At 61.8% G+C, this 56798-nt stretch carries 56 protein-coding genes, 1 tRNA gene and 1 pseudogene (2 of these 58 cut by a window edge); 18 read left to right on the top strand and 40 right to left on the bottom strand.

The genetic code is table 11. The annotated features are described in order from the left end of the window. A protein-coding gene (locus tag LAN70_11320; protein ID MBZ5511743.1) for an acetyl-CoA C-acetyltransferase crosses the window boundary here: on the bottom strand, nt 1–984 show its 5' portion. 195 nt of this gene lie to the left of the window's left edge; 984 of the gene's 1179 nt are visible here — the first part of the coding sequence; it begins with the start codon at nt 982–984; its stop codon lies off the left edge, out of view. Nucleotides 985–1101: 117 nt separating this feature from the next. Here LAN70_11320 and rlmB point away from each other — a divergent pair, with 117 nt between their 5' ends. Together rlmB and LAN70_11310 are read left to right on the top strand one after the other, a co-directional pair. After that, on the top strand, nt 1102–1875 hold the full coding sequence (gene rlmB / locus LAN70_11315; GenBank protein MBZ5511742.1) for a 23S rRNA (guanosine(2251)-2'-O)-methyltransferase RlmB: 774 nt from the start codon (nt 1102–1104) through the stop codon (nt 1873–1875). A 35-nt stretch (nt 1876–1910) separates the two neighbouring features. Continuing rightward, nucleotides 1911–3632, top strand: coding sequence for a hypothetical protein (locus tag LAN70_11310; GenBank protein ID MBZ5511741.1), 1722 nt, complete (start codon nt 1911–1913; stop codon nt 3630–3632). 579 nt (nt 3633–4211) lie between these two features. Here LAN70_11310 and LAN70_11305 read toward each other — a convergent pair. Beyond that, nucleotides 4212–4538 carry a hypothetical protein gene (locus LAN70_11305; GenBank protein ID MBZ5511740.1) on the bottom strand — a complete coding sequence of 109 codons (327 nt, stop codon included), beginning with the start codon at nt 4536–4538 and terminating at the stop codon, nt 4212–4214. Nucleotides 4539–4582: 44 nt separating this feature from the next. Between LAN70_11305 and LAN70_11300 the strand changes: the two are divergent. After that, nucleotides 4583–4732 (top strand): annotated as a pseudogene (locus tag LAN70_11300) (integrase core domain-containing protein). Between the two features lie 115 nt (nt 4733–4847). Next, the gene (locus LAN70_11295; GenBank protein MBZ5511739.1) at nt 4848–6290 is read left to right on the top strand and encodes an MBL fold metallo-hydrolase; all 1443 of its coding nucleotides are present in this window, start codon (nt 4848–4850) and stop codon (nt 6288–6290) included. A 14-nt stretch (nt 6291–6304) separates the two neighbouring features. Here the strand turns inward: LAN70_11295 and LAN70_11290 are convergent, their stop codons facing one another. From LAN70_11290 to LAN70_11275, 4 genes are all read right to left on the bottom strand, one after another. Further along, complete coding sequence (locus tag LAN70_11290) at nt 6305–7081, bottom strand: class I SAM-dependent methyltransferase (GenBank protein ID MBZ5511738.1); 777 nt, start codon at nt 7079–7081, stop codon at nt 6305–6307. A gap of 121 nt (nt 7082–7202) precedes the next feature. Then, the gene (locus LAN70_11285) at nt 7203–8201 is read right to left on the bottom strand and encodes a class I SAM-dependent methyltransferase (GenBank protein MBZ5511737.1); all 999 of its coding nucleotides are present in this window, start codon (nt 8199–8201) and stop codon (nt 7203–7205) included. Further along, nucleotides 8198–9250, bottom strand: coding sequence for an anthranilate phosphoribosyltransferase (gene trpD, locus LAN70_11280; GenBank protein MBZ5511736.1), 1053 nt, complete (start codon nt 9248–9250; stop codon nt 8198–8200). Before trpD ends, LAN70_11285 begins: the two co-directional genes overlap by 4 nt. 22 nt (nt 9251–9272) lie before the next feature. After that, nucleotides 9273–9713 carry a thioesterase family protein gene (locus LAN70_11275; GenBank protein ID MBZ5511735.1) on the bottom strand — a complete coding sequence of 147 codons (441 nt, stop codon included), beginning with the start codon at nt 9711–9713 and terminating at the stop codon, nt 9273–9275. Nucleotides 9714–9830: 117 nt separating this feature from the next. Here LAN70_11275 and LAN70_11270 point away from each other — a divergent pair, with 117 nt between their 5' ends. Continuing rightward, nucleotides 9831–10349: a hypothetical protein gene (locus LAN70_11270; protein ID MBZ5511734.1), complete on the top strand. Its 519-nt coding sequence runs from the start codon at nt 9831–9833 to the stop codon at nt 10347–10349. 33 nt (nt 10350–10382) lie between these two features. On the opposite strand, the gene LAN70_11265 is transcribed toward LAN70_11270, so the two are convergent. Next, complete coding sequence (locus LAN70_11265) at nt 10383–12185, bottom strand: hypothetical protein (GenBank protein ID MBZ5511733.1); 1803 nt, start codon at nt 12183–12185, stop codon at nt 10383–10385. A 201-nt stretch (nt 12186–12386) separates the two neighbouring features. On the opposite strand from LAN70_11265, the gene sucC reads away from it, so the two are divergent. The 4 genes from sucC (at nt 12387) to LAN70_11245 (ending at nt 15427) form a co-directional block, all read left to right on the top strand. Then, nucleotides 12387–13559, top strand: coding sequence for an ADP-forming succinate--CoA ligase subunit beta (gene sucC / locus LAN70_11260; GenBank protein MBZ5511732.1), 1173 nt, complete (start codon nt 12387–12389; stop codon nt 13557–13559). 167 nt (nt 13560–13726) lie between these two features. After that, a complete protein-coding gene (gene sucD / locus LAN70_11255) occupies nt 13727–14611 on the top strand; it encodes a succinate--CoA ligase subunit alpha (protein MBZ5511731.1) in 885 nt (294 codons plus the stop codon). 120 nt (nt 14612–14731) lie between these two features. Continuing rightward, nucleotides 14732–15157, top strand: a complete 426-nt coding sequence (gene ndk, locus LAN70_11250; GenBank protein MBZ5511730.1) for a nucleoside-diphosphate kinase — start codon at nt 14732–14734, stop codon at nt 15155–15157. A 78-nt stretch (nt 15158–15235) separates the two neighbouring features. Next, entirely contained in the window at nt 15236–15427 is a 192-nt protein-coding gene (locus LAN70_11245) for a 4-oxalocrotonate tautomerase family protein (protein MBZ5511729.1), read from the top strand. 124 nt (nt 15428–15551) lie between these two features. On the opposite strand, the gene LAN70_11240 is transcribed toward LAN70_11245, so the two are convergent. The 3 genes from LAN70_11240 to LAN70_11230 form a co-directional block, all read right to left on the bottom strand. Then, nucleotides 15552–16022: a VOC family protein gene (locus LAN70_11240; protein MBZ5511728.1), complete on the bottom strand. Its 471-nt coding sequence runs from the start codon at nt 16020–16022 to the stop codon at nt 15552–15554. A gap of 50 nt (nt 16023–16072) precedes the next feature. Beyond that, nucleotides 16073–16360: an antibiotic biosynthesis monooxygenase gene (locus LAN70_11235; protein MBZ5511727.1), complete on the bottom strand. Its 288-nt coding sequence runs from the start codon at nt 16358–16360 to the stop codon at nt 16073–16075. Nucleotides 16361–16490: 130 nt separating this feature from the next. Further along, nucleotides 16491–17828, bottom strand: coding sequence for an adenylosuccinate synthase (locus LAN70_11230; GenBank protein MBZ5511726.1), 1338 nt, complete (start codon nt 17826–17828; stop codon nt 16491–16493). Between the two features lie 322 nt (nt 17829–18150). Here LAN70_11230 and mutM point away from each other — a divergent pair, with 322 nt between their 5' ends. The 3 genes from mutM to LAN70_11215 all read left to right on the top strand — a co-directional run bounded on the left by mutM (nt 18151) and on the right by LAN70_11215 (nt 21134). Beyond that, a complete protein-coding gene (gene mutM / locus LAN70_11225; protein ID MBZ5511725.1) occupies nt 18151–19167 on the top strand; it encodes a bifunctional DNA-formamidopyrimidine glycosylase/DNA-(apurinic or apyrimidinic site) lyase in 1017 nt (338 codons plus the stop codon). 103 nt (nt 19168–19270) lie between these two features. After that, nucleotides 19271–20341, top strand: coding sequence for an ROK family protein (locus LAN70_11220; GenBank protein ID MBZ5511724.1), 1071 nt, complete (start codon nt 19271–19273; stop codon nt 20339–20341). Nucleotides 20342–20423: 82 nt separating this feature from the next. Next, nucleotides 20424–21134: a hemerythrin domain-containing protein gene (locus LAN70_11215; GenBank protein ID MBZ5511723.1), complete on the top strand. Its 711-nt coding sequence runs from the start codon at nt 20424–20426 to the stop codon at nt 21132–21134. A gap of 15 nt (nt 21135–21149) precedes the next feature. On the opposite strand, the gene hisC is transcribed toward LAN70_11215, so the two are convergent. The 21 genes from hisC to LAN70_11110 all read right to left on the bottom strand — a co-directional run bounded on the left by hisC (nt 21150) and on the right by LAN70_11110 (nt 45427). Then, nucleotides 21150–22286 carry a histidinol-phosphate transaminase gene (hisC, locus tag LAN70_11210; protein ID MBZ5511722.1) on the bottom strand — a complete coding sequence of 379 codons (1137 nt, stop codon included), beginning with the start codon at nt 22284–22286 and terminating at the stop codon, nt 21150–21152. A 51-nt stretch (nt 22287–22337) separates the two neighbouring features. Continuing rightward, complete coding sequence (locus tag LAN70_11205) at nt 22338–23168, bottom strand: rRNA pseudouridine synthase (GenBank protein ID MBZ5511721.1); 831 nt, start codon at nt 23166–23168, stop codon at nt 22338–22340. A gap of 175 nt (nt 23169–23343) precedes the next feature. Further along, nucleotides 23344–24300: a serine/threonine-protein phosphatase gene (locus tag LAN70_11200; protein MBZ5511720.1), complete on the bottom strand. Its 957-nt coding sequence runs from the start codon at nt 24298–24300 to the stop codon at nt 23344–23346. 510 nt (nt 24301–24810) lie between these two features. After that, nucleotides 24811–25557, bottom strand: a complete 747-nt coding sequence (gene scpB, locus LAN70_11195) for an SMC-Scp complex subunit ScpB (GenBank protein ID MBZ5511719.1) — start codon at nt 25555–25557, stop codon at nt 24811–24813. Nucleotides 25558–25655: 98 nt separating this feature from the next. Beyond that, entirely contained in the window at nt 25656–26474 is an 819-nt protein-coding gene (locus LAN70_11190) for a segregation/condensation protein A (protein ID MBZ5511718.1), read from the bottom strand. A gap of 136 nt (nt 26475–26610) precedes the next feature. Further along, nucleotides 26611–27663: a tryptophan--tRNA ligase gene (gene trpS, locus LAN70_11185; protein ID MBZ5511717.1), complete on the bottom strand. Its 1053-nt coding sequence runs from the start codon at nt 27661–27663 to the stop codon at nt 26611–26613. Beyond that, the gene (locus LAN70_11180) at nt 27663–28301 is read right to left on the bottom strand and encodes a site-2 protease family protein (GenBank protein ID MBZ5511716.1); all 639 of its coding nucleotides are present in this window, start codon (nt 28299–28301) and stop codon (nt 27663–27665) included. Before LAN70_11180 ends, trpS begins: the two co-directional genes overlap by 1 nt. Nucleotides 28302–28504: 203 nt before the next feature. After that, nucleotides 28505–29326 (bottom strand): acyltransferase, encoded by an 822-nt coding sequence (locus LAN70_11175; protein ID MBZ5511715.1) that lies wholly within the window; start codon nt 29324–29326, stop codon nt 28505–28507. Nucleotides 29327–29400: 74 nt separating this feature from the next. After that, nucleotides 29401–30036 (bottom strand): hypothetical protein, encoded by a 636-nt coding sequence (locus LAN70_11170; GenBank protein MBZ5511714.1) that lies wholly within the window; start codon nt 30034–30036, stop codon nt 29401–29403. After that, nucleotides 30033–32534, bottom strand: coding sequence for an AsmA family protein (locus tag LAN70_11165; protein ID MBZ5511713.1), 2502 nt, complete (start codon nt 32532–32534; stop codon nt 30033–30035). The genes LAN70_11170 and LAN70_11165 overlap by 4 nt, the downstream gene beginning before the upstream one ends. Then, nucleotides 32535–33227 (bottom strand): signal peptidase I, encoded by a 693-nt coding sequence (lepB, locus tag LAN70_11160; protein ID MBZ5511712.1) that lies wholly within the window; start codon nt 33225–33227, stop codon nt 32535–32537. A 155-nt stretch (nt 33228–33382) separates the two neighbouring features. After that, nucleotides 33383–34150, bottom strand: a complete 768-nt coding sequence (lepB, locus tag LAN70_11155) for a signal peptidase I (GenBank protein MBZ5511711.1) — start codon at nt 34148–34150, stop codon at nt 33383–33385. Between the two features lie 35 nt (nt 34151–34185). Continuing rightward, entirely contained in the window at nt 34186–34983 is a 798-nt protein-coding gene (rnc, locus tag LAN70_11150; GenBank protein MBZ5511710.1) for a ribonuclease III, read from the bottom strand. Nucleotides 34984–35076: 93 nt separating this feature from the next. Then, the gene (locus tag LAN70_11145) at nt 35077–35994 is read right to left on the bottom strand and encodes a hypothetical protein (protein ID MBZ5511709.1); all 918 of its coding nucleotides are present in this window, start codon (nt 35992–35994) and stop codon (nt 35077–35079) included. A 53-nt stretch (nt 35995–36047) separates the two neighbouring features. After that, nucleotides 36048–37538: a hypothetical protein gene (locus LAN70_11140; GenBank protein MBZ5511708.1), complete on the bottom strand. Its 1491-nt coding sequence runs from the start codon at nt 37536–37538 to the stop codon at nt 36048–36050. A 181-nt stretch (nt 37539–37719) separates the two neighbouring features. Beyond that, on the bottom strand, nt 37720–39246 hold the full coding sequence (locus tag LAN70_11135) for a hypothetical protein (protein MBZ5511707.1): 1527 nt from the start codon (nt 39244–39246) through the stop codon (nt 37720–37722). 155 nt (nt 39247–39401) lie between these two features. Next, on the bottom strand, nt 39402–40184 hold the full coding sequence (locus tag LAN70_11130; protein MBZ5511706.1) for a glycosyltransferase family 2 protein: 783 nt from the start codon (nt 40182–40184) through the stop codon (nt 39402–39404). After that, on the bottom strand, nt 40169–41230 hold the full coding sequence (locus LAN70_11125; GenBank protein ID MBZ5511705.1) for an NAD-dependent epimerase/dehydratase family protein: 1062 nt from the start codon (nt 41228–41230) through the stop codon (nt 40169–40171). Before LAN70_11125 ends, LAN70_11130 begins: the two co-directional genes overlap by 16 nt. Then, nucleotides 41227–41574, bottom strand: a complete 348-nt coding sequence (locus LAN70_11120; protein ID MBZ5511704.1) for a hypothetical protein — start codon at nt 41572–41574, stop codon at nt 41227–41229. Before LAN70_11120 ends, LAN70_11125 begins: the two co-directional genes overlap by 4 nt. A gap of 211 nt (nt 41575–41785) precedes the next feature. Next, nucleotides 41786–44818 carry a hypothetical protein gene (locus tag LAN70_11115; GenBank protein ID MBZ5511703.1) on the bottom strand — a complete coding sequence of 1011 codons (3033 nt, stop codon included), beginning with the start codon at nt 44816–44818 and terminating at the stop codon, nt 41786–41788. 363 nt (nt 44819–45181) lie between these two features. Next, nucleotides 45182–45427: a DUF2934 domain-containing protein gene (locus tag LAN70_11110; GenBank protein ID MBZ5511702.1), complete on the bottom strand. Its 246-nt coding sequence runs from the start codon at nt 45425–45427 to the stop codon at nt 45182–45184. A gap of 513 nt (nt 45428–45940) precedes the next feature. Between LAN70_11110 and LAN70_11105 the strand changes: the two genes are divergently transcribed. Further along, the gene (locus LAN70_11105; GenBank protein ID MBZ5511701.1) at nt 45941–46357 is read left to right on the top strand and encodes a hypothetical protein; all 417 of its coding nucleotides are present in this window, start codon (nt 45941–45943) and stop codon (nt 46355–46357) included. A 41-nt stretch (nt 46358–46398) separates the two neighbouring features. On the opposite strand, the gene LAN70_11100 is transcribed toward LAN70_11105, so the two are convergent. The 4 genes from LAN70_11100 to LAN70_11085 all read right to left on the bottom strand — a co-directional run bounded on the left by LAN70_11100 (nt 46399) and on the right by LAN70_11085 (nt 49967). Continuing rightward, on the bottom strand, nt 46399–46905 hold the full coding sequence (locus LAN70_11100; GenBank protein MBZ5511700.1) for a L,D-transpeptidase family protein: 507 nt from the start codon (nt 46903–46905) through the stop codon (nt 46399–46401). A gap of 51 nt (nt 46906–46956) precedes the next feature. Then, complete coding sequence (locus tag LAN70_11095) at nt 46957–48360, bottom strand: L,D-transpeptidase family protein (GenBank protein MBZ5511699.1); 1404 nt, start codon at nt 48358–48360, stop codon at nt 46957–46959. A 246-nt stretch (nt 48361–48606) separates the two neighbouring features. Further along, complete coding sequence (locus LAN70_11090; protein ID MBZ5511698.1) at nt 48607–49269, bottom strand: zf-HC2 domain-containing protein; 663 nt, start codon at nt 49267–49269, stop codon at nt 48607–48609. After that, on the bottom strand, nt 49266–49967 hold the full coding sequence (locus LAN70_11085) for a sigma-70 family RNA polymerase sigma factor (GenBank protein ID MBZ5511697.1): 702 nt from the start codon (nt 49965–49967) through the stop codon (nt 49266–49268). Before LAN70_11085 ends, LAN70_11090 begins: the two co-directional genes overlap by 4 nt. A 332-nt stretch (nt 49968–50299) precedes the next feature. Here LAN70_11085 and LAN70_11080 point away from each other — a divergent pair, with 332 nt between their 5' ends. From LAN70_11080 to LAN70_11070, 3 genes are all read left to right on the top strand, one after another. Then, the gene (locus LAN70_11080; protein MBZ5511696.1) at nt 50300–50998 is read left to right on the top strand and encodes a hypothetical protein; all 699 of its coding nucleotides are present in this window, start codon (nt 50300–50302) and stop codon (nt 50996–50998) included. Nucleotides 50999–51176: 178 nt separating this feature from the next. Beyond that, nucleotides 51177–51252 (top strand) — tRNA-Ala (locus LAN70_11075). A 96-nt stretch (nt 51253–51348) separates the two neighbouring features. Next, nucleotides 51349–51681: a hypothetical protein gene (locus tag LAN70_11070; protein MBZ5511695.1), complete on the top strand. Its 333-nt coding sequence runs from the start codon at nt 51349–51351 to the stop codon at nt 51679–51681. A gap of 17 nt (nt 51682–51698) precedes the next feature. Here LAN70_11070 and LAN70_11065 read toward each other — a convergent pair whose 3' ends face one another. After that, the gene (locus LAN70_11065; protein ID MBZ5511694.1) at nt 51699–51914 is read right to left on the bottom strand and encodes a hypothetical protein; all 216 of its coding nucleotides are present in this window, start codon (nt 51912–51914) and stop codon (nt 51699–51701) included. 79 nt (nt 51915–51993) lie between these two features. Beyond that, nucleotides 51994–52530, bottom strand: a complete 537-nt coding sequence (locus tag LAN70_11060) for a hypothetical protein (protein ID MBZ5511693.1) — start codon at nt 52528–52530, stop codon at nt 51994–51996. Nucleotides 52531–53012: 482 nt separating this feature from the next. Between LAN70_11060 and LAN70_11055 the strand changes: the two genes are divergently transcribed. Beyond that, complete coding sequence (locus LAN70_11055; GenBank protein MBZ5511692.1) at nt 53013–53519, top strand: YbaK/EbsC family protein; 507 nt, start codon at nt 53013–53015, stop codon at nt 53517–53519. 52 nt (nt 53520–53571) lie between these two features. Further along, complete coding sequence (locus LAN70_11050; protein ID MBZ5511691.1) at nt 53572–54126, top strand: metal-dependent hydrolase; 555 nt, start codon at nt 53572–53574, stop codon at nt 54124–54126. Nucleotides 54127–54128: 2 nt separating this feature from the next. Here the strand turns inward: LAN70_11050 and LAN70_11045 are convergent, their stop codons facing one another. From LAN70_11045 to LAN70_11035, 3 genes are all read right to left on the bottom strand, one after another. Then, entirely contained in the window at nt 54129–54473 is a 345-nt protein-coding gene (locus LAN70_11045) for a PilZ domain-containing protein (GenBank protein MBZ5511690.1), read from the bottom strand. After that, the gene (gene tadA / locus LAN70_11040) at nt 54470–56353 is read right to left on the bottom strand and encodes a Flp pilus assembly complex ATPase component TadA (GenBank protein ID MBZ5511689.1); all 1884 of its coding nucleotides are present in this window, start codon (nt 56351–56353) and stop codon (nt 54470–54472) included. The genes LAN70_11045 and tadA overlap by 4 nt, the downstream gene beginning before the upstream one ends. A gap of 147 nt (nt 56354–56500) precedes the next feature. Beyond that, on the bottom strand, nt 56501–56798 hold the 3' end of the coding sequence (locus LAN70_11035; protein ID MBZ5511688.1) for a tetratricopeptide repeat protein. The gene runs 530 nt beyond the window's last position; the window shows 298 of its 828 coding nt (coding positions 531–828); the start codon falls outside the window, past its right edge; its stop codon occupies nt 56501–56503.

Genomic DNA, 56798 nt, shown 5'->3' with positions numbered 1-56798 from the left:
ACGGTCGCACGCCAGCACCTGCGCGGCGAAGGCTTCGTTCAACTCGATGAGGCTGGCGTCGGCAGGGGCGACACCGAACTTGTCGCGTAATTTGTGCAGCGCGGGCACTGGACCGATGCCCATGTAGCGCGGGTCCACGCCCGCCGAGGTGGCGCCGATGATTCGCGCCAGCGGCTTCAGGTTGTGCTGCTTCACGAATCGCTCGGAAGCGAGCACCACGGCGGCGGCGCCATCGGTGATGCCGGAAGCGTTGGCGGCGGTGATGGTCCCATCCTTGCCGAAGGCCGGCGGCAGCTTGGCCATCTTCTCCAGGGTGGCGCCGAGGAAGGGGTGCTCGTCGCGGGTGACAATCTGCGTGCCCTTCTTGCTCTCGATGGTCACGGGCGCGATCTCGTCGTTGAAGCGCCCGGCGTTGAGCGCGCGCTCGGCGCGCTGCTGCGAGCACAGCGCGAACTGGTCTTGCTCCTCGCGCGTGATTTGGTATTTCTGCGCCAGAAGTTCGGCGGTCTCGCCCATCACCATCTTGGCCATCGGACAGAGGAAGCCGTCGCGATACATGCCGTCCACCAGTTCGGCGTTGCCCATGCGCAGGCCCCAACGGGCGCCGTCGAGGTAATAGGGCAGGCGCGACATGGACTCGGTGCCGCCGGCGAGCACGCACTCCAGGTTGCCGTGGGAAATCTCCTGCCAACCGAGCGCGATGGTCTTCATGCCGGAAGCGCAGGCCTGGTTGACGGTGTAAGCGGGGACAGAGTCCGGCATGCCGCTGCGAATGGAGATTTGGCGCGCGGGATTGGGGCCGCCTCCGGCCTGGCGCGCGTTGCCGAAAATCGTCTCGTCCACTTGCTCAGGGCTGACGCCGGCGCGGTCGAGCGCGGCCTTGGCGGCGATCACGCCCATGTCGACAGCGGTCAGGGAGGCCAGCGAGCCGCCGAATTTGCCGATCGGCGTGCGCGCGGCGGAAAGGATGAAGACGTCGTTCACAACTCCAGTCTAGCAGCAGCATTTAGCTCTCAGCTATCGGCTCTCAGCTTTCAGCCCGGTTTGGCTGATGGCTGATCGCTGACGGCTGAAAGCTATTCCAACTGCTAGACTCTACCGATGGCCGTCATCTACGGCATCAATGCGGTGACCGAGGCGCTGAAGGCACGCGGGCGCGCCTTCGAGTACGTGGCGGTGGCGCGCGAGAGGCACGATCAGCGAGTGCAGCGCATCATTGCCGAATGTCGCTCGCAAGGGATCGCGGTTCGTTCCACGCCGCGGCAGGACCTGGACCGGTTGGCCGGGGGGCCGTCGCACCAGGGCGTGGTGGCGGTTACGTCGGAAAAAGACTACTCCGATGTGGACGATCTGCTGGCGCAGCGCCGCGGCAGGTATGCGTTCATCGTCGTGCTCGATGGCGTGGAAGACCCGCACAACCTGGGTGCGATCATCCGCACCGCCGACGCCGCGGGCGCGGACGGCATCGTGATTCCGGAACGCCGCGCCGCGGGTGTGACCGGCACAGTGGCCAAGGCGTCGGCGGGGGCCACGGAACATTTGCCCATTGCCAAGGTCACCAACGTGAGCCGCACGGTGGAGGAACTGAAGCGCAAGAACGTGTGGACCGTCGGCCTCGACGAGCGCGGCGACCGGTCGTACGACGAGATTGACTACAACATGGATTGTGCGCTGGTGCTCGGCGCCGAAGGCAAGGGCCTGCACGAGCATGTGCGCCAACACTGCGATTTCGTGGTCAAGATCCCGATGCTCGGGCAGGTGCCGTCTCTGAATGTGTCGGTGGCCGCGGGAGTGGTGATGTATGAAGTCGCGCGCCAGCGAAGAAAAAGACAATCAACCACAGAGAACACAGAGGAACACAGAAAAACACAATGAGAGCCTTTCATTCTGTGGTTTTTGATTTTGCTCTTTTGCTTTGTGTCCTCTGTGCCCTCTGTGGTTCAGCTTTCGGTGTTGATCGCACGGCATTCACGTTTATCCAGTACGACCTGGAAGTTCGCATTGATCCTGAGGGGCACGCCATCGCCGCGCGCGGCAAGGTGCGGCTGCGCAACGACTCGAATGCGGCGCAGCGCAACCTGACGCTGCAGATTTCCTCGTCACTCACCTGGCGGCTGATCGAGTTGAATGGCAAGCCGTTGCAGTATGTCGCGGGGCCGTACACCACCGACATTGATCACACGGGCGCGGTCACCGAAGCCGTAGTGACGCTGCCGTCCGCGGTGCCTCCCAAGGGAACTCTGGAACTCGACCTCGGCTATGCGGGCGAGATTGCGCCGGACACCACCCGGCTGACGCGCATCGGAGTACCCGCCGAAACCGCGGCCCACAGCGACTGGGACCAGGTGGCGGAGCCGGTCACGGCCGTGCGGGGCATCGGCTACGTGGCGTGGTATCCGGTCTCGCTGCCGGCGGCGAGCGTGTCCGACAACTCGCTGTTTGCGGCGCTCGATGATTGGAAAAGGTCGCAGCACGATACAAACATGCGCGTGAACCTCTGCTGGGTGGGTGAAAGCGAGTTGACCACGGTCGCGAACGGCAGGGCTGAAGGTGTCTCCCGGCACGCCATGGGTGCGGGTGAGGATGCGGCGACCGCCCTGGGCTGCTCGATGTACACGTTTGCGCCGGTTGCGACGACGGTGCCGGCCTTTGCGGTGGCCGAGTACGCGGCGCTCACGCGGCCCGATACCAACGTGTACCACCTCTCGCCGCAAGCTCCGGCGGCGCAGGAATATGCGCTGGCGGCGGAAAAAGTTTTGCCGTTCGCCAGCGAGTGGTTCGGCGCGCCTAGGACGAAGGTCCAGGTGGTGCAACTTCCCGACATCGGCGACTTGCCGTTTGAAAGCGGCCCGATGCTGTTTACCCCGCTGGAATTGACCGACCGCAGCGCCATCCAGCTCCGCATGATGCACCAGCTGGTGCATGCATCGTTCAGCTCGCCGCGGCCGTGGATCGAAGAGGGCCTGGCGCATTTCGCGCAGGCGCTGGAGCGGGAGCGACAGGCAGGCCGCGCCGCCGCGCTGGCGTACATGCAAAACTTCCTGCCGGCACTGCAGGCCGCGGAAGCCGGGGAGGCGCAAGTCTCCGAGCCGCAAACCCTAGAGACCAGGGCCACACGAGCTGCGCCGGGTCTGATCAACTCCACTGACGAGGTCGTGTATCGCGTCAAGGCAATGTATGTCTGGTGGATGCTGCGCGACATGGTGGGCGAGGCCGCGCTGCAGCAGGCGTTCAAGAAGTACCGTGCGCTCGACGACAAGGACACCGCGTACATGCCGCACCTGATTGAGCAGGCGGCGAAGCGCGACCTGGAATGGTTTTTCGACGATTGGCTTTATCGCGATCGCGGGCTTCCCGATTTTCGCGTAGATTCCGTTTTCCCGCGCACCACGCTGAACGGGACGTATGTGGTCACGGTTACTTTGGCCAACGATGGCGACGCGGCGGCGGAGGTGCCGGTATTCGTGCGCGCCGAGGGCGGCGAGCGCACCAAACGCATGCTGGTGAAAGGGAAGAGCAAGGCGGTGGACCGGGTCGAGGTGCCGACCACGCCGAACGAGGCGGTGGTGAATGATGGCAGCGTGCCAGAATCGAACATGAACAATAATGCGATGGCGGTCGCGCCAAAGTAGAGCCGACCGGCGGGACCGTACGAGATTCAGCGCGGGGCGAAGCCCGGCCCGGGCGCGGAGCAATCGCAAGGTGGGGCCGCTTTTATTGGATGAACTCAGCGGGGTGGCGCGTGAGACTGACGGCAGCCTTAAGGAGCAGTCGTCCGGGGTTTGAGTGCAGCCTACTGACAAGCGAAAACTTCCAGCGAGCCGGAACCTCCGTTGCGCCAGAACTCCCTGTCCACGGGTACTCAACGTTATCTGGCCTTCGACCGTTGTCGTCAACCTGCGGGTGAAGGAGATCTATTTCCCGGCATAGTTCTCGAATCGAGGTCATATCGCGCCGTTCCCCAGACCCGGTGCGGCGCCAGTGCTCGGAGACGAGACGTGGCAGCACTTTTGCGATAACGTTGTGCTTTGTTCGCAACTCATCAGCACCGGCTTGAGGCATCCACAAATACGCCTTGCAGAGTTTCTCCAGCCACATCTGAAGATAGTGCAACCGGTGACTACTTGGCAGTGTGCTGGCGGTCAGAAAATCATACACATCAAGATCCGAACCAGCCTGTGCCGCGAATGCCTCGCTCCAGGTTGCCATGCTCAAGCCGGAGCTGGGTAGAGTTCATCACCGAGGCGCCACCCATCCGGTAGGGACAAAGCCCCAGCGCGAATCTTTTCAAACTCCCCTTCCGTAACTTCGATCACGACCGACGGGAAAGGAATCTGTGGCGGATCGGCGCTGAACGCGATGGGGACAATACCCGACGGCGACGTGTCTGGGTTGACCTCCAGAAGCTTCACCGGTTCACCCGCGTCCTGCTCTCGATCAGCGATGACTCGAACGATGCGGCTGATTCCCGGTTCGACTTTTCGGTGAGCGCCAGCGAGCTTTCTGGCAATTTCGGTCTTGTCTGGCGTGTTCGGCATACTGATTGTCCTGTAGCGGATCATAGCATGGTCACAAAAGTGTCCTGCGTCCCGCGGCGCAGTACCGCACCGTCGACGACGAGTGCCTGAACATCCAGCCGCTGTTTACGATGAAGTCGCGCAGCCGGGCATTGGACGAGTTTCTCTGGTATTACAATCACGAGCGGCCGCATCTCAGCCTGGGCGGTAAACCTTCTTCCAACGAAGGGAAGAGGTCTTCCACCCGGCGAAGGCGTAAATTATGTCCTGGTCCAGCACAGCCAATCGCTAGCTACTTCCAGATACAATCGCGCTGTTCGGGAGGCTTCCTTGGCCTACATCCAGTTTCTCGGCGCTGCGGGCGTGGTCACCGGCTCCAAACACCTGATCAACACTTCCTCGAACGGCAGCGACGGTGACGCTATTCAAGTGCTGATTGATTGCGGGCTCTTCCAGGGCCAGAAGGAATGGCGCGAGCGCAATTGGCAGGACCTTCCGATTCCGGTGCGCGATCTCGATGCCGTGATCCTTACGCATGCGCACCTCGACCACTCCGGGTGGATTCCCCGGCTGGTGAAGGAGGGCTTCCAGGGGCCGATCTACGCCACGCCGGCGACGATTGACTTGTGCTCCATCCTGCTCCCCGATTCCGGACACCTCCAGGAAGAAGACGCGGCGTTTCACAACAAGCGCAAATCCTCCAAGCACTCGCCCGCGCTGCCGCTGTACACCTCGCAGGAGGCGGAGGACTGCATGAAGTTCTTTCGCCCGGTGGACTTCGGTCAAACCCAGCAGTTGCAGCCCGGCTTCGCGTTCCGCTTCGTCCGCGCGGCGCACATTGTCGGATCGTCCATGGTGGAGATCACGCTGGGCGCGCGGCGGCTGTTGTTCACCGGCGACATCGGCCGCGTGCGCGATTCGCAAATCGCTCCCGGGCGCGTGGTGCACTCCGGTCCGACGGAGGGCGAGAGCGCCGACCTGCTGGTGATGGAATCGACGTACGGTAACCGGCTGCATCCCACCACCGATCCTCGCCCGGAACTGGCGCGGCGGGTGCGTGAAACGGTGCAGCGCGGCGGCTGCGTGATCGTGCCCGCGTTCGCCGTCGAGCGCACGCAAAAGCTGCTGTTCATGGTGAAGGAGCTGATGGAGTCAGGCCAGGTCCCGCGCGTGCCGGTGCACACCGACAGCCCCATGGCCATCCATGCGGTCAACATTTTCCTGAAGCACACGGAGGAGTTCGGCGACGAAACCAAACAGCTCATCGCGCGTTACGGCTCGCCGCTGACCTGGGACGGATTTTATTTCGACGCCACGCCGGCGGATTCGAAGAAGATCAACGACAGCCACTACCCGATGATCATCGTCTCCTCCAGCGGCATGGCCACCGGCGGCCGCATCCTGCACCACCTGACGCAGCGCCTGCCGGACCCGCGGAACCTGGTGATGTTCATCGGATTCCAATCGCTGGGAACGCGCGGATTCAGCATCAAGAACGGCGCCAGGGAAGTGAAGATGTACGGCGACATCGTCCCGGTGCGGGCGCAAGTGGCGGCGCTGGAGCAATTCAGCGATCACGCCGACACGCCGGAACTGCTGGAATGGCTGCACACATTTCCGAAAGCGCCGTCGCAAACCTACCTGGTGCACGGTGAACCGGCGGCTGCGGCTGCGCTGCAAACCAGCATGACGCAAGAATTGCGCTGGCAAGTCCAGGTGGCGCAGTACATGCAGAAAGTGCCGGTGAGCATCGTCGAGAGCGCGGGAAGCTAGCTGCCGTCGCGCGGCTAATACGGGTTGCGAATTCGCAAGCCTCGCAGGCGCAACCACCATCGGTACAGCCGGTAATGCGGGTAAAACGGAGCTTCAAAGAAATCGGAGGGCACCTGGCTGCTGCTCCTTTTTCGATAGGCCTGGATGGAGCCCCAGACCTGATTCGCCGGGTTCCACCGATAGGTCGCCTTGAACCACGGATGCATGGTGCTGAGCGTGGCCGGCCCGCCCAGGAAATCGTAGGGCTTGTGGGTCTCCAGGAACCAGCACACGTGGCGAATGGGAGGCATGCAAACGTCGTCGAAGACCAGGACCCCGCCGTCGTTCAGGAGAAGATCGGAATAGTAATAATCCACGAAGGCGTAATCGAACGAGTGCCACCCATCGATGAAGATGAAATCGAATTTGCGGCCTTCCGCCAGCAGCGCGGGAAGTCCAAGGTGGCTCGGTTTTTCGATCAGCGTGAAGCGCTGCTGCAGCCCCGCCCGGCGGACCATTTCGACGCCAATGCCGGAGTAGCCCGACTCGTATCCGGTTTGATTGGGGTCGATGGCGATGTGTGTCCTGTCACCGCCAAGTTGCTCGAGCTTGGAGAGGATCGCCAGCGTCGAGACACCCGTCGCGCAGCCGACTTCGAGCGTTCGCCGCGCATCCACCAACCCGACAAGTTCCTGCAGCTTGGCGCAGGAGGCGGAGCTGATTTCGCCGCGCACCTTTTCCGAGTCGCCACGGCTGTTCCAGACGTTGCGCGTGGTCAGGACCTGCTGTAACACCTCTCCGACAATTTCCACCGACATTCCTCCTGGACCGGGTACGGCGCTTCCCTTGTGGGTGAGTATTGATTCCGTTGCGCTGCGATCATTCTATACAAGGTTCTGAGGGCCCATCTGCCGTGCCAGGGCGATTGGCCGCCTACGTTCCGGCCGCGGAGCGAACGGCGCCCGGCGAGTTGCCGGCCATTCGCCGAATCCACAACGAGCCCGGCGCGGCGCCGCGATGTCCGGCGTAAACCGGCGCCGCGCGCGCCAGCGCCTCGCGGTGGTGCGAATTCAGGTAGTTCAGCGCGAGCACGATTTCAAATTCCGCGTTGAACGCCAGGAACGCCTGCACCAGGTACTGCTCGGTCCAGAACAGCTTCAGGTCGCGCGACCATGTCGGCGGATATTCGAACGGAATAAAAATATCGTGCACATGCACCAGCACGCCCGGCCGCAGCCGGGGCACGACCTCGAGATACTCGAATACGACATCGCCGCCGGTGCGCACCACGTGCGAAGAGTCAATGAACAGAATGTCATTTTCGCGCAAGCTCTGGAAGAGCGCCGGATCCAGATTCTCGACGCGATCCCGGATCACTTGCGTAAGCCCGAGATTCTCCAGCCAGGGCGCCGTATACGGCTCGATACAAATGTGCTCGGCATCGTGGCCCTCGGCGCGGTTCCGGTCCAGCGCCGCCTTCGCCAGCATGGTTGAGCAGCCCGAGCCGATCTCGATCATGCGTCGCGGCTTGAAGTGCCGGATGATGCTGTACAAAATCTCCGCGTCGCCGGGACCGAACATTCCGTTGCCATAGCAGAAGCCGGCCCGGATATCGCCTTCGATTGGGAATTGCCGCAATTCTTCGCCGTAGCAAAAGCGCTCCAGCAATGCCAGTTGGTGTTCGGCGCGAAGATCTACGCCTGGCAGTGCGCTTTCGCGCGACCAGGTTGCAGGGGGCAGGGCGGTGGCATCGAAAACCGGGCTATAAAAGTGGAAGGTAAGCGGCAACACGCCGCGCGCGTTCCAGGCGCGAAAGCTGCGCGGCAGGTTTTGCGGTCCCCAGCGCCACTGCAGCCTGGCCAGACCGGCAGCCAGGGGCGCGAGCATCGAACCGCACAAGTCAACCAGCTTCAGCGTCAGTCGGGAGGTCATGATGATCTGCTGGTGAAGCGCACCAGCGCGTCGAGCTTGGCGCGAGCGGCGCCGGAATCGAGAGAAAATGCGGCCCGCAGAATGCCGTCCTGCATGGTGGCCACGCGTCCGGCGGCGACCAGCGCCGCGGCGGCATTCAGCAGCACGACATCGCGCCGCGCGGACTCCTTTCCGTCGAGGATCTGGTGGATGATGGAGGCGTTTTCCCGCACGTCGCCGCCGGAGATGGCTTCCAGCGGCGCGCGCTTCAGCCCAAACTCCTCCGGCGTGACTTCGTAAGCGCGCACGCTGCCGTCCCGCATTTCCGCCACGCGCGTCGGGCCGGTGATGGTGATCTCGTCGAGCCCGTCGTTGCCGTGCACCACCAGGGCGCGGCGCAATCCCAACATCGCCAGCGCCGCCGCGAGTTTTTCCACCAGGTCGGCGGAATAGACACCGACCACCTGGGCGGAAGCATTGGCGGGATTGGTCAGCGGGCCGAGCAGGTTGAAGACCGTGGGAAGGCGCAGCTCGCGCCGCGCCGCTTGCACGTGTTTCATCGCCGAATGCATGGCGGGCGCGAACAGGAATGCGATCCCGACCTGCTTCAGGCAGGCGGCGATCCGCGCCGGCGGCAGCGTGATGTCCACGCCGAGAGCTTCGACGACATCGGCGGAGCCGCACTTCGAACTGGCGCTGCGGTTGCCGTGTTTCGCCACGCGCACCCCCGCTCCGGCCACACAGAGCGCGGTGGCGGTGGAGATGTTGAAGGTTCCGCTGGCATCGCCGCCGGTGCCGCAGGTGTCCACCAGCGCGTCGCGCTCGGTGCCGCTGACGTCGAGCGCGGAACCCCTGGTGAGCGGAAGCGGCGTGGCGGCGGCGCGGATGGCCTCGGCGAAACCGACGATCTCATCCACCGTCTCGCCTTTCATGTGCAGCCCCACCAGCAGCGCGGCAATCTGGACGTCGGTGGCGCCGCCGGCCAGGATTTCGCTCATCACCGCGCGCGCGTCCTGGCGCGAGAGCGACTCGCGATGGTTGGCGATGCGGTGAATGGCGTCGAGGATCATTGCCGAGACTGGATTCGGGCTCTCACTTGGCTCCCATCGCCGCGGCGCGTTCTGCCTTGGCGGCCAGCTTGCTGTTGAACTTGGCGGCATCAATCACAAAGCGCTCATGTGTGCCTTCTGAAATCTTGTCAATGCCGTCGTCGGCGTTCACCGAGAAGCTGAGCTTGCGGCCCTCCACACTTTCCAATTTCACGCGAACGGTTACGTACATGCCGGGCGGGGTGGCGGCAGTGTGGCTGAAATTCACGAGGGTGCCGACTGACTGTTCGTTGGGCCAATCGAGGTGCGGGTTGATGGCCTGTATGCACGCCCATTCCAGCAGCCCAACCATAAAGCCGGTGGCCAGCACTCGCGGCATCACCTGGAATTCCTGGGCTTCCGGGTAGAGATGTGGCACGGTCTTGGTCTCCGGCACGCGGAAGCGGAACTCATGGGTCAGTCCCGGCCGCAGCGTATCTTTCATTCTCCGCCTCCCTGGCAATGCGACAGTCAGCGATTATCGCATCCCGGCGGCGGGATTCAACTGCTGCGCGCTCTGCGGCCGCTCCGCGTATAATTCGCCGTCCTTGTGGAGGCCGTTGTGCGCCGATGCATCGCAGCGATCCTGGTGCTGTCCACGACCATGGCAGTCGCCCAGGAATTGCCGAAAGACCGTTGGGCAGACTGGCAGCCGTTCCTGGGCACTTGGGAGGGCGCAGGCGGCGGAGGACCGGGCCAAGGCAGCGGCAGTTTCACTTTTTCTCCTGAACTGCAAAGCGCGGTGCTGGTGCGGCACAACTACGCGCAGTATCCCGCCACCAAGGACAAACCGGCGTACCGCCATGACGACCTGATGGTGATCTATGCGGATCCGTCGGGCAAGAAAACGCGCGCCGATTATTGGGACAATGAAGGGCACGTCATCCATTACGTCGTCGAGTTTACCGACCACAAGCTGGTGATGGTGAGCGAAGCCGGGCAGCCCGGGCCGCGTTACCGCCTGACCTACGTGAAGACCGGCGACAACGATCTGAAGCTGACGTTCGAAATCGCGCCGCCGGAGGCGCCGGAAAAGTTCACGACCTACATTGAGGCGTCGGCGAAGCGGGCGAAGAAGTGAGTTGCGAGTTCCGAGCTGTGAGCTAGCAGTGACTTAGTGCGGCTGCACGGGCGGAGATTGCGCCTGGGCGGCCTTGTCTGCGATGGGAGATTTCGCGGGCGTGGTGCTGGAGGCGGCGTCAGGTGGGACCGCAGGTGAACCAGCGGCGCGCGCCGGTGCAGGCGTGGGTGCGGGTTTCGATTTTGGCGGAGGCGGCGGGCCTTCAAAGCGCCGCAGGCAGGCGCGCAACAGGCCGAGGCGTAGGACGGTGCGACTGGCGCGATCGTCAACCTGCTGGATAGAAGCGGCGACGTATTCCGGGTCCGTGTCGAGCACCGCCGGATTAAGGTCCACGATACGAAGTTCGTCGCCCATGGGGGGATACACAATGCCGATTTTCTTTGGCTCGCGGGGCTTGACGCGGCCGATGCCCGCCATGGCTTCGGCCAGCACGTGTGTGGTTTCGCTGGGCATGTGTTCGGCGTACAGGTTTAACAACATCAGGAAAGGACGCCAGTTGTCCTGCGGGTCCCATTTTTCCAGGGCGGCGCGGGCCTGGCCGAGGAAGGCGAGACCGAGCGACTCGTCCTTTGCCTGGAAAACCATGGATGCCGCGTTGAGCAACATCTGCGGGCGGTCTTCTTCCGGGGTGTGGTCGAGGATGCGCTGCATGGCGACGGTGTCGTGCGCCTTGTACGCGGCGGAGAGCGCCTGCGAGGCGAGGATACTCCGCATCGAGCCGGAGATTCTCCTGCGTTCCTCAGGCGTGAGACTGTCGAAAATATCCACCGCGCGTATGGGGTCCGATTGTTGAAGCTTAAATGCGGCCTGGACCTTCATCATGCTGCGGGTGTTGACATCGGTCTCGTCGTCGGCTGCACGCATTAATTCATCGGAAGTGCCCGTGTATTTGCCCGTGAGCTCCGAATCCACCGTCTTTCTTATCATCGGGGGCACCTTCCCTGTGCACGATTCAATGGCGGCACGCACCTGGCCAGCAACGGCGGGCGGAAATTTGGAGATGAGCCGGGCGGCAGTCAGCGAGGCGCGGCAGATGTTCTTTTGATCTTCTTCGCTCTGTGGCGGGCGCAGCATGGCTTCGGCGACGACGGTCAAGATGGCGGAGCGGAGTTCTTCCGGCACGGGGACTTCCTGAGGTTCGATGTCGTCGAGCGCGGCGTGGGAGATTCCCTCCAGCATCGCGGGATCATAGTCGGCCCGGGCGGCGGCGATGGCTTCGCGCAGGAATTGGTCGCCAGTGGCCGGGCTGGCGTCGTGCAGGTTGATGTACGCGATTTCAATGTGATTGCCGGCGCGCATCTTGATGAGCTGACGGGCGAATTCAAGCGCGCGGCCGGGATCTTCTTCGGCAATTTCCCTCGTGGCGGTTGTGACATCGCCCAGCAACTTCATCCGATCGAGCGAAGACAGTCGGTCTTTCTGTTTTTCGCTCTCATCGGTGAGCAACTTGAGCACGCGATCGGAAAGGCCGCGGTCGAGAGGAGCGGCGATGGTGAGCAGCACGCGGGCGGCGCCGAGCCTTGCCTTGCGATCGTCATCCGATTCCTGGTTGGGAGAGAATTCGATTCGGCTGACCGCGTCTGCCAGCCAGAAGCGCGCGCGCTTGGGATCGGATTTCCACCAGATGGCGGCGAGGCGGCCGGGCAGGATGAGCTCCTCGCGATAGGGCAGGTGGAATTGATCTCCGCGAATGGCAGAGGTATACCCGAGGGCGCGTTGCATCCATGGGGCGCGCGGGTCGGCGGGCTTGGCAGCCGTCACGCCGGGAGTTTTAGCGAAAGCTGCAGGCGCGACGATGGCGACAAACAATGCAACGGAACAGAGCGCCGAGCGCATGGCGAATTCCTTCCGGCGCGGGATACTTTGACCAGAGCATACTCGCCGGCGGTTGCGAGCGGCAAGTCGCAGGCGGCGTTCGTCACGCATCGCTGTGACATTGATCCCGGGCTGTTATTCGATTTACGCAGCGCGCCGGGTTTTATACAATCACAAGTTTCGCGCCGGTTTCATGCACTCGATGTACAGCGGATTCCTACCATGAAAATTCACGAGTACCAGGCAAAAGCAATTCTGGCGAAGTATGGCGTCGCGGTGCCGCGCGGCGAGATGGCCACCACCGTCCAGGAAGCCGAGGGCATCGCGCGCCGGCTGATGGACAACGGCTCGCAGGTGGTGGTGGTGAAGGCGCAGATCCACGCCGGCGGCCGCGGCAAGGGCGGCGGCGTCAAGATCGCCAAGTCGGTGGAAGAGGCCGGCGAGCTGGCAGGGAAGATGCTCGGCATGACGCTGGTCACCCACCAGACGGGGCCGGAAGGGCGCGTGGTGCGCCGCCTGTTGATCGAGGAAGGTCTGCCCATCGAGCGCGAGCTCTACCTGAGCATGTTGCTCGATCGCCAGGAGGCTAAGCTGCTGGTGATGGCGTCGCAGGCGGGCGGCATGGAAATCGAGCAGGTCGCCGCCGAGCATCCCGAGCTGATTCTGAAGGAGCACATCGAGCCCGCGGTCGGCCTGGCGCAGTACCAGTCGCGCAAGATCGCCTTCGGCCTCGGCCTCAATGGCAAGCTCGTCAACCAGGCAGTCGCGTTCCTGAGCGCGCTGTACAAGGCTTATCTCGACACGGACGCGTCCATGGTGGAGATCAACCCTCTCATCACAACCAAGGACGGCCGCCTGTTCGCGCTCGACGCCAAGGTCAATTTCGACGACAACGCGCTCTTCCGCCACCAGGACATTCGCGATCTGCGCGACATCACCGAAGAAGACCCGCTGGAGGTGGAAGCCAGCAAGTACGGGCTGAACTACATCAAGCTCGACGGCAACGTCGGCTGCATGGTCAACGGCGCCGGGCTGGCGATGTCGACCATGGACATCATCAAGTACGCGGGCGGCATGCCGGCGAACTTCCTCGATGTCGGCGGCGGCGCCAACGAAGAGCAGGTGACGCACGCCTTCGAAATCCTGCTCAGCGACAAGAACGTGCGCGCCGTGCTGATCAATATTTTCGGCGGCATCCTGCGCGTGGACACCCTGGCCAACGGCGTGGTCGAGGCAGCGCGGAAGATGAACATCCAGCTCCCCATCGTGCTGCGGCTGGAGGGCACCAACGTCGAGCAGGGACGCGAGATCCTGAAGAATTCCGGGCTGAATTTCACCGTTGCGGAAACCATGAAAGACGCGGCCGAGAAAGTGGTCGCAGCGGCAGGACACTGAATTTGGTGATCTAAGAACGTTTTCGGTTTTCGGTTCTCGGTGTTCGGTTCTACATCGTATCGGCCGCGCTTACCGACAACCGAAAACCGATAACCGACAACGCCTTTCAGCGAACGGCAAATGGCCAGGGGCTGAAAGACTGAGAGCTGATAGCTGAGAGCTAATACATGAGCGTACTGATAAACGAGAAAACGAAAGTTCTGGTCCAGGGCCTCACCGGCAAGGAAGGCACGTTCCACGCCAGGACCTGCGCCGAGTACGGCACGAAGATCGTCGGCGGGGTCACGCCCGGCAAGGGCGGCACCACGCACGAGGGCTGGCCGGTATTCAACACGGTGCAGGAAGCGGTGGACAAAACCGGCGCGGACGCTTCGGTAATCTTTGTTCCGCCGGCATTTGCCGCCGACGCCATCATGGAAGCCGCCGACGCCGAGATCGAGCTGATCGTCTGCATCACCGAGGGCGTGCCGACCACCGACATGGTGCGCGTCTGGGAATTCCTGCAGACGCGGCGCTCGCGGCTGATCGGGCCGAATTGCCCGGGCATCATCTCGCCCGGCAAATGCAAGATCGGCATCATGCCCGGGCACATCCATCGCGAAGGGCCGATCGGCATCGTCTCGCGCTCCGGGACGCTGACCTACGAGGCGGTCTACCAGCTTACCTTGCGCGGCGTGGGCCAGAGCACGGCGATCGGCATCGGCGGCGACCCGATCATCGGCACTAACTTCGTGGATTGCCTTGAGCTTTTCAATCGCGACCCGCAGACCGAGGCCATCGTCCTGATCGGCGAAATCGGCGGCAATGCCGAGGAAACCGCCGCGGAGTACATCAAGGCGCACGTCAAGAAGCCGGTGGTGTCGTTCATCGCCGGGCAGACCGCGCCTCCGGGACGGCGCATGGGCCACGCCGGCGCCATCATCTCCGGCGGACACGGCACCGCGGCGGAAAAGATTCGCGCACTCGAGGCGGCCGGCATCAAGGTTGCCAAATCACCGGCCGACATCGGCGAGACCGTGCTGTCGGTGATCGGGGCGGCGGCAAAAGCATAGTTGCGAGTACTGAGTACCGAGTACCGAGTACCGAGTCACGCAGAGCGGAGTGATGCGCCGACACCGTTCGCGGCCTGACTGGCTAACTACGAACTCCTTAGCTACTAACTACTGGAAAAAATGAAGACACTGCAACGCACTCTTGCCATCGTTAAGCCGGACGCGGTCGCCAAGAACGCCACCGGCGACATTCTCGCCACCATCGAATCCAAGGGCTTTCGCGTTCTCGGGATGAAGATGCTGCATATCTCGAAACAGGAAGCGGAAGGTTTCTACGCCGTGCACGCCGACAAGCCGTTCTTTGATTCGCTCACCACTTTTATGTCGAGCGGGCAGATCGTGGTGCTCGCGCTGGAGAAGGAAGACGCCATTCAAGCGTGGCGCGACCTGATGGGTCCCACCAATCCGGCGAACGCCTCGGAAGGCACCATCCGCAAGAAGTGGGGATCCAGCATCGAGCGCAACGCCACCCACGGCTCCGACGCCGACGACACCGCCCGCTTCGAATTGTCGTACTTCTTTGCGGGATACCAATTGGTGCACTGAAGCTGTCCGCTCTCAGCTCTCAGCCGTCAGCCATAGCGGCGTTAGCTGAGAGCTGAGAGCTGAAAGCTGAGAGCTTCCATGCCTCTCGTTCAAATCACGCTCCTGAAGGGCCGCACCACCGAGCAGAAACGTCGCATTGCCGAGCGCATCACCGACGTCATGGCGGAAGAGGCCAAGACACCGCGCGACGGCATTGTCGTGACCTTCGTGGATGTCGAGCGCGACAGCTACGCGCGCGGCGGCGTGCTCATGCTGGACAGAAGTAGTTAGGAGTTAGTAGCTAGGAGTTAGCAGGCGGCGCGCTGCGGACCGCAGCATTCGCTCGAACACCAACTCCCAGTATTCGCTCGACACCAACTCCAACCGCTAACTCCTGACTCCTAACCACTAACTCCTATTGTCCCGCGTGCGCGAATGCCGACTTCGCGCGCTCATCGATCTCCGCTTGTGTGAGGTCCTCGATGTGCGTGGCCAGCGCCCACATGTGCCCGAACGGGTCCTGGACCATGCCGTATCGGTCGCCCCAGAACTGGTTCGAGAGCGGGAATAGCGCTTTTGCCCCGGCTTCGGTCGCCTTCTTCCAGGTAGCGTCCACGTCGGGAACGTAGAGCGTGAGCACGATCGGGCTGCCGCCGAGCGTTTGTGGCGAGCTCATGCCTGGCTTTCCGAAGTCGTCGGCCATCAACATGTGGGAATCGCCGATCTTCAGGTGCGCGTGCATGACTTTGCCGTCGGGCATGGTGCTTACCGGCCCAATCTGCTCCGCGCCAAAGACTTTCTTGTAGAATTCGATCGCCTTCGCCGCTCCGCTAACGATGATGTGCGGCGTGATGCTGTGCATGCCTTCCGGAATTGCTTTCGCCATTTGCCATCCTCCGTTGATGATTCCTTGGTGGGTGTGGTCGCCGCGCTGATCTACTCTACTGGCTGGTACAGCTCGCGGGTGACGGCCTCCATCAGTTTTTCCAGGCCGTTGGTGACGTAATCGCGGAAGTACGCCGCCGCGCGATGCAAGTCGAGCGCCTCCGCACTGTCGTACTGCTCGTAAAAGCAAAAATGGCGTGGATCTTTTGATGATTGGTGGCCGACGTACATCCGGCAGCCCGGCTCGCGCCGGGTGTGTTCCTGCATTTTCTGGATGTAGTGGCGCGCCTGTTCTTCCGAGCCTTGCCGGATGGTGAATTGCACGAGCAAAACGAGCATGGTCGGCTCCGGGTGAGTGATTCTACCGACTCGCACTCAACTCGGCAACCGCCTGCCGGTGCTGCGGTGCTCGTCCCAGGGGCACAGCGCTGGAATTGTTCCCTCTGAGCTAAGAGCTAAGAGCTAAAGGCTAAGGGCTGGCTTTCGACTTGGGGCGCAGTTTGTCCAGTTCCGCCGCGAAATCCGGGGTGATGATGGTCTGCTCGCGGCCGGGACCGGTGGAGATCATGCCCACCTTGGCGCCGCTCTCTTTTTCGATGAACGCCATGTAGGCGCGCGCTTTCGTGGGCAGCTTATCGAACTCGGTGACGCCCTCGGTGGGCTGGCGCCAGCCCGGCAGCGTCTCGTATACGCACTCAATCTTTTCGTACCCGGCAGCTTGCGCCGGAATCTCCGACGTCTTCTTGCCCTGGATGCGGTACGCGACGCACACCGGAATTTCGGGGAGATCGTCCAGCACATCCAGCTTCGTGACCACCAGCCACGCAATGCCGTTGATCATCGCCGAGTAGCGCAGCAGCGGCAGGTCGAGCCATCCGCAGCGCCGCGGACGTCCCGTCACCGCCCCGTATTCGTTGCCTCTTTTGCGGATCGCTTCGCCCGTGGCATCATGCAGCTCGGTGGGAAAGGGCCCCTCGCCCACCCGCGTGCAGTACGCCTTGCTCACGCCGATGACCGTGCCGATGGAGGTCGGGCCGACGCCGGTGCCGATCACCGCGCCGCCGGAGGTTGCACTCGATGAGGTGACAAACGGGTACGTGCCGTGATCGATGTCGAGCATGGTGCCCTGCGCGCCTTCAAACATCACCGCTTCGCCGCGCGCGATGGCCTGATTCAGCAGCGCTGCCGTGTCGCAAACGAAGGGCGCGATCTGCTTCGAGGCCTTGGCATACTCGCGGAACATCTCCTCCGCATCGAGCGGCTCGGAATTGAACAGCGCGTGCGCGATCATGTTTTTCTCGCGGCACGCGTTCTCGATGTGCTTCTTCAACAGCTCGAGATCGAGCAAGTCGGCGATGCGCAGCCCGCGCCGTCCCATCTTGTCTTCGTAGGCCGGGCCGATGCCGCGCGAGGTGGTGCCGATCTTGACGCGTCCGGGCGCATTCTCCGCCGCCAGCTCGATCATGCGGTGGTAGGGCAGGATAACCTGCGCGCGGTTGCTGATGAACAGGTTGCCGTCCACCCGCACGCCGGCGGCCCGCAGCGCGTCCACTTCCTTGAGCAGCGCGAACGGGTCGAGCACCACGCCGTTGCCGATCACCGCGCGGCAGCCCTCGCGCAGGATGCCGCACGGCACCAGTTGCAGCACGAAACGCTTGCCCTTGATGGTGACCGTGTGGCCGGCGTTGTGCCCGCCGGCGTAGCGCGCCACCACGCTGAAGCGCGACGACAGCACGTCCACGATCTTGCCCTTGCCTTCGTCGCCCCACTGGGCGCCGACTACGACCGCTGTGTTGGGATGGTTCAAACCTCGGCCTCGCGCGCGAGCGGAATGCGCACACTGACGGCGGCGCGTGCTTTCAGACCTGAATTACAGGGATTCGCCAGCCGAAGGAGTGTACGCATAATCTTAAACGGAGCGATTAGCGATTAGCAATTAGCAATTAGCCATCGCAAGGGCCAAGGGTTGGGAAGGGTTTGAGGAACGGTGAGACTTGGGAAGGGCACGGCTTTAGCCGTGCCGAACAAGCGCTTCCAATTCTTTGCCCTTCCGAGCGGGCTTCAGCCCGCGAGAAATCCAGTTCACCGAAACAGCGCATCGTTAATCGCTAAATTGCTATCCTTTTCCCATGCCCGAACTGCCTGAGGTCGAAACCGTAGTCCGCGGACTGCGCAACCGCGTCGTCGGTGACGTGATCGAGGACGTCTGGCTCAGCGGCCGGCGACAGCCGCTGAAGTCGCCACCGGAAGAGATCGCCGCGGTCCTAGAGGGCGCGCGCATCGCCGGCGTGCGCCGCATGGGCAAGCACATCGTGATAGATCTGGTGATCGGGAGACCTGAAGATCGGGTGATCGGGCGACAGGAAGATCGGGTGATCGGGCGATCGGGTGATCGGGTGATCGAAAAACGCGACCGCGGAAGAAAATTGAAAGCTGGTTCCAATTCACCGGATAAGCGGATTGCCCGATCACCAGATGCCGCGGCTGGTTCTAGATCACCGGATCACCAGATCACCGGATCACCCGATGCTGCGATCACCCGATCGCCCGATTCGCAGTTTATCGTCCACCTGGGCATGACCGGCCGGCTCACGGTGGGTCCACCCGGCGCGCCCCCGGCCAAGCATACGCACCTGGTCGCGCGGCTCAAATCGGGCAGGGAACTGCGCTTCGTAGATCCGCGCATGTTCGGCAAACTCGCCGTGGTTCGTGAACCATTCGAGACCGCCGGAACCGAACCGCTGGACATCGGCTTCGAGTTGTTCGCCGGCCTTTTCCGCAAACGCAAGACGCCGATCAAGAGCGCGCTGCTCAACCAGAAGCTGCTGCGCGGCATCGGTAACATCTACGCCGACGAATCGCTGGCCCGCGCCGGGATTCGTCCCCGCCGCCGCGCCGCCACGCTCACCCGCGCCGACCTTCACCGCCTGTTTCAATCCGTGCAGCAGGTGCTGAACCAGGCCATCGCCGCCGGCGGCTCCTCGGTTTCCGATTATGTGGACGCTGCCGGCGAACCCGGGTTCTTCCAGTTTCAACATCGCGTTTACGGGCGGGAAGGCGAGCCGTGCCTCTCCTGCGGCGCCCCCATCAAGCGGGTCGTGATCGCAGGCCGCAGCAGCCACTACTGCCCGAAGTGCCAGACATAGCTCTCAGCTCTCAGCTTTCAGCAAGAACGTCTGATAGCTGATAGCTGACAGCTGATAGCTCTTACACAACATTTCTCGCTCGCGACGTTCTAAAATGCCAGCCATGCCATCCTTCGCCATTGGAGTGGATCTGGGCGGTACCAACCTGCGCATCGCTGCTGTGGACGATCAAGGCACGCTGCTGGAAAAAGTGACCCTGGGCACGCACGTAGCCCGCGGACGCGATTACGTGATCTCGGAAATGTGCGATGCCATCCGCGAGCTCTCGACGAAATTCAGCCGCAGCGGGCCCATGATCGGCGCCGGCATCGGCATTCCCGGGATCATTGACCAGCGTACCGGCACGCTGCGCGATTCGCCCAACCTGCCTGGCTGGCACAACTACCCGGTGCGCACCGAGATCGAACAACGGCTGGGCGCGCCCGTCCTGCTGGAAAACGACGCCAACGCCGCTGCCTTCGGCGAAGCCTGGCTGGGCGCCGCTCGCGGCCAGGAATCCATGTGCATGATTACGCTCGGCACCGGCGTCGGAGGCGGCCTGGTGCTCGACGGCAAGATCTGGCGCGGCATGACCGGCATGGCGGGCGAGGTCGGCCACATGACCATCGATCCCAACGGCCCGCGCTGCAAGTGCGGCAATATCGGCTGCGTCGAACAATTTGCCTCCGCCACCGCGGTGGTGCGCATGGCGCGGGAGGCGATCGCCAACGGAAGCGCCCCGGAACTGTCCCGTGCCGCCAACGCGCACGATGTCGAGTTCAGCGCCAAAGTCGTATACAACCTCGCCATCCGGGGCGACCAGGCCGCGCGCGCTATCTTTGACCGCGTCGGCTGGGCACTGGGCATCCTGGTGGCCGACCTGGTGAACATGCTGAACCTGAACATGTACGTGATCGGCGGCGGCGTTTCGGCGGCGTGGAGCGTTTTCAGCCCGGCGATGTTTGAGGAGGTGCGGAAGCGCTCGATGGTGTACGCCGCCACCGCGCCTGTCGAACACGTTGCAGCGCCGGCCGGCGCATCCGGGGAGGTCGTATCCCCCTCCACGGGCCAGCCGACCATCATTACGCGCGCGCTGCTGGGCAGCGATGCCGGCCTCTATGGCGCCGCGCGTCTGCCCATGGTCGAGGGTGAACGTCGGGAGGCCGCGGGCCAGGGCAAACGCAAATTCGCCTGATTTACAGCCTCTGCAAGTTTCAGCATTTCGGCCGAAAACAAAACCGGCCAGCCGCATCTATATACGGTGAGGAGGAGCACGCATGAAACACGCGGAGGGCGCTGACCGCTCCAGAAGAAACTTGATTCTGAAAGCTCCGATTTATGGCGCAGCGTTGGTCGCCGGTGCAGCCTTGCCGCTTCTGGCAGATCAGGCGAAGAAGAACGAAGGGCAGGAGGAAGACGTTTCGACCAACGAAGACCTGATGCGGGAACACGGCGTCCTGAAACGGGTTCTGCTGGCCTACGAGGAAGTCATCCGGCGCATTCGTGCCAACCGAGATTTTCCGCCGCAGACGGTGACGGATGCAGCCACTATTATCCGCAAGTTTATTGAGGAATATCACGAGAAGCTGGAAGAGAACCACCTGTTTCCCCGCTTCCGCAAGGCCGGCAAGCTGGTGGAACTGGTGAATGTCCTGCAGACACAACACGAGGCGGGGCGCCGGATTACGGATCGCGTTCTCGCCACCGTGCCATCGCTCAAGACCAGGGACGATCGCAATAAGCTGGCCGATGATCTCTACGCTTTTGTGCGCATGTATTCTCCGCACGAGGCGCGAGAAGATACGGTGCTATTTCCCGCGCTGCACACGATCGTCTCGCCCCATGAGTACGACGCTCTCGGCGAGCAGTTCGACAAAATTGAGCAGCAAACATTCGGCGGGGATGGATTTGATATTTACGTGGATAAGGTGACCGCCGTCGAGAAGCAGCTCGGGATTTACGATCTGGCACAATTCACGCCGAAATGAGCGGAGTGTAGAACCTCAGCGGCTGGCGACGCCGACCTTGTCCGTCACTTTCTTCAGGGTCGCGACGCATTGGCGGTTCTGTTCCGGCGTTCCCACGGTGATGCGGATGGCTTGCGGCGCACCCCATTTGCCGTTCAGCGGACGGATGATGATGCCCTCGTCCTGCATGCGCTTTCCCAGCGCGGCTGCGTCTTCGCCTACCTCGACGTAGAGGAAGTTCGCCCACGTCGGCACCACGCGCAATCCCATCTCGCCGATCTTCTTGGTCAGGTATTCGATGCCGGCGGCGTTGTTCTCCAGCGTCTTGCGGATGTGCGGTTCATCTTCGAGGGCGGCCAGCGCGGCCGCTTCGGCAACATGAGTGACCGAAAAGACGGTTCGCAGGCGCGCAAAATACGAAATCTGTTCGGCCGGCGCGATGCCATAGCCGATGCGCGCTCCTGCCAGGCCATGCGCCTTGGAAAACGTGCGCAGCACGACGATGTTCCGGCCCTCGTGCACGTATTGCATGGAATGTGAGTACTCGACCCCGCGCTGCCGCGCGCAATACTGCGCGAAATCGCAATACGCTTCGTCCAGCACCACGCAGACCTGCTCCGGGACCTGGCTCATGAAACGGTCGAGCTCGGCCGGCGCCAGCAGCGTTCCGGTGGGATTGTTGGGATTGGCGATGAACACGATGCGCGTCTCGGGGTTGATGGCCGCCAGGATGCGGTCCAGGTCGTAGGTGTCCCCGCGCATCGCCACCGTGATCAGGCGTCCGCCCGGCGCTTCGGTCGCGATCGGGTAGATGATGAAAGTGCGCTCGCTGGTCACGGCGTTCAGTCCCGGCGCCAGCAGCGTCCGACCGATGATGGTGAGAAACGAGGTCGAACCCGCCGTCACCAGGATGTTTTCCGGGCCCATGCCGTGCAGCTTGGCCAGGCGCTGCCGCAGCGACGTGACCTCATTGTCGGGATACAGGTTCGCGTCCCCCGCCGCCCGCCGCATGGCTTCCACAGCCAGGGGCGAGGGCCCGAACGGATTCTCGTTCGACGCCATCTTGATGCAGCGCACGCCGCTTTCCCTCTCTGCGTCCCTGATGGGTTTGCCGGGAACGTAGCTGCCCAGGGCGCGGACGTGTTGCGGAACCACCTTCTCGAAATTGCTCATGTCTCTCCGATTCTTACCACGCAACCGGCCCGGCGGCGATTGGCGACCAGGCTACCGCGCCGCCCGCTGCTTCACCGCCGCCTTCAGCCGCCCGACCTCCGCCACTGTCAGCGGCCGGAATCTTCCGCTCTCCACATCCAGTTCCAGTGGCCCGTAGCGCACCCGCTTGATCTTCTCCACGTGGTGCCCGACCTGCTCGAACATGCGCCGGATCTGCCGGTTCCGCCCTTCGATCAGCGTCACCTCGTACCACGGATTGGCAGCTTGTTTCAGCAAGCGGATCTTTGCCGGCGCAGTCTTCACCGCCTTTTCGCCGCGTCGCTTTTGAGGTTGCTCCACCCTTGTCGTGCCCGGTTTTGGCGAGACAGGGTGGGAGTTTTGCTCTCGCTTACGCCTCGGAGCAGGCGACAGCACGATCCCCCTCCGCAGCTTCTCGATCGCTTCCTCCGGCGGAGTGCCGCTGACCTTCACCCAATACGTCTTGGGCACCTTCGACGAGGCGTGCATCAGCCGTTCGACGAGCGCGCCATCGTTGGTCATCAGCAGCAGGCCCTCACTCAGATAGTCGAGCCGCCCGACCGGGTAAACGCGAGCGCCCACGCCGCGAACCAGATTCATTACCGTAGGACGGCCTTCCGGGTCGGTGACCGTCGTCACGTAACCCTTGGGCTTGTTCAGGACCAGGTAAACGTGGCGCTCAGGACCGCGCAGCAGTTTGCCGTCCACCCGGATGTGGTCGCTCTCGGGGTCGGCCTTGCTGCCCAGTTCGGAGACAATCTGGCCATTCACCGACACGCGCCCCGACGTGATCAGTTCTTCGGCACGGCGGCGCGACGCGATCCCGGCGGCGGCAATGATCTTCTGCAGTCGTTCAGCAGGCATGCTGATGATTAGATGAGTTTTCCTGGCAGGCGTCCAGCAAAAGCTTCGGTGCTGGGGAGTCGACGGCAAGAAAGTCGATGGTCGTTGGTCGAGGGCAAAAAACCGGCCGACGGCACAGCAGATGGTTCTCGGTTATCGGTTGAATCGCAGCAGTCGGGATTTGTCGGCCAGGCGCTTACCGGGAGCGGGCAATGATCATAGTTAGATCGTCGTGCCGCTCGCCTGACCGAAACTCTTCCACAATTTGTTCCACCTTCCCCAAGAGGGACGCAGCCTCCAGATTCCGGTTCTGGCGCAGAGCGCTGAGGAGCCGGGCTTCGCCAAACTCCTCTCCATTCTTGCCTCTCGCCTCGATAATTCCGTCCGTGTACATACTCAGAATATCCCCCGGTTCGATCTGCGTTTCGACGACCGAGCCTTCCCACTCGCGGAACAAACCCAGCACCGTCGCGGTCGCGTCCAGCCGCTCCAGGGCTCCTTCACGGCGCAACAGCAGAGGCGCATTATGTCCACAATTGACGTAACGCAGTGTTCGCGTGTGGTCGCTGTAGCAACCGAAGAAAACGGTGACGTAACGTTCGATCTCCGTGTGCTTGTGCAAGTGGCAGTTTACCGAAGCGAGCAGTCGGGGAAGGTCCCTGGAGCCGAGAGCACACTGCGCTTGCAGACTCCCATGCAGATTGGCCATCAGCAGCGCGGCCGCGATCCCCTTACCGCATACGTCCGCCAGCACGAACCCGACTTCTCCTGGCGCCATCGGCACAAAATCGTAGTAATCCCCTCCCACGGTTCTTGCCTGAGTACAGTGTCCGCAGTAGTCGAGAGTCCGCAGTGAAGGCATCTCCTGGGGAAAAAGCCTCCTCTGCACGCTACGAGCGCGGTCGACTTCCCGCCGAAGCCGTTCATCTTCAGTTAGTTCAGATAAGTCCAGTTTCCAGACGTTGACCTCTGGAGCCAAGCACTCCAAACCGGCCTCGTCTTCTATTATTCCCGAACCAACCCAGACTACCTGAAAGGGCGCTTTCCGGTCGGCACAATGAAGGCTAAAGACCTCCCCTAGATTCAGCTTTGCATTAAGGCTGCCAAGGTGTACGCCCGAGACTGACACATCGATAGAACGGGCAAGCTGCAAAGTGCGATCCGTACCCAACTGGCATAGGCGTACCGGGTATTCAACTTTGTGTCGCTTGTAAGGACGCTCCCGTCTCTTGCGCAGCTCGAAAATGGAGTTACTGAACCTGCGTATTTGTTTCACGCTGTCGAGAAAAGCGCCGCACTCATCCTCAGTCGTGAATGGGCCAAACCGCGTTGCGCGGTGCGTGAGAGGAGATAAGCCCGAGCGGGGCCTCTCGATTATGTACCACCCGAACTCGTCGGACGCCTGCCGCCCCGTGTCGCAGCCGGTCCCATCCAAATTCATAACAGCTCCACAGAATGGCTCCGACACAGGAATAGCGGCGGTCCCTGGAGCCCGTCCAGTTGGACATTTTTCGCGTACGCAGTGAGCGAAGGTTGTACTGCAATACGAGAGGTACCACGCATTGGATGAAAGGTGGGCGATGAACCGCGCCCAATGAAAAGCCGTGCAACCATATTGGGCCTGGTTCCAAAGTAGGCACCGCGGAAGGGGGCTCAAATTACGTCAGGATTCGACTTCGGGTGCGGCCGGCGCTGCGGAGGGTTGCGGCGATGCTTCCGACGACGGGGCGTGCACTTCCGCGGCGACGTCTTCCTCCGGGCTGCGCGCATCCGCAATCCGCGCCTCGCCCGCAACAGGAGTTGGCGGCTGGAAGAGGTCAGCCTGGTCGCTCCCCAGCTTTTCGAATTCTTCCAGGCTGGGAAGCTCGGTCACGTCCTTCAATCCGAAGCGCAGCAGAAAATCTTTGCTCGTCTTGTACAAGATCGGCCGCCCGATCACCGGCTTGCGACCTGCGGTCGTGATCAGCTTGCGGTCGAGCAGCGTGGCCAGCACCCCGCTGGAATCCACGCCGCGGATCTCGGAAATTTCCGGCGCCGTCACCGGCTGCTTGTAGGCAATCACCGCCAGTGTTTCCAGCGCCGGCATCGACAACCGCACCGGCGGCTTCAGGTTCTTGGCGAAATGCCGCACCACGTCGTGATGCTCGGGCTTGGTGCCCATGCGATATCCGCCGGCCACCTGGCGCACTTCCATGCCGCGATCCGAATTCGCGTACTCGGCGGTCAGCTCCTCAATCGCCGCGCGCACCCGCTTCTTGACCTCGGCGTCCAGCGCGGCGCCCTCCAGCCCGGCGTCAGCCAGGAGATGCTCCGCGACGACGGAGTCCTTGAGCACGAGCGCGATCTGCTCCAGCGTCACCGGCTCTTCGGCGGCGTAGATGATGGCTTCGATTTGTCCTTTAATAGCCATTAGCAATCAGCGGGTTTTCGGTTTTCGGTTATCGGTTTTCGGTAACCGCAGCCGACACGATGCAGAACCGAGAACCGACAACCGAGAACCGACGACCTTCACTTCCAGTCATCCCGCACCGCGTGCTCGCCGCCCTCGCCAAACACCGTATCGAACATTGTATTTTTCTTCAGGATGATGTCGGAGAAAACTTTGTCCTGGCGCAGCAGCACCGCCTGCAGCCGCACCATTTCCAGCAGCGCAAGAAACGCGCTGATCAGCGCCGGCCGCGATTTCAGCGTGCCCAGCAACTGTTTCAGCCGCAGCGGGCGCTCTTCCAGCGACAACCTGCGCCGGAAAAAATCGATCATTTGTGCCACCGTGACCCGGTCCTCGTCCACGTCAATCACCGGCCGCGTTTTCGCGCGCTCCACGATCTGCTGAAACACGCGCACCAGGTCCACCACATCGGCGGCCAGTTCCGGCTCGGCGCCGGCATCATCTCTAAAGTCCTTGAGCGCCGGGTTCGACCACACCGCGTCCTCAATCTGCGACTTCTGCAGCAGCATCTGCGCCGCCGTCTTGAATCGCTCGTGCTCCAGCAGCCGGTTCACCAGCTCCATGCGCGGGTCTTCCTGCTGGTCTTCCGGCAACGAGGGGTCCCGCGGCAGCAGCATGCGCGACTTGATTTGGATGAGCACCGACGCCATGTAAATGAACTCGGCGGCCACGTTCACGTCGAATTCCTTGATCCGCTCCACGTAGGCCAGGTACTGCGCCGTGATCTGCGCGATCGGAATGTCGTAGATGTCAATGTCCTGCTTGCGGATCAGGTCGAGCAGCAAGTCAAGCGGCCCGTTATACACCTCCGCCACCGACACCGCGAACGGGAACTCGGTGTCCTTCTGTTGCTTAACGGGTTGTGGCAAATCCGGCATCTGCTTTCTCAACCACAGAGGACACTGAGGAACACGGAGGAGAAAAGAAGAAATTGACGAAGGAGAGGGTAGATAACCGGCGCTTGAACCCTCATTTCCTCCGCGTTCCTCAGTGTCCTCTGTGGTTAACAGCTCCCTATTTCACTTCCGCAGTCTTTGGCGGCGTCTCAAACTCCCTCGTCAACCCCATCGATTGCCGCACCAGGTTCATGGTTGCGTCACAGATCTTGCGCGCCTTTGCGCCCCCGGCTTCGATCACGTCCCAGGCCAGCTTCGGGTTCTCCTCGTACTTGCGACGCCGCTCCTGCATCGGCGTGAGCACGCTGACCAGCGCATTCGCCGCCCACGTTTTGCACTCGATGCATCCGATCCCGGCGCTGCGGCACCCCGCGTTCACCTTCGCCAGCGTCTCCTGATCGCTGAAGATCTTGTGCAGGTCGCCGACCGGACACACATCAGGATTGCCCGGATCGCTGCGCCGCACCCGCGCCGGATCGGTGACCATGGTCTTCAGTTTCGCCCTCACTTCGACTTCCGGGTCGGTGAGCATGATCGCATTGCCATACGACTTCGACATCTTGCGCCCGTCGGTGCCCGGCAGTTTTGGCGTCGGCGTCAACAGCGGCTGCGGCTCCGGGAAGACGTACGCCCGCTTGCCGCTATAAAACATGTTGAAGCGCCGCGCGATCTCCCTGGTCAACTCCACGTGCGGCACCTGGTCCTCGCCGACCGGAACGTAATCCGCCTTGTAGATCAGGATGTCGGCCGACTGCAGCACCGGGTAGCCGAGAAACCCGTAGGTCCCCAGGTCCTTCTCCTTGATGTTCTCGCGCTGTTCCTTGTACGTGGGCACGCGTTCCAGCCAGCCCAGCGGCGTGATCATGGACAGCAGCAGGTGCAATTCCGCGTGCTGCGGAACGTGCGACTGGATGAACAGGGTGCAGCGCTCGGGATCGAGCCCGGCGGCCAGCCAGTCCAGCAGCACCTCCATCGAGTTTTCTTTGATGTGGGAGGTGTCGGCGTAGTCGGTGGTCAGCGCGTGCCAATCGGCGACAAAAAAGAAGCAATCGTAGCGGTCCTGCAGCTTGACCCAGTTATCCAGCGCGCCCACGAAGTTTCCCAGGTGGAGCTTGCCGGTGGAGCGCATGCCGCTCAGGACCCGCGGTTTTTGGGGGGTGCGGTGGGGCATCAGATTCCCGAGAGAAGATAACCGAAGAACTTGACGAAGGGATACTCAAAAGCGCGGATCAGGGGCCCGCCGGCAAAAAATAGCAGCAGGATGCCGACATACCCGATCATGTCGTACACGCGCCTGCCCGCCTCGGGCAGCATGTGTCGGACGACGTGGCTGCCGTCCAGAGGCGGAATGGGAATCAGGTTGAACGCCGCCAGCAGGATGTTGACCTGCAGAAACGCCCAGCACAGCAACGCGATCGGCTGCCCGATCGAGGTCGGCCCCTGGCCCGGCACTCGCGACACCACGAACAATCCCACCACCGCAAGGATTCCCAGCAGGATGTTGCTGGCCGGGCCGGCCACCGAAACGAGAATGTCGTCGCGTACGGGGTGGCGCAGGTTGTGCGGGTCCACCGGCGTCGGTTTGGCCCAGCCGATGAAGCCGATTCCAGAAAGCATCCCCAGCAGTGGCACCAGCACCGTGCCGATGGGGTCCACGTGCTTGATCGGGTTCAGCGAGATTCGTCCCAGCATGCGCGCGGTCGGATCGCCGCACCGGTTGGCCGTCCAGGCGTGCGCCGATTCGTGCACGCAGATTGCGAACACAAACGCAATGATCTGATACAGGATTTCTAGGTGCGAACGATTCATGCGGATACTGCGTTGATGGTAACACGCTGGAAGAATCTTCAGTCGTCGAAGAGTCTTCAGTCGACAGTCTTCAGTCGTCAGTCCTCAGTCGTCAGTCCTCAGTCGTCAGTCGTCAGTCTTCAGTCGTCAGTCTTCAGTCGTCAGTCTTCAGTCGTCAGTCGTCAGGGCATAAAGCCTGGAGCCTGACGACTGAAGACTGAAGACTACGTTCCCGACTTCCTCTCCGCTCCCTGCAATTCCGCCGGCGCAATCGTCTTCACCTTCACCGTCTTGGCCGGAATGCCCACCACGATGTGGTAAGGCTCCACGGTCTTCGGTACCACCGCCATCGAGCCCACCATGCCGTGCTCGCCGATTATCACTCCGCTCAGCACGGTCGCGTGATAGGTGATGCGCGCCTTGGGGCCGATCTCGGTGGTGACGTTGCTCACCAGCATGGCGTCATTGAGGTCGTGCGAGTGGGAATAAATGTTGGCGTAATCGGACACCGACGAGCCCTCGTGAATGATGATTTCTCCCCGGTCGTCCAGCAGCACGTACTTGTGGATGACGCAGTTGTCCTCGATGGTCAGGTTGTACCCGAACGAGATCTCCACCCCGTGGAAAATCTTGACGTTCTTGCCCAGGTGCTTGAGCACATGCGAGGCAATCATGTACCGCATGCGGAAGCCGAGCCAGTGGTTCAGCCCCAGCGGCGAGCGGTCGAACATCATCCACAACCAGATCAGCGGCTTGCGCTCGTTATATTTGGCGGCGTCCAGGTCGCCGTAGTATTCGGGCTCGAGCGTGGCATTCCGGGGGTCAAAGGAGTGCAATTGCGCCAACTGCACAGGCGAGTGCTTCTCCGGATCCGGCGCTTCATACTGCCGCCCGGTGTAAATCTCGTGCAGCGTGTCGCGCACGATCACGCTGCGGCGCTCAACGTCGCGGTCGGCGAATTCACGGTGCAGGTGCTCGATCCAGCCGAGGTACGCTTTCTCGGCGTCGGGCGCAGGCATCAGGTTGCGGTACTCGAAACGCTGCATAGCGATTGGATGTCCTTAGCGCATGAAAGCCGCAGGCTAATCCAGAGAGTGTAAACGCGACCGGCCTCCGAGGGCTACTTTTGCGTGAGGATGAGCTGGTGATCGCCGATGGTGGCGGTATCGATCCGCTCCGGCAGCGCGAATACGCTGTCCATGCCGACCTCGGGATGCTTGGGACGGATGTAGCGGTCGAGGAAGTACTGCAACGCCATGCGCGGGACGTTCACGCCGTCAATGTCAATGGAATCAATGTGCACGCGTCCCTGGCGTCCGCTGCCCGAAGCATGCGCCACCGCGTGCACGTCGTGCATGCCGCTGAACAGCGACAGCAGGGGATTCGACGATCTCGAATGAGCTGTGATGGCGTCGAAATCCACCCGCGCCGTGGTGTTGGCCACGCCGTTTTGCCCGGTGAAGCGCACCGCGCGTACGCCGGTGGGAAGCTGCACGCGGCCGGACGCCAGATAGGCATTGATCTCGCGCTCGGTGAGCACAGTCGGGCGCTGGTCGGGCGGATTGCGGCGCGCATTCTCCTCGATGTGCCGGAACTTGGCCTCGGCGCTGGCGGCCGCGGCGTTGTACATCGCCTGCGTCGACGATGCCGGCGGTCGTTGTTGCGCATTCGCGAAGGTGATCAGCAACACAGCGATGGTGCCCCACATCTGCCCGGTTTTGGCAGATGTGGGCAGCGCGATATCTGCGATTCTCATGGCTTGATCGCGGCCGCCTGCGTGGTCGGCAGCGCGGCGGGCGTTACCTGCGGGTTTTCGACGGTGCCGGTGATGTCAAAGCCTTCCGTCTTGCCGCGCATCAGCCTGAGGCCGAGTTGCCGGTCGAAAGAAGCGGTTCCGCTCACTACATAGATGCCGCCGGGAGTCTCCATTTTGCTTGGCTTAAACGTGAGTTGGCCGGCGGCAACGGCCAGTTCGCCATGAAACTGGCGGACTTGCAGCGGCGCCGGCAAGCCATTCAGTGCGACATGCGCCAGGGTGCCGTCGCGCCAATCGAACAGCAGGGAGCCGCTGGCCGAAACGCGAAGCTGCGCCGCGTCCCACCCCGAGGCGGTAATCCTGTAGGTCGCATTGGCCTTGCCGGTCGCCCAGGCGTCGCGCATGAGCGCCGCGACGGCTGCCATGGATGCCTGCTGCAGCGAGCCATTGATGGTGTACGCCGGCTCCGCGCCGGTGAAGTCGCCGCGGAACTCGCCCGTGGCCGAACCGCCAAGCACCTCGGCCCGCAGGTGGGTGACGGTCAGCACGCCGGCCTCGAGCCGGACGTTGCCGCTGGCGCGCTTTGCCGCCAGGCTCTTCACCTCCAGGCGCGCTGCCGAGACGGTGCCGGCGGCGCTCAGTTTCGGGAGCATGGATGGCTGCGGGCTCGCCCTCAGGATGTCGTACCACGGCCGCTTGAGCGCGCGCGGATTCATCACGGAATTCAGCTCGTCGGTGGACAACCGGTCGGCGCGCAACTGGAACGCGATGGGACAGGGATTCGCCGGACAATCTTTCGGCATCTGCATCGATCCGGTGAAGCTCAGGTGCGTGCCGGAGAAGCTGGCCGCCAGGTCGTAAACCGCGGCCACGTCGGGCGCGAGATGCAGCGCCGCAGTCGTAATCTGCAATGGCGCTGCGATGCCGGGAATCTTCGCCGTCACCGAATGCAAGTGCAGGTCGCCGGTCACCACCGGCGCAGCGAATCCCGTCCAGTTGCCGGCGACGTGGAGATCGGTCGTGGCCAGGCCGGTAATGGCCGCTTGCGGCGCGCGTACCCCGAAGGCATGCGCCAGTTCCAGCACGCGGTTGATGCGCGTGTCGCCCTGCAGATCGATGCTGTAGGCATCGTGGCTCATCCATGCCTGCACCTTGGCCGGCGAGGCGCCGCCCAGATCCAGCGGAAACTGGCTGACGCGGAGCATGGGAATTTGCGGCAGACTTGGCGCACTGTGCCTGCCGTGCGGCGGTGGCGGAACGCCCAGCACCAACTCAACCCGGCCCAGCTCCAACGGCGCGCTCATCAACTTTGAGCTCAGGCGCACGCCCGAGGTCGTACCGCTTCCCGTCCAGGCATTCGGCTGCAGATCAAACACGGTGTTCACCGAACCGCTGGCCTGCAAGTCGTCGGGCAGGTCTTTCTTCATGCGCCGGGACAGGGCGAGCACGCTCGCGGCCGGCAGGTCCTTGGCGGTCACCGACAACGCATACCCCCGCACCGGCAGAATGCCATCCACCGTACCGCGCACCACCACCGCCCCGCCACCGACCGGCGCCTGACAGACGACGCCGGTGAATCGCTGCGTGCTGGTGCTGAATGCTCCGGTGCAGTGCGCCGCCAGCCGCAGCGAGCCGCTGGTCGCGATGTCATAACGGCGAAAATCATCCACCGCGGCGTCGCCGGCGATGTTCAACGCGGCCGGCGTGCCGCGCAGCGTGGCCGACACTTTCACGCTTCCGCGCCAGCCGCGGTCACGGCCATAGAGCAGCGTCGTGAGCTGGCCCAGTTGCGCGCCATCGAGCGCCACCCGCAGGTCGAGCGGCGTATCGGCCAAGGTCGAGCCACGCTGGATGCTTCCGGAAATCCTGACGCTGCCGGTATCGCCGAGGTTGGCGTCGGTCCGCATGGGACGCGCCGTCAAGCGAAGCTGCCACAGGTTCTCCGAGGGCAGCGAGAGCGCGAAATTCGCCTCGCTGAGCGCGTACACCGTTTTTTCCTGCCCGATTTTCAGGTTAATCCGCCCGCCCTTGGCTTCCAGGTAGGGAAATCGCGGTCGCGCCTCCGGGCTGCGCAGGGGAGTGGGCGCGGTCGGAATCTGGCGCGCGCGTTCCAGCAGCGGCTCCAGGTTCCAGTGGCCATTGGGCGCGCGCACCAGGTTCAGGCTTGGATACGACAGGCTGAGGCTGGCGATCTCCAGCCGCCCGCGCCATAACGAGGTCAGGCGCAGCGCGGCTGTGACCTCGTCGGCGTGCAGCAGCGGTTCCGCGCTGAATGCCGGATCATCTTGCACCACCAGCTTCTCGATATCGAGCCCCGGGCGCGGGAACAGCCGCAGGTGCACCGCGCCGACGCTCACGCTCCGTCCCAGGGCGCTGCCAAGCGCGTCGGCGACACGAAAACGAAAGCGGCTGAAGTTGATCAGCGGCGGCAGGAATGTGCCGAGAATCAGGACCAGCGTCAGGCCCAGGATGGTTCGCCGGTTGAGGTAGCGCGACATTCAGCGCACCAGGTGCAGCATGCGCCGCCAGCGGGTTTCGGTGAAGAAGTGAATGACAACCTTGCCCATGAAGGCCAGCCGGTCGCCGATGCTGGTTTTCAGGTACTGTCCGGGCGGAGTCTCGAACGACCAGTAAATGAACATCGGGCGCCCGACGATGTTTGCCCGCGGGATAAACCCCCAGTAGCGGCCGTCGTAGCTGACGTCACGATTGTCGCCCATCGCGAAGTAGCTGTTCGGCGGCACCACCAACTCGCCCTTCTCGAGGTAGTTGTTCATCGTGAGGTGCCACTCGGGCGTAACGCTGTTGCCATCTCCGGGAGGGATCGCCGGGAAGTTGTCGCGATACGCGTTGTAACTCCCGTTGTGCAAAACGTAAGGCTCGTTCAGCTTCTCGCCGTTGCGGTAGACCGCGCCGTCCTTCAGATGAATGCGGTCGCCCGGTTGGCCGATAATGCGCTTCACCACGTACAGGCCGGGCTCGGCGGGCGAGAGAAAGACGACGATGTCCTGGTCCTTGACCTGGTGATACGGGATGAGCGGCATCCAGCGCGTTTTCGGGCCCATGGTGTCGCGGTCCACGAAAACGTGATCGCCGATCAGCAGCGTGTTTTCCATCGAGCTGGAGGGAATCTCGAACGCCTGCAGGCAGAAGGTGATGATAAACAGCCCGACGGCCAGCACCAGCGCCATGGACTGGACGAATTCCGCCTTGGTCTCGCCCTTTTTCTCCTGCACCGGCGGTTCTTCGATTTCGACGGCAGCTCTTGCGTGCTTTGCCACGTGCCTCCGACCAGGTTCAGCTTCGTGCCCCGCATCGGCCCGCTGGCGGATGCGAGTTTTTCGTTTCAGCGCACCACGCGAAAGGCGCGGTCCCAGCGCGTCTCCTGCATCAGATGCGTGATCATGTATGCCAGGCGACTGAGTTTACCATCCTCGGCGCGCGGCCCTACAGACGGCTCCGGATTCCGGAACGACCAGTAGATGAGCAGCGGGCGGCCGATGATGTTCTGGCGCGGCACCAATCCCCAATAGCGGCTGTCGAGGCTCTCATCGCGGTTATCGCCGAGCACGAAGTACTGGTCGGGCGGGACCACCAGCTCGCCGCCGTGGACCAGCGCGCGCAACTTCAGCCACCAGCGCGCCTCTACGTTCGCCGAGAGGTAGTTCAGATCGGGGAAATCGTCGCGATAGTAATCGCGCACCGGCGAGCGGAACACGGCATACTTCTCCGCCACCGCTTGGCCGTTGACCCAGACCTGCTTGTTGACCATGCGGACGTGGTCGCCGGGCAGGGCAATGACCCGCTTCACGAAGTGCTGCGACGGGTGCACGGGGTAGCGGAAGACGATGATCTCTCCGCGCCGGATATCGGAGTAGGGCAGCAGTTTGGCCCAGCCGCCGGGCCTGGCGTAGTGCACTTTGTCCACCAGCAGGTAGTCGCCGATGAGCAGCGTGTCCTCCATCGACTCAGAGGGAATCTGGAACGCCTGCACGATGAATGTGATGACGAAGATCGCGATCACGATCGTGCCGGCCAGGGACTGCGCCGACGACAGCCACCCGCCGCGCAGATGCGGCGCGCGCTGCTGCCGGGCAGAGCTTTCTGCCGGCACGGACGCGGCTGAATCCGGCGCCGCTGCCGCCGGGCTCAATGGCTCCGAGTGCGCGATTTCGGGTTGGGGCTGTCCAGATTCCGTAAGTACTCCAGTGCCTTCCTGGCCGCGACTTGTTCGGCCTGTTTCTTGGTCTGACCCTCACCGCGGGCGGTGTATTCCGGCTCGGAGTCGTTCCCCTGGGTGCGGACACGTGCTTCCACCGTGAACGTCTTCTGATGTTCCGGCCCGCGCTCCTTCACCAGCACGTAGGCGGGTTGGGTCCAGCCCAGCGAATGTGCCGTCTCCTGCAGCGCCGACTTGAAATCGGTAACCGGCAGAACGTCGCCATCGCCGCTGCCCTCCGTCATCCGCCGCAGTTCCGGGTCCAGCACCTTGTCCAGGATGAGGGCGCGGGTTTTCTCCAAGCCGGCGTCCAGGTACAGAGCCGCCACCAGCGCCTCCAGCGCATCCACCAGCAGCGCAGTCTTGGTGCGCCCGCCGCTTTTTTCCTCCCCGCGTCCGAGCCGGAGATAGCGGCCGATTTGCAGCAGCTTCGCCGGGCGCACCAGGTGCTTCTCGCTCACCAGGTAGGCGCGCAGCTTCGAGAGTTCGCCTTCGCTGAACTCGGGGAAACGCTGGAACAGCTCCTGGCTGGTGACGAATCCGAGTACGGCGTCCCCCAAAAACTCAAGCTGCTCATTATCCGGTACGAAATTCGGTTCGCCGCCGTTCCTGGACTCCGCCTCGCGGGCGTGCGAACTGTGGGTCAGCGCCTGCTGCAAAAGTTCCGGACGCGAAAAATGGTGGCCCAGAACTTCTTCCAGTGCGCTGATGTCTCGCGCTTTCATCATTCCGTTATTGGTCCACGGTTCCCGGAGCTTAGTGATAGCGATTCCCGGACAATACCAGGAACCGACAACCGGGAACCGAAAACCGTAAACCTCCTACTGCGGCGGTTTGGAAACCGGCGGCGTTGTAGGCACCGGCGAATTCGGTGCGGGAGAAGCTGCCGGCGCCGCACTGCCGCCCGCGTTCACCAGTTTCTGCAGCCGGTCCCGCTCCATCTTGGCCAGGCTGTTGGCTTGCGGCGAATCGGCCGAATACTGCACGGCTTTGTTGGCGGCATCGAGCGCCTGCGCGAACTTCCCCTGGTGGTCGAGAGCGATGGAAAGGCGCAGCCACGTCACCGGGTCGGGCTGCGGATTTAGCTCCGCCGATTTCCGGAAGTTCATTTCCGCCGTGGAGTCGTCCTTCTTCAGCATGGCCACCGTGCCCAGCGCGTCATAGGCCATGGAGCGCAGCGAATTTTTTGCGACCTGCACGCGCTCCGCCGGCAAATTGGCCGGGATGAGCATATCGGTATCAACCGTCTGCAGCGCCTTGGTGGCGTTGGCCGACGCCTGGTTCAAGCGCTCGTCCCGGTCCAGGTCGGTTTCCCGCGTGCTCTGGGCAGTGATCACGGCGGCCATGACCAGCGCCTCCGGACTATCCGGATCGAGAGCAAGCACTTTCTTGCTCATGGCGATGGTCTTTTCCCCGTTGTTGGCGCCCTGGTAGTCGAACATCACCTTGCGATAGAGCAGCAGCCTTAAATCGCTGTCCGGGTACTGGGTGGCGAAGGCGTCAGCGGCGGCTTCACCCTCCGCCGTGGTCGTCTTGGTGGCGGCTTCCTGGTAGGCCTTGAATTCTTCCTGCGTCTTGGCCGACGGCATGGGACGGCGGTCCGTTGGCGCCGGCGGCGGAGCAGCGGGCGCGGCCTGCTTCGCCCCCGGATTTAAGGTTGGCGCAGGTTGCCCCTGCTGCGCTGCGGCAGTGGCGATCGCCGCAGCCATGATGACCATCAGAATGAACAAGCGCTTCATCGGTTCTTTCTCCTAATCGGGCGCGCGGGAAATCGCCTCCGCCACCCGTGATCTTATGGACGTTGCGGCTCGTACGGCTGTTGCAGACCGCGCTCCGCCGCCGCCCGCGTGTCCGCCGGAATGCCGGCCACGGCCAGCGCCGCCTTGTAGTGCTCCAGCGCCGCCGGGCGGTTTTCCTGGATGTCGGAAATCCGCCCCAAATAAATGTGCGCCCAGGCACGCAGGCGCGGGTCGCGCGCCACCTGTACCGTGCGCTCGAAGTAATCGCGCGCGCCGGGCATGTCTTTGTTGAAGCTGGCCGCCCGCGCCAGGATAAACAGTGCGCGCCCGGGGTCCTCCGTCTTCTGATCGAGCGCCTGCTCCGCCAGCTTGTGTGCGCTGTCGTAATCGCCGGCATCCAGCCGCTGCTCGGCCAGTTCCAGCAACCCGAACTTGGGACTCGATACCGGCAGCACGTCCGGCGCCGCCGCCGGGGCAAACCGGACATTCTCGGCGCGCTTGGTCTCGCGGCCCACGTCCAGGTAGTACAGCCAGTCCGGCAGCGCGTCGCGCAGGCCGGTAGGCTCGGTTTCGAACTTCACCAATTGCTCGTAGAAATAGCGGGTCAGGACGTAGCCTTCCGACATCGCCTTGTCGGCTTCGGCCTGCCGCACCGGTTCGGCGTTGCGCCCGCCGGCCGCCAGGCGCGCTTCCACCGCCCGGATCAGCGATTCGGTCAGCAGCAGCGACACGTCTTTCTTGTGCACTTCGTCCAGCGGCGCGTTCTGCACCGTCTTGAGAATTGGCACCACGCGCACCATCGCGTTGGCGCGCTTCAGCAGCAGCGGGTCGAGGATGAAGTGCAGATAGGTGTGGCGGATCTGGTCCATGCGCAGGCTGGCGCCCGCCGGAGCGGCCACCATGAAGTAGTCCGAGCCGTAATTGCGCGCGTTCACCTGGCCGGCCGCCGCCATCGGTTCCAGGTACACGGTGAAGCCGCGTCCCACGTACCCGCTGAGCGGCAGGCGCAAATATACGTCGGTGGTGAGGATCATCTTCGAAACCGGTTCGTGGAAGCGCCCGATAAGCTCCTCGTACTGGTAGCGATGCTCCTGCCAGATGCGATGAAGATTGGCGGTTTCCGCGAAGCGCGCCAGCAACGGCACGAACCCCAGGACGTAACTGGCGTCCGGCGGGAGATCGGCCTCCTTCACCTTCAAGGTGAATGTCGGAGGCGCGCCGAGGAACAGCGCCAGCGAGACGTACTGCGCCAGGTCGCGCGCCGAGTCCGCCTGCTGGTGATCGCGATAAAACGCGCACATCTCCGAGCTGGCCGCCTGCGCTTCCTTCGACGCGCCCACCGCCTGCGCGATTTCGCCGCTGACCTGCGTGCGGAACGCATCCGTGGACCCGGCGTCGTAGCCGCAATTGCGCATCGCGGCCACCACGCTGAAGATGGTCTCGCTGGAGTCCAGGCTGATCTTGGACGTGGTCTGAGCCGCGGCGGGAAGCGCGAGCAGGCACAGGGCCGCAAGCACCAGTTGACGGGAAAATCGCGTTAACACATAGCTCCTGAAGCTCTCCGGGGTCCCAAGGCGCACCAACGCCGCGCCTCGAGCTGGCCTAGGGCGGGGGCTGAATCCTAAGTTTACGGGCTACGCGCCGGACGGGTCAAACGCAAGCGGGAGATAGCGATTGCAACGGGAACATTCACCCCCTGCACAAGTTTGTGTGCAATGAGCTGCGCTACTGACCGTGCACACAGTACGAAGGTGTGCCAAGGCGCCGGACGAGGTAAACCGTCCCAGTTTGCACTCCTTGCGGACCGTCATTGTCGTAATTGTCGATCTTCCGCGCGTGGAAATTCGGATCATCGCGAATTCGAAAATCGAACCAACGGATCCCCGGGTCGTGAAAAACGACGAAGGAGTCCCACGAGCACAGCGCGGAGCGGTAGTCGAGGATGCGGTCGGGCCAGTAGCCAAACGAGCGCCAGTTTCGCAGGAGATTGTCCATTACGACCGAACCGATCCATGTGTCTGGCAGGGCGGCAGCGTCGCTGTCGAGCAAGAAACGCAGGCGGTCGCGGTCCGCGCGTTCGTATTCGACTAGCGGCATGAATTCTTGCGGGTGCTCGACCACGATGGGTACACTGGGCGGAAGCGCGGCATGAATCGCCGCCGGCAAATGCCTGGGCGACGCTCGCGCCATGATGACGGGCCCCAGCAGCAGCCCACTGATGACTGCGATGCATACGGCAGTACTCACCCCCGCCAGCCAAGAGCGGTCTGTCTGCGCACGCGGGAATTCATCTAGACCCGCCAGCGTCACCACCTCGGCCAACGCCACGCACAGAGCGAAGGCGCATGGGAGCACGTAGCGAGGCTGCAGCAGCGGAACCATCCAATAGGAAATGCCGGTAAGTCCGATCGGAACCAAGGCGAGAGCGGCGGTGAGGAACAGGATGTCAGCGCGCGGCTCGGATGGGTTCGCCCGCGGGATGCGCTGGGTGACGGACCAGGTCGCAACCGCCGCCAGGAGCACGATGATGTAGGGCAGCACCGGCAGAAGTTGCAGACCAAAGGCGTAGGCACCGAGAAGGTCGGATACCTGCGGCTTCGTCATCCAGCCATGTGGTCTGCCGGTGGCAATGATGCGGACCACTGGCCCAACCCACAGCGCGAGCGGCAACCACGACAGCACTACCGCCGCGTAAAGCTGCGGACGCAAGTTGCGTCGCCGGACGTCCGACAAGAAATACGCGAGCAGGATGACCGCACTGTACATGACGCCGAAGAGATGCGATTCGGCCAGGCACAGATGTGCCGCCGCAATCGCCGCCAGCATCCGCCAGGAAGGCGCCGGCATCCGAATCGAGAAAGCGAAGAGCAGCACCGCTACGGAGAAGGCCAGGAACATCAGGCCGTAGAAGCGGGCTTCGATGACCTGGTTGGCAATGACGGTTGAGCCGCAGATGACAAATGCCATAGCGAATGCTGAGGCCAGTGTTCCGTAGAAGCGACGAAGCGCGAACCAGAGGCAAGGCACGCTGGCGAAAAACGAGACCGCACTAAACCACCTCAGAGAGATGGCCGAGGCGCTGAACACCGCCGCCCAGGCGTGCGCAGCGGCGTAATACAGCGGCAAGCCTCCATCCGCCGCTCCGGCAAGCGCTTGCATCATGTGCCGGAAAGAGGGATCGGAAACCACGACCACGCTGAAGACTTCGTCGGTCCACAGCGGCTTCTTCGGCATCCTGATGATGGCGACCATGGCCATGCTCAGTACTGCGGCGGCTAGCAGCGCGACGTCCCAAGCCGTCCAGCCACTCACAGCCGACTCGGCCCGGCGGGGGCGCTCCTTGGAGGCAATGGGCGCAGAGTTCAGGCAGTTCAGTCTCTGCAATTCGGTCGGCGAATGTGGAGCGCTCATGCAACTTCCTTCTTGTAATCTCCGCGGCTCAGATGCTTCTCCAACCATAGATATAGACAGATGAACAGATAGCGGCTGCCCATCTCTTGAATTTTCAGCTTGGCTTCGCCGGTACGCCGGTTGCGCCAGGTAATCGGCAACACCGTCCAGGAGTAACCGCGAATGATGGCTTTCAACGGGATTTCCACTGTAAGGTTGAAGTGCGCCGAAAGCATCGGCTGGCAACCTTCGATGACCGTGCGCCGGTAAGCCTTGAACGCGTTGGTGGTGTCGTTCAGCGAAATGCCGAACAACAGACGGATGAACAGATTGGCCACGCGATTTAAACGTAGCTTTAGCCACGGATAGTCGATGACGCCGCCGCCTTTCATAAAGCGCGAACCGAACACCGCATCCCAACCCTCGTTGAGCGCATTCCAATAGCGCACCACATCTCGGCAATCGTCCGATTCATCCGCCATCATGATCACCACAGCATCGCCGCTCATCCTCTGCAGGCCGTAAGCGATGGCGCGGCCAAACCCGTGCGGCGGTCCGTTCTTGACCAAACGCGCTTCCGGAATGCGCTCGCCGAGCGCGGTAACAATGGCCTCCGTCCTGTCCGTGCTCCCGTCATCCACCACGACGATCTCGTGCGCGATGTGATTCAGCCGCAGCTCCAAATGCAGATGCTCGACGGTGGACGCGATACAGCCCTCTTCATCGCGAGCTGGTATAACCACCGACAACAGTTTTAGATCGGAATTCGCCGGGGAGGGAGGGCTCATGCTCCGCACCATGTGAGCCAATCGGGATTCGCCGCAGCGTGGTCTGCGATCTCGTCGAGGATCTGATGCAGGCTGATGTGGGGCTTCCAGGCGGTTGTCGTCAGCGCTTTATTGGAATCCAGAATTAGCCAGGGAACGTCGTAGGGACGCTCCGAGCCGTCAGCGATCGGTTGATGCGGGCCAAAACGCTGGTCGCACCACGCCGTCAGTTGGGCCAGGGAAATGGAATTCGCGGGGCCGCCGGACACGTTGAGGAGCTGGCCAGGTCCGCCGCTGCGCAACTGAAAATCCACTATGCGGGCCAAGTCGCGCGGATGCAATGCGTCCCGGACCTGCAATCCGTGACCGCCAAAGCCCAAGTACTTTAACGAGCGCCGCGTAGAGTGCGCGTGCAGCCAATAGGAGAAGATGCCCTGCTCGGCGGTGCCAAACTGCCCGGCTCCTGCCAGCACCCCAGAGCGGTTGATCCAGACCGGCACCTGAAATCCGGCGGCGTACTCCTGTGCCAGACGTTCTGAAGCCAGCTTGGTCGCGCCGTAAAGAGAAATCGGTGCCTCCGTGCTAAAGCCTTCTCCGACGCCGGCCAAACTGACCGCGGCCGGCCAAGTCTGCCCTGGGTCGAGAGTATAGGCCGAAGACTCCGCGCGCAACGGCAACTGCGTCAAGGCCGGAATCGAATAGACGCGGCTGGTGCTCAAGAGAATCAGTCCGGCACGCGAGGCACGGCAATATTCCAGCAAATTGATTGTGCCCAGCAAGTTGTGTTCCAGCAATTGGCGGCTGCTGGTTTTCCCGTCGCGACCGGCCAGCACGCTCGGTTGCGCCGCGGCGTCGACGACCCAATCGGCAACGGGAAGCGTCTCCAAGTCGCTTGCCATACGGATGTCGCCATGGAACAGTTGCACGCCAAGGCGCTTCAGGGAAACCCGATTCGTCTCGCTACCCGATCGCGCCAGGTTATCGAGTCCCACTATGGAGATACCTTCGTGCGATTCCATCAGATAGCGTGCGAGGTGACTGCCGGCGAAACCGCACACGCCCGAAATGAGGACTTTCATTTTTCTTGTGGGGCCGCCAGACTGATGGCCGCCTTTCCGAAAATCCAGATCAAACTGCGCGCCGAGTCCGCCTGCTGGTGATCGCGATAAAACCTGCACATCTCCCGGCTGGCCGCCTGCGCTTCCCGCGACGCGCCCACCGCCTGCGCGATTTCGCCGCTGACCTGTGTGCGGAACGGATCGGTGGACCCGGCGTCGTAGCCGCAGTTGCGCATCGCGGCCACCACGCTGAAGATGGCCTCGCTGGAGTCCAGGCTGATCTTGGACGTGGTCTGCGCCGCGGCGGGAAGCGCCAGCAGGCACAGGGCCGACAGCGCCAGTTGACGGGAAAATCGCGTTAACACATAGCTCCTGAAGCTCTCCGGGGTCCCAAGGCGCACCGACGCCGCGCCTCGAGCTGGCCTAGGGCGGGGCTGAATTCTAAGTGTACGGGCTGCGCAGCGGGCGGGTCAAACTCAAGCGGGGGATAGCTATACGAACGGGGAAACCGCTATTCCTGCACTGGTTTGTGTGCAAAGGCTTATGTGCAATTTACTGGCGATTTCAGATCAAACATCAACTCGCGTTTGGCAGTGGAAAAACTTCGCTGTGTGGCACGTCGTCGTCCCAGTAGTGGAATCGTCGCAGCAGCGTATCGACGCCTCGAAAATTTGGCGTTGATTGCCAGACACCGAGGCCGAGTCCCTTTAGAGTCGACAGTTGCGTTATTTTGATCTGAAGCTTCAACTGTTCAGCTGTGAATTCTTCTAATGGGACCTCCGCGTCTCCTTCTTCTTCTGGTCTTGATCTGTATTTCAGAACTGTAGCTTGGTCACCGCGGTCAAAGGCCTCTCGCAAACTTGGGTCCTTATTCAGCACATAGTTAAACTTTGCGCATTCGATAGCCGAGAGGATATGCCAATCCTTCCAACCCTCACCCCTCAAAGTCGCAACGGTGCGACGAAAACTTTCATCCGTTATCAGACGAGCTACTGTCTTTCGTGTCAGCGGGGCCAGGCGGTCGTATCGGTTTCGAACTAATTTCAGCGATTCAGCTCTGTTGTATTCACTATGCGTTCCTTGCGGTCCGTCGAGCCCTTCCCATGTTCGTATGACGTAGTCAGGCATGCGGACGAAGCTTGAGCCACCAACTGCGTAGATCTGTGAATATGACTCGCGGTCGTAGAACTCGTCGAACAGTGATTCGCTCGGACGGTACACACTCAGCCGTGCCATCAGGCCCCTTTTCAGCTGCTGCGTGTACAGCGTCAAGAACCTTTTCTCGGGTAGCGCCGAAACAGTTTTCAGCAGAACTGATGCGACTGCCGAGGCAATGCCTGGCAGCTGGCCCTTTGTGTCTTTGGCGCCTCTTGGCAGACGCACGACCCGACGAACCTGCTCGTTATCTGCAATTTCTTTAATCTCGAGCGGCTTATCATGCACCTGGACCACAACGAAGACTTCGCCGGGAATGATGGATAGCTCCGTTCTGGCGAATTCCGCGAGCAATATTTGTAGGTATGCGGCAAGTGCCTGAGCCTGTCGGTCGGTGTCGTAGGCGGTCTGCCATTCGAAATGCCAATTGATGCCCATCTGTCGCCATGCTGCTTTACGCCTTCCTCCAACGTCCGAAAAAGGGGGCGCAATTCCTTGTGACGTGGCCTTGGCCGCCAATGCCTGTGCATCTCCTATGTCCGAGAAAAAACCATTGAGCTTGTCTCGTGAATCGTCGTAAATTTCACGCTGGTCCAGCGACGGCAGAACTGTTTCCACTAGGACTTTCTGTAGTCGGTCGAACACCAGACTCGCACCACGCGCCAGCAGCAACCCGTAGAAGTCAATGCGAGCCCATTCGTGCTGCCTTCGCTCTTCGCTCCCTCCCATCGAGTATTCGGAGGTGATTAGCATGAACAACCGAGCGGTGAGGTAAAACAGTAGGGACCCTCCCGATGCGTGGTCGGCAGACGCAGCCTCGGCACACCCAATGTATGCAAACTGCCGCAACTTTTCGTCAGGCAGTTTCAAGGCAGCGAAAACGGCCGCCAGACTGTAGTACTTCGCAGCAAAGAACAGACTCATTTCCGCGTACACGCTGGACAGTTTCAGGCAGACCGCAATAGCTTCGAAAGCAGTTTCCGCGGTGAACGAAGTGTGAGCCCTATGGAGTTCGTCCAAAGCTCGAATGTATTGTTTATCTTTGACGTAGGCCATGGCACGATTGCGGTGGTGTTCCGCAAGTTTGTGCTGACCAGAACGCTTCACGGATAGTTCGTCAACGTCACGCACCAGCTGCGATACACCGCTAATGCCATGCAGCTGTACGATCAATTCATTGATCAGATTTGCAAGGCGATGAACCGGAAAGAGTGGAGAATCTGGAATTCGTTTTACAAGCGTTCGCCACCTCGCCACGGCCGACTCAACACTTCTTTCGAATTCAGTTCTCTTATCGTTTGTTGTCGTCATCCATCTACTGAAAGACAGGTACCCCTGAACGAATAAATAGGCACACTCCCTGCCTGCCGATGTGCTCTGCGCTAGCAGTATCTTCGTTCGATTCGTCAGGGCTTCGTGCCATGTCTTCAACTCACTAATTGGAAGATCTAGCACCTCTCGCATCACAGCTCCAAGCGCATACCCTACCAAGACAGCGCCGTCTTCTACATCGGCAGGATCGTCAAGCGTGTCTATGTCCCTGAAGTAATCGCGCAGAGACTGCTCGAGACCGGTAGTTGTTTCTAAGCCTCGCAATGAGGCGACAAACTCCTCATAAATTGCTTGTCGGCTGATACGCGGAAATGCATGTTTTCTGAATTGTCGAATGTGGCCCAACAATCTGTCGAGGTCACTGTGATGCTCGGGATGCCAAGTCGCGAATCGAATGGCATCCTTCAGTTCGAAGAAGTCTGCCGTTGTGAGGCGATGCGGGTCGTAGCTTTTCGCAATGACTGCCTGGAACCAGGTGGGGGGTGGCGACTCAGGAAGAAGAACAAATTCGCTCGGCAAGCTGAGGTATCGCTGAGCGATCCAGGCAGTTTCGCGATCAGCCAACATTTCTGCGATTGCCGGACCGTCAAAAATCTCCAGGTCAATTCCGTAGTTTTCGAGTGCCTCTTTCTTGAGACGGTGCCTGTCGCTAGTCTTGATGGAGAGGTGATGAAAGAACACCAGACGTGATACAGGTTCTCCCAACACCTTTGCGGCGGCCAGGTCGCTTCTGATTTTCTTCTTGTAATTCTTTTCTAGTGAACAGGCGAAGACCCATTTCTCCACAGTTGCCCGCGAAAAAAACGTAGACTGCTCTGGGCTAGATGCCACTTTATACGTTTCGAAGTCAGCTCCTTGATCACCACCCCCAGCAACAGGGCCAGTGGCCGGGATGATGTTCGGACATACCCTGCGGCGCGTTAAATGCCGGCACAGGTGTTCGAAATCGTGATGGGCGTTCTCAGCACTCAGTTCAGACAGAGCGAATCTGATGAGCTTCGCTGCTTCTTCGGGCGTCACCTTCGGGGACACGGAAGTGATGCGCTCCTGAGTTCGAGCAGCAGCAAAATGCTCATCTACTTTCGTGTCCTCGCTGATGGTTTTTGGAGGCGTGTCAGGCATTTTGAATGTGCCGCAATTCTAACCAGCTAATACCCGGTATGCCGAGCAAAATGACAATCGCGGGTGGCCCGCCCTTTCGCTTCCTGGAGCCCGAGCGCAGTTGAAGGGGCGAGACAGAGCCTGCCCTGAGCGAATCCGAAGGGGTGGGGAAGTTCCCCGCGCCCGCGCCGGCCGCGAGGCGGAAAAAACAGGACGTCCGCGTGCGAGTCGAACCTATTCGGCACCGTTGTGTCTACGCCTGCCGAGTGTGCACCATTTTGTGTGCAGTTAGCGCGCGGTCGAATGCGCGGGCGTGGGCGCGGGAGCGGGGCTGCTAGGCAAGCGCTCCCGAGCACCAAACTACGAGGACCTGCTGATCACAACTCAAGCATCGTGTGATCTGCGCGCCAGTATTTCGGCTTCGGCTTCGAGCCAATCCTCGGCATCGCCGCCGTGCTGTCGCCCGCGTTTTTCCCAAAGCTCATAGGCGCGGACGCGAATTGCCTCGGTAGCATCAGCGGAGAGGATGTTGGCTGGAACTTCCGGCAAAGCGGAAGTTGTCACCGGCAGGTCAGTTGTTTGAACGGGCTGCGGTGACGGTTGCGTGCGTAATGTCGTGCTTGCGGCCATAGGAATCCTCCTGCGCAGCATACGCGTTATCAGAATGGTTCGGTGCTGTGGAAATCGCGGCTGCTGTGTGGAAAACGCGGCGGCAGCGCAGGGGAGTTAGCGCGTTCACGTGATGCGTGCTGGTCTGCTCGATGGCCACCTCTGACGTGCGTTTCCCTGATGGAATTTCAGCAAGGTTTGGAACCGTCCACGGATTGGTGAAACCCGAGCGGGGATAGGAGACAGAGCCGCCCAAAGGCGCACCTCGGAGAGTGGCGTGTGCGGGATTCTGCAAAACCAATGCCTGACACCACTTGCATAGAAAAAGTCGAAGCCGGCTTGACCCGGCAGTAACCCTGCCCGATTACCAATTACGGGTCCATCTGGATACAAATCCGCTGCTGTCGCCGTATGCTACCGCCATGACAGTGCCTGCCAGTTTCGATCCACGAATTGACTCTGGCAGGACGACGGTCGATGGACTGTGAAGTTAGCCGGCGGCGGAATCGCCGCTCCTAAAGGACCATAAACTGTATGAAGCGTACTTGCCGCGTCGTTCTCGTTCTTGCTCTGGCCGCTCTTGTCCTGATTCTGGCGCCCAGTTCGGAATCCGCCACCGCCCCCAAGAAATCCAAGTCCGAGCTTGCCTACTATCAGGACAACCCCTACCAGTACCTGTACGGGAACGTGGTCAATGCCACGCTGTTTCGCCGCGGAGACCAACAGTTCACGAACATTGAAGTCAAGCCGGTGCAGACCTACCCCATGTTTTCCCAGTACGTCACGTTCTGTGACAATCAAGCAGACAAGCTCGACCTCACCACCTCGGAACCCGTGGTGCTGGTCTACAGCCGCATCATGCACCGCCGTGACTGCTACGACCTGTTGCGGGTCGATGTAGTGCAGAAAGCACGTCGGGCAGGCCTAAGCGGTTTACTAGACTACAAATAAAGTGGGATGGCCAGCGTCTGAGCGGCGGCGCGCCGGATGGGCTACTTGCGGACCTCGACGGGGGTTCCGTCCGGAACCAACTCCCAGATCTCCTCAATTTCCGAGTCGGTCACGGCGATGCAACCTTCGGTCCAGTCGGAAAGGCGATGCTTCGACCCGACCCAGGAATATTCAGGGGGCAGTCCATGGATCATGATGTCGCCGCCGGGGCTGACTCCGAGTCGCCGGGCACGTTGAATGTCGGCCGTTTCAGGATACGAGAGGTGCAACGCTAAATGGAACTTGCTGGCGGGGTTTCGGGAGTCGATGCGGTAGAGTCCTTCCGGTGTCCTGCCATCGCCTTGGCGCCGCTTCGGCCCCAGCCCTCCGCGTCCCAGCGCAACGCGATACGACTTGACCACGTGGTCGCCACTCAGGAGCAGCAGCTTATGTTTCGTCTTGACCAGCAGAACGTGGTCAACCTTGGGCTCGACCTTGGGATCAGCGGACGCAACTGTACTCAGCAATACGCACAGCAGCAGCCGGCCGACTCTCCTTCCGGTAACCACGGGCCAGAGTATACAACCGGGAACAAACTTGGCGAGTGTTACCTTTTTGTTTCACTTTAGTTTCTCTTCGGATGTGGATCGACCCTGGGCCAGGACCTGCAACAGGTCGGCGTCGTACCCGTAGATGTCGTCATAGAAATGAATGTCTCCGTCTTCCCCGGCGGAAACGGTGGAATAAACAATCAGCACGGGCAGCGGCTTTGAAAGCTTCACGGTCACATTGTTTTGCCCGCTGTGCATCGCCTGCTGCACTCGTTCCAAAGTCCACCCCGGCTGGTTACGCAACACCCAGGCCGCCAATTCGGCAGGCTTTTCCACGTGCACGCAGCCGTGGCTGACGGCCCGCTGCGGAAGGACGAAATCGAAATCCCTCTCGGGAATATCGTGGAGATACACGTGATAGCGATTCGGGAACACGAACTTGACCATTCCCATGGGGTTATCGGAACCGGGGCGCTGCCGGAGACGCAGCGTTCCCGCACGCAGCTCGTCCAACACTTCCTTTGTGACCTCGCCCTGGGCCACACGCTCCCCCGTGGACGTTTTGAAATCAAAATGGTGCTGTGCCAGGTAGCCGGGATGTTGTGCGACAAACGGGACATAATCCTTTCTCTGAATCGAGAGCGGCACATCCCAATAAGGACGGAAGACCAGGTATTCCATGCTGTCTTCCAGCACCGGCGTACGGCTGCCCTTGAAATCGTCGCCCACGTCCACCTTCATGGTGAGGACGACCCTCCCCTCCTTGTTGAACGCGTAGAGACGCAAGGCCGGGATGTTGACGACAATCGTTGCTTGCGGAGAGTCATTGCGCAGCCGACGGTAACGTTCCAGAGCCAGGCGGATTTGCTCGACGCGGTAACTCAGCGGAATGTTCAACTGCTCGATCGTTTCGGCATCCAGGTATCGGGTTGCGGAAAGGCCATGACGTTCCTGAAAGTGCCCAACGGCCTGCAGTAAAGCAGGATCGAAAGCTTGCGAACTCGCGGCCGCCGCGGAGTAGTCGTCGGGGAGATCGCCGAGCAGGCGCAGCAATTGCGTCAAGCGGATATACCCTGGGTAGGGAGGCCCGGGGTACCCCACGTCGGTCGGCATGGGCAACTTTTCCCCAGTGTCCTCTCTTGCCAGCCGCGTGTATCTCAAAAGCGCCTTGCGCAATTCCTGATAGCCGACAGAAGGTGGATCAATGCCCGCCGGCTCGGAGTTCAAATCGTTTCCCTCTGCCAGGCGCTGCTGCTGCGCACCATCCTGTTGCTGTTTCTCCTGTCGCTGAGCGCGCTCCTGGCGCTGTGCTTCGGACTTAGCCTGCTTGTTGCCCTTCCGCTGTTCGGGCTTGGCTTGCGCTTCGAGCTTGGTCTGCTTTGTGCCCTGCTGATCCGGCTGAGCGCAGGCAGGAGCAATGGTTCCGGCAAGACAAAAGAGAACTGCCGCGCTGATGATTGCGAACCGTTTCATGAGGGCCATCTCACATCTCACCCTGGGCGGTAGCAGAGGCGACTTCTTATCTCCTTTTGATCATTGCAGAGCGCATGGGGTTGCAACGTTTTGCAGAATTAGGATCTAAAACGACTTGGAGAGTTGTAGCGGTGCCGACTTAGAACCCCGTCAATCCCGCATGACCAAACCGCGTCACGAGGGGATCGAGGCAAAACAAAAGCCGTCGGTTTGACCCGACGGCTGAAAGTTGAAAGCTGAGAGCTGCTAGCCCTTCACATTGATCTTCGAGAACGACAGCACCGCGCGTCCGCTGGTCGGCTGCCCGAAGGCCGTCGCCGGACGGAAGGTGGTGAAGATCAGCATGTTTTCCAGTTGCGGCTTGATCTCGTCCGTCTCGCTTTGCGCCGAAAGGATTCGGTAATCCTGCACCCGGCCGTTGGCGTCAATGTAGGCTTCGATGACGATGGAATCGGCCTTGATCCGCTCCATGCCGTTGGAGAACGGCGACTGCGCCAGCACCGGCGGCGTGTACAGCATCGTCGGTACGTCATTGTTGGCCTGGACCGGCAGCGCAAACAGCCCGATCAGCAGCCCGAAGAACACGATCGCGCTGAGCACGCCCGCGGTCGCCGGCACCATGAACGCGTTGAGCGCGTCTTCCAGGCGCACCTGCAGGCCGGCAAAGGAACGCGCACGGGAGCGGGCCGCCTCCTGCGAGAGCGCGACGCGCAGCTTCAGCGCCAGCTCGGGCGGCGCCGGACGCCGTCCCAGCGAGCTCACCGCGCGCTGCGTGTCGGCGAGCAGCGCGGATTCATGGCTGCACGCCGCACACTGCGCAAAATGATTGCCGAGGTCCCGCATCTGGCGGCCGTTCAAAACGCCATCCAGATACGGCGAAAACAGCGACCTGGCCTGCGAGCAATTCATGACGTAACCTCAACCTTCTGACCGGCCTGCGGCCTGAAATCCGACCGTGCCATTTCCGGGCCCAGTTCGCGGAGGTACGGGAACAGGCGTTTCTTGAGCGCTTCGCGCCCGCGCGTGATTCGCGACTTCACCGTGCCCAGGGACGTCTGCATGACTTCCGCAATCTCCTCGTACGAAAGCTCTTCAATCTCGCGCAGGATGATGGCGGTGCGGAAGGGCTCATCGAGCTGCCGCAACTCGCTTTCCACCCGCGCTTTGAGCTGCTGCTGGGCAATGTTCTCCAGCGGCGACTCGCCGCGGTCCACCAGCCTGTTCGCCAGCGCCAATCCACTGCCGCCTTCCGCGCTCTGTTCCGGCTCGATCGACACCTCGCGCGCCTTATGGCGGAACCACCAGCGCTTCCGGTTCGACGCCTCGTGCACCGCAATGCGGTACACCCAGGTTTTCAGGCTGGACCCGCCGTTGAAGCGCTTCATGCCGCGGAACACTTTCAGAAATACTTCCTGGGTGGTGTCGGCGGCATCGGCAGGATCGGAAATAATCCGATAAACCAGGCTGTAGACGGGTTGTTGAAATTGCGCGATCAGCCAGGCATAGGCCTCTTCCGAGCCGGCTTTCAGTTCAGCGACAATGGTCGCTTCTTCTGCCGGAACGCCGAGCGCGCCTGCAAAGTTGCCCAAAGTGGTAGCTCCCGCCATGGCTCTCATGGCGTCACCCCCACATTAGCATCATCTTTCGCCGACAACAACATACCGAGGTACCAGCCTGGCGACCGTACCGTTGTGGCCCTACAGGTACATAGACCCCGCCTGGGACGAATAAGTTCCTGGAATTCGCCCGCCACGGGAACCTGCAGCGGTGAATCCATTGGGGTTGCGAGTCCCGAGCCGCGAGTCGCGAGTTCGGATGCCTTGAGTCTCGATCAGGCGCTACAATCTGCACTGCCGCTCGCGACTCAGGACTCGGGACTGCAACAAACCAAAGTACCTCTTGCCACATCTGAGGTTACGTACAGTTCCAGAGCACATTTATGAGAAATGCCCTTGTTCCCCTGCTTGCGCTTGCAATTTCCCTGGGCGCGGCGGCCCAGCTCAGTGCGCCTCCGCCACGCAGCCCAAGTCGAACGCCGGTCGCGGCTCCGCCAACGAACCTGCAACCGGCCACGATTCCGGACGCGACCGCCAGCCTCGGGCAGTTAACCCAGATCATTGAAAACACGCGCCTGGACCTGGCACGGCTGCGGGTTGACAAGTGGAAGGCCGACGCGGCCAGCAAACGACAGGCGGAGGCCAACGCCGAGTCGGTTCAGCGCAATCTGGCGGCCGCGCTGCCGGCGATCGTGCAACAGGTGCGCGCCAATCCGGGCAGCGTCGGCGCCACTTTCAAGCTTTACCGGAACCTGAACGCGCTGTACGACGTGATGTCGTCGCTGACCGAATCGGCGGGAGCATTCGGCTCAAACGAGGAATACCGGACGCTGGCCAACGACACCTCGAAGCTGGACTCCCTGCGCCGTTCGCTGGCCGACCGGGTTGAGGCCATGGCGGCCTTCCGGGACAACGAAGTGGCGCAGTTGCAGGCGCGGGCGCGCCCGGCCTCTGCCACCGCAGCCGCTGCGCCGCCGAAGAAGATCGTGGTGGACGACAACGAGCCGGTCAAGAAATCCACCAAGAAGCCCGCGGCCAAGAAGAAGACGACGACCGCGAGCGAGCAGAATCCGCCGAAGTGAAGCGTTCTCGGTTCTCGGTTTTCGGTTTGCGGTCAGGCACCCAGTGCTCTTGAATCCAAAGCTGTCCTTGTTACCGACAACCGACAACCGATCACCGACAACCGACCCGGTTTGACTATCGTGCTGACGCTGCGCGAGAATGGTTGCGTCCCGCAGTGGCGGAATTCCTTCCTCGAGTGGGCCTGTGGCGCAGCTGGGAGCGCGCTTCCATGGCATGGAAGAGGTCGTCGGTTCGATCCCGACCAGGTCCACCAATTTCTCAACAACTTAGGCATGCCCTCGTCCGCTCTCTGCTTGTTTGTAACGGTGTTTGGGGCGTAACCTGCCGATTCTCAACAGTTCATGAGAGATTGACCGGCGCGCGCTTGTACGGCTGCGAGACCACGGATGCGCGTTACAATTGCAGCATGTACAGCGAAGTGCATGAAAACCGTGTCTTGTATAAGAGCACCGCGCAACCGGGCAATCTTTATCGGCAGATAGTCGTGGTCGAGAAGGAACAGTTTCAGGTCCGGGTCTTTGAAGGTGAGGTCGTGCAGACCGACCCGAAATTCATTGCGGAATGCTCAGACGCTGAGGTCTATTTTCACACCACCCTCAGAGCTGCGCTGGATGATGTTGAGAACGAGTTCCGCAAGAGCGTAGCGGCTGGCTGGACTCCCTACGTGCCAGCGATGCCGTAACAGCGCGTCCCGCAAAGTTAGTCTTCTTCTACCGAAAGGGAACCGGTCTCGGTATCGACCACGACGGAGAAGTGTTTGTCTGGATGGTCAAGTTTCATGTAAACGGCGTGCAGCCGAATTTCAAGAGCGTCTTGCAGGCGGTCAAGACGTTTGGTCATGCGGAGAGTGGCCCAAACGATGGTACCGCCGATGAGAAGCACAGCGAAAAGAGCTACTTCAACCAAATCCTTCATCTGAACTCTCCCGTTTAGACCTCGATTTTAGGCGCGAGGCCCTTGTCGGGTGTGCCAGCATTCCGGCGGGGCCGCTGTCTTACCCTCCGGCGGCAGTCGATGTCACCTGCCTGACTTGCTGCCCGACAATGGAATGCAACTTCTCCGGTGAAGCAGCGCGAACGAACTCGTCCAAGATGTTGCACATTTCGCCTGTCAGTTCCAAAAATCGCCACTCCTTTTCAGGCGGAGTGCCGGCGATTCGCTCTTTCGTGAGATGAGCAACCTCTTTGCTCGCACGCTCACGGGCCCTCGTCAGTGATTGCGAGATTGCCGGGAAAGTGCTGGGGCGTTTCCGTGCCTGAAAAAAATCATCCGCCAACACGTCCGTCGAATGCGGCTTTTTCTTCGGATTCGGGTAGAAGAGATCAATCAGGTTGCGGAGGTGGAGGCTGAAACTCTCAAGGAGGGCAAAACGGACAACACGTTCCTCCTCGCCGACCGGAGTGATTCGTCCAGTTGCCCGGGTCATCAGTGCGGCCGTAACAAACAACATTTGAACCTCGTAGACCAGGTGGTAGCCCGAGTAGTCGAGCAACTCGGCATCAGACAGAACACCTCTCTGTGTCTTCGCCAACGCAGTCCACCTTCCACCAAGGCTTGCCGCCTTTTGTGCCGTGAATTGTGGCGTAACCCTCTTACCCATGCCAGTAAAATCGTGTTGATTGTTCGCGACCGCCTGAGCACGTTTTCGTTTCTAACTCTCGTGCTTCGCGCCACTTGTGCGACGTGCTACCACGTCCCGACAATGCAGCGCGCTTCCATGGCATGGAAGAGGTCGTCGGTTCGAGCCTGACCAGGTCCACCAATTTCTCCCTGAACAACTCGCCCCGGGTTGGGAGGCCTTCCGCCTGCGGCTCAGGATTTCCGACAACCAGGCGCGCAATTGCCTAATTAATCTTGGCCGCGGTCAACGCGCTCGTGGGCGAGCGCGCTCCAGGTCTCCGGCTCGCCCGCTGACCAATTCGGGAAGTCATTTTTCGTCCAAGACAACAAAGTTGCGCCAGGGGCCACGCCGCGGGTAGAGCATGTTGGTAGCGGAAGCTGCGGGAGGTACATATGCCCTGCCCGAAACTGAAGGACTTCCTCGAGCGCAACGAAATCAAGTACGAGCTCATCCACCACCCCACCACCTACACGGCGCAGCTCACGGCGGCGTCCTCGCATGTGACCGCCGACGAGCTGGCGAAAGTCGTCATGGTCAACCGCGACGGCAAGCTGGCGATGGCGGTGCTGCCGGCGTCGCGGCGGGTGGACATTACCGCGCTGCACACCGCCAGCGGAGCCTCGTCGCTGCGCCTGGCCAGCGAACTGGAATTCAAGCAGCAGTTTCCCGACTGCGACGCCGGCGCCATGCCGCCCTTCGGCAATTTGTATGGCATGGACGTCTTCGTGGACCAGGGCGAGGTCAAGCAGCCGCGGATCGCGTTCAACGCCGGGTCGCATGACGAGGTCATGCGCGTCGCCTACGACGATTTCGCGCGCCTGGTGCGGCCCAAGGTGCTGAGCTTTGCCACTACGGCGGAGCGCGCGCCGCGCATCCGGCTCGACGACCGCATCTGGTGACCGCCTCCGCCCTTCGCAGTACACTGTGCGCACTTCGGAGGGACAGCCGTCCTTGAGCCCGGTGACGCACTTCCTTTCCGGCTGGGTGCTGGCCAACGCTGCCGGACTGAGCCGGCGCGACCGCGCCATCGTTACGCTCGCGTGCGTGGTTCCGGATCTTGATGGGATTGGCGCCGCTGCCGAAGTTCTGACCAGGCACTGGGCGCATCCGCTGACCTGGTTTTCCGACTACCACCATTTGCTCCACAACGCGGCGTTCGCGATGGTGGTGGCAGGGGCTGCGTTCGCGCTCGCCTCGCGGCGGTGGCAGACGGCGGGTTTCGCCCTGCTGGCTTTTCACCTGCACCTGCTGGAAGACGTAGCGGGCTCGCGCGGTCCGGCGGGAGACTACTGGCCAGTGCCGTACCTCCTGCCGTTTTCGCATCGCTCGTGGACATGGAGCGGGCAGTGGGAGCTGGATTCGTGGCAGAACATCGCCCTCACTGGTGTTCTGCTGCTCATGACCTTCTGGCTGGCGTGGGGGCGCGGCTATTCACCGCTGGAAATGGTGTCGGAAAAAGCGGATGCCGCGTTGGTGGGTGCGCTGCGACGAAGGGTGGCGCGCTAGTCTCAGTGGCCCATCAAGGTTTCGATCTCGTCGGCGATGGCCTGCTCGTCTTCCGGAGAGATGTCCACAAATTCCACCCCGATGCCGACGCCCGGGAGGCAATACCGGACTTCGGCGCGCGTCTTGACGCCACGGCCGGAGCGGCTCAAGCGGAACTCGAGCTTGAGCACCGCGCCTTCGGGAAAGTGCTGTGGAATATGGATGAACATCCCGCGGGGGCTGATGTCGGGGGCGCGCACTTCGATCTGTTCGCTGCGGCCTTCGTAAACGATGTTCAGTCCACGATAGGTGGCGAAGCGATCGTATTCGCGGCTGGGAACGGGGTGTTGGTGTGGATCGGAACTCATGCCGGCGCTCCTTCGGCGCGCTTGCGGGCGATGGGCGCGGCGACCTGGCGGGTGCCGGCGCCGCAGTAGGGACAGAACAGGAACGCCGGCGCCAGCGCCCGGCCGCAGTTGCGGCAGCGAAGGCTGACCGCGTTGTCGAAGGGCACGACGCGCAACACCTCTTCCATGGTGGTGATGCCCTGCTGCACCTTCCCCAGCGCGTCTTCCTGCATCAGGCGCATGCCGCCGCTGCGCGCCAGGTTGCGGATTTCCTCGTCGCGCGCGCCGGAACGGATGGCGGAGCGGATCTGTTCGTCGAGGATCAGCAGTTCGTAGATGCCCACGCGGCCCTTGTAGCCGGAGTTGTCACATTCGGAGCAGCCCACCGCGATGTAGGCGTTGCTGTCGAAGTCCACGATGCCGGCCGCCAGCAGGCGCGCGGCGTGATCCTCGCTCATGGGGGCCATGTCGCGGCAGACGCACAGCTTGCGCACCAGGCGCTGCGCGATCACCCCGGTGACCGACGCGGAAATCAGGAACGAAGGCACGTTGAGGTCGAGCAGGCGCGTGATGGCGGCGATGCTGTCGTTGGTATGCAGGGTGGAGAGCACCAGGTGGCCGGTTTGCGCGGCCTGCAGCGCGATCTCGGCGGTTTCCTGGTCGCGAATCTCGCCCACCATGATGACGTTGGGGTCCTGCCGCAGCATGGAGCGCAGGCATCCGGCGAAGGTCAGACCGGCCTTGGGATTGACCTGGACCTGGTTGATGTCCTCGACGCGGTACTCGATCGGATCCTCGACGGTGATGATATTGATCGACGGCGAGCGCAACACGTTCAGGCACGCGTACAGCGTCGTGCTTTTGCCCGATCCGGTCGGGCCGGTGACCAGCAGCATGCCTTGCGGCGCGGCAAGCATCTGGCCGATCGCCGCCGAGTTGTCGGAGTCAATGCCGAGCTTCTCGAAGCCGACACGGCTGGAGGTGGGATCCAGCAGACGCATGACAACCTTCTCGCCCGAGTGGGTGGGCAGCGTGGAGACGCGCAGGTCGAGATGGCTGTCGCCGATCTGCACCAGGAAGCGCCCGTCCTGCGGCACCCGGCGCTCGGAAATATCCATGTCGGAGAGGATCTTAATGCGCGAAACCAGGAACGAGGTCAACTCCGCCGGGATGTGGGTCAGTTCGCGCAGCACGCCGTCCACGCGGATGCGCACCACCGTGCCCAGCGGTTGCGGCTCGATATGGATGTCGCTGGCCTTCTTGGTGGCTGCCGCCGACAGGATGGCTGAGACCAGGCGCACCGCCGGTGTTTTCTCATTGCGCAGCTCGGCCTCGAATTCCTCCATCGCCGCCTTAGCCCGTTCACTGGAACTGGCGGTGAAGAACTGCATGTCGGATACGTCCACCTGATCAATGAACGGGATGGGGATGCTGGGCACGGCGGATTCGGCGGCGGGTTCCAGTTCGGCGTAGCATTTCTTGATGGCCTCTTCGATCTCCAAGCGGAAGCCGAGCCGCGGGATCACCTCCATGCCGGTGATGAACCGCAGTTCGTCAAGAAACTTCAGGTTTTGCGGTTCCGCCATGACCGCCACGATGCGCCGGCCTTCGCGCACCAGCGGAAGCACCAGGTATCGTTCCGCCGCCGGCTGCGGCACGAGTTTGAGGACGGCTTTCTCGACCGTGGCGAAGCGCGCGTCCACGTACTGGATCTTCGTCACCTCTTCCAGCGCGGAGACAAGGTCCTCTTTGCCGACGTAGCCGCGCTGCAGCAGCAGTTCGCCCAACAGCGCAGAACCGCCCTCCTGCTGTTCGAGCAGCGCCTTTTCCAACTCCTCCACCTTCACGCGCTTGCGCTCGCGAAGAACCTCGCCCAGTCGTTTTTTCCGGTGTCCCGACATGCTCAGTCCATTATCATCCGGCCGTGTCTAGTTGCCCTTAATAGCGACCGATAAAAAGACTTACATTCCCAATACCGGCTTTGCATGCCGTTTCAGAAGGTTGTTCATCCCACTTTGGTGACAGGATAGCGTTGTTACTGGGATTGTTTAGCAGTAATTCTTTTTCTTGTAGACGACTTTGAGTCCCTCATTGTCCAGGATGCGCCGGATCTGGTTCTTGGCGTGGGTGGCCCAGGGCCCGGAACTATCCAGCCTTACATAGGCGCGCCAGTGCTGCAACGCCGCCCGGGACTGCCGGGCTTTTTCATAGGCGAGCGCCAGGTTGTAGTGCGCATCGGCATACGTGGGCGCCAGTTGCAGCGCGGTTTTGTAGGCGTTGATGGCGTCGGCGACGCGCCCGGTTTCGTCCAGCACATTGCCCAGATCGAAATAGGCCAGGGCGTAG

This window comes from Terriglobia bacterium, from assembly GCA_020072845.1.
In the GTDB taxonomy this organism is placed as follows: Bacteria; Acidobacteriota; Terriglobia; order Terriglobales; family Acidobacteriaceae; genus JAIQGF01.
Note: the sequence above shows the minus strand (reverse complement) of the source record. Positions and strands in the feature narration are given on the sequence as shown.

What these genes read in the sequence shown, in the direction of transcription:
- rlmB (MBZ5511742.1), top strand. Translation starts at nt 1,102, where the DNA reads ATGGCCGTCATCTACGGCATCAATGCGGTGACCGAGGCGCTGAAGGCA.
- LAN70_11305 (MBZ5511740.1), bottom strand. Translation starts at nt 4,538, where the DNA reads ATGCCGAACACGCCAGACAAGACCGAAATTGCCAGAAAGCTCGCTGGC.
- LAN70_11285 (MBZ5511737.1), bottom strand. Translation starts at nt 8,201, where the DNA reads ATGACCTCCCGACTGACGCTGAAGCTGGTTGACTTGTGCGGTTCGATG.
- trpD (MBZ5511736.1), bottom strand. Translation starts at nt 9,250, where the DNA reads ATGATCCTCGACGCCATTCACCGCATCGCCAACCATCGCGAGTCGCTC.
- LAN70_11275 (MBZ5511735.1), bottom strand. Translation starts at nt 9,713, where the DNA reads ATGAAAGATACGCTGCGGCCGGGACTGACCCATGAGTTCCGCTTCCGC.
- LAN70_11265 (MBZ5511733.1), bottom strand. Translation starts at nt 12,185, where the DNA reads ATGCGCTCGGCGCTCTGTTCCGTTGCATTGTTTGTCGCCATCGTCGCG.
- sucC (MBZ5511732.1), top strand. Translation starts at nt 12,387, where the DNA reads ATGAAAATTCACGAGTACCAGGCAAAAGCAATTCTGGCGAAGTATGGC.
- sucD (MBZ5511731.1), top strand. Translation starts at nt 13,727, where the DNA reads ATGAGCGTACTGATAAACGAGAAAACGAAAGTTCTGGTCCAGGGCCTC.
- ndk (MBZ5511730.1), top strand. Translation starts at nt 14,732, where the DNA reads ATGAAGACACTGCAACGCACTCTTGCCATCGTTAAGCCGGACGCGGTC.
- LAN70_11245 (MBZ5511729.1), top strand. Translation starts at nt 15,236, where the DNA reads ATGCCTCTCGTTCAAATCACGCTCCTGAAGGGCCGCACCACCGAGCAG.
- LAN70_11240 (MBZ5511728.1), bottom strand. Translation starts at nt 16,022, where the DNA reads ATGGCGAAAGCAATTCCGGAAGGCATGCACAGCATCACGCCGCACATC.
- LAN70_11235 (MBZ5511727.1), bottom strand. Translation starts at nt 16,360, where the DNA reads ATGCTCGTTTTGCTCGTGCAATTCACCATCCGGCAAGGCTCGGAAGAA.
- mutM (MBZ5511725.1), top strand. Translation starts at nt 18,151, where the DNA reads ATGCCCGAACTGCCTGAGGTCGAAACCGTAGTCCGCGGACTGCGCAAC.
- LAN70_11220 (MBZ5511724.1), top strand. Translation starts at nt 19,271, where the DNA reads ATGCCATCCTTCGCCATTGGAGTGGATCTGGGCGGTACCAACCTGCGC.
- LAN70_11215 (MBZ5511723.1), top strand. Translation starts at nt 20,424, where the DNA reads ATGAAACACGCGGAGGGCGCTGACCGCTCCAGAAGAAACTTGATTCTG.
- hisC (MBZ5511722.1), bottom strand. Translation starts at nt 22,286, where the DNA reads ATGAGCAATTTCGAGAAGGTGGTTCCGCAACACGTCCGCGCCCTGGGC.
- LAN70_11205 (MBZ5511721.1), bottom strand. Translation starts at nt 23,168, where the DNA reads ATGCCTGCTGAACGACTGCAGAAGATCATTGCCGCCGCCGGGATCGCG.
- scpB (MBZ5511719.1), bottom strand. Translation starts at nt 25,557, where the DNA reads ATGGCTATTAAAGGACAAATCGAAGCCATCATCTACGCCGCCGAAGAG.
- LAN70_11190 (MBZ5511718.1), bottom strand. Translation starts at nt 26,474, where the DNA reads ATGCCGGATTTGCCACAACCCGTTAAGCAACAGAAGGACACCGAGTTC.
- trpS (MBZ5511717.1), bottom strand. Translation starts at nt 27,663, where the DNA reads ATGCCCCACCGCACCCCCCAAAAACCGCGGGTCCTGAGCGGCATGCGC.
- LAN70_11180 (MBZ5511716.1), bottom strand. Translation starts at nt 28,301, where the DNA reads ATGAATCGTTCGCACCTAGAAATCCTGTATCAGATCATTGCGTTTGTG.
- LAN70_11175 (MBZ5511715.1), bottom strand. Translation starts at nt 29,326, where the DNA reads ATGCAGCGTTTCGAGTACCGCAACCTGATGCCTGCGCCCGACGCCGAG.
- LAN70_11170 (MBZ5511714.1), bottom strand. Translation starts at nt 30,036, where the DNA reads ATGAGAATCGCAGATATCGCGCTGCCCACATCTGCCAAAACCGGGCAG.
- LAN70_11165 (MBZ5511713.1), bottom strand. Translation starts at nt 32,534, where the DNA reads ATGTCGCGCTACCTCAACCGGCGAACCATCCTGGGCCTGACGCTGGTC.
- lepB (MBZ5511712.1), bottom strand. Translation starts at nt 33,227, where the DNA reads ATGGCGCTGGTGCTGGCCGTCGGGCTGTTTATCATCACCTTCTGCCTG.
- rnc (MBZ5511710.1), bottom strand. Translation starts at nt 34,983, where the DNA reads ATGATGAAAGCGCGAGACATCAGCGCACTGGAAGAAGTTCTGGGCCAC.
- LAN70_11145 (MBZ5511709.1), bottom strand. Translation starts at nt 35,994, where the DNA reads ATGAAGCGCTTGTTCATTCTGATGGTCATCATGGCTGCGGCGATCGCC.
- LAN70_11135 (MBZ5511707.1), bottom strand. Translation starts at nt 39,246, where the DNA reads ATGGTCGCCATCATCAGGATGCCGAAGAAGCCGCTGTGGACCGACGAA.
- LAN70_11130 (MBZ5511706.1), bottom strand. Translation starts at nt 40,184, where the DNA reads ATGGTGCGGAGCATGAGCCCTCCCTCCCCGGCGAATTCCGATCTAAAA.
- LAN70_11125 (MBZ5511705.1), bottom strand. Translation starts at nt 41,230, where the DNA reads ATGAAAGTCCTCATTTCGGGCGTGTGCGGTTTCGCCGGCAGTCACCTC.
- LAN70_11115 (MBZ5511703.1), bottom strand. Translation starts at nt 44,818, where the DNA reads ATGCCTGACACGCCTCCAAAAACCATCAGCGAGGACACGAAAGTAGAT.
- LAN70_11110 (MBZ5511702.1), bottom strand. Translation starts at nt 45,427, where the DNA reads ATGGCCGCAAGCACGACATTACGCACGCAACCGTCACCGCAGCCCGTT.
- LAN70_11105 (MBZ5511701.1), top strand. Translation starts at nt 45,941, where the DNA reads ATGAAGCGTACTTGCCGCGTCGTTCTCGTTCTTGCTCTGGCCGCTCTT.
- LAN70_11095 (MBZ5511699.1), bottom strand. Translation starts at nt 48,360, where the DNA reads ATGAAACGGTTCGCAATCATCAGCGCGGCAGTTCTCTTTTGTCTTGCC.
- LAN70_11090 (MBZ5511698.1), bottom strand. Translation starts at nt 49,269, where the DNA reads ATGAATTGCTCGCAGGCCAGGTCGCTGTTTTCGCCGTATCTGGATGGC.
- LAN70_11085 (MBZ5511697.1), bottom strand. Translation starts at nt 49,967, where the DNA reads ATGGCGGGAGCTACCACTTTGGGCAACTTTGCAGGCGCGCTCGGCGTT.
- LAN70_11080 (MBZ5511696.1), top strand. Translation starts at nt 50,300, where the DNA reads ATGAGAAATGCCCTTGTTCCCCTGCTTGCGCTTGCAATTTCCCTGGGC.
- LAN70_11065 (MBZ5511694.1), bottom strand. Translation starts at nt 51,914, where the DNA reads ATGAAGGATTTGGTTGAAGTAGCTCTTTTCGCTGTGCTTCTCATCGGC.
- LAN70_11055 (MBZ5511692.1), top strand. Translation starts at nt 53,013, where the DNA reads ATGCCCTGCCCGAAACTGAAGGACTTCCTCGAGCGCAACGAAATCAAG.
- LAN70_11045 (MBZ5511690.1), bottom strand. Translation starts at nt 54,473, where the DNA reads ATGAGTTCCGATCCACACCAACACCCCGTTCCCAGCCGCGAATACGAT.
- tadA (MBZ5511689.1), bottom strand. Translation starts at nt 56,353, where the DNA reads ATGTCGGGACACCGGAAAAAACGACTGGGCGAGGTTCTTCGCGAGCGC.